The organism is Rhodococcus sp. IEGM 1366, assembly GCF_033142425.1.
GTDB classification, from domain to species: Bacteria; Actinomycetota; Actinomycetes; order Mycobacteriales; family Mycobacteriaceae; genus Rhodococcus_F; species Rhodococcus_F globerula.
Genome location: NZ_JAWLRZ010000004.1, coordinates 115,343 through 173,013, shown reverse-complemented (window position 1 = coordinate 173,013; position 57,671 = coordinate 115,343). Strand labels below are relative to the sequence as shown.

The window sequence follows — 57,671 nt, the reverse complement described above, 5'->3', positions numbered from 1 at the left end:
GAAAGTTGTACTCGCCCGCGAACTCTCGATCGACGGGCTCGCAGCGGTCGTTGCAGCGCAACCGACCCGTGGTCTCGATATCGGCGCAGTCAGCTTTGTGCTCGACAGACTCCGCCGGGTCGCCGACGCCGGGACTGCCGTGCTTGTCATCTCCAGCGAATTGGACGAACTGATGGCTGTGTGCGACCGGATCTTCGTGGCCTACCGCGGGCAGTTGCTGGGGCCGATTGATGCGAATTCCGCTTCTGCACAGGCCAAGATCACCGAACTGATGATGGGAGTGGCAGCGTGAGTCGACACCCACTGGTCATCGGATCGGCTGCCCTCGCGATTGCCGCACTGATCGGCCTCCTTCTCGCCGCGGCCGCCGGTGCCGGCCCGGCCGAGACCACTGAAGCGCTTTTCGACGGCATGTTCGGGACACCCTTCGCCATCGGCACGTCCTTGAACAACGCAGCACTGCTCATGCTCATCGCAGCGGGCTTCACCATCGCCTACCGGGCGGGTTTGGTCAATGTTGGCGGCGAAGGCCAGATGGCTTTGGGAGGCATCTGCGCGACAGCCGTCGGTGTGTCGCTTCCGGAGGGACTTCCGGCCGGACTGGGCATCGTCCTGGTACTGGCGTCCGCTGCCGTCGGTGGCGCATCCTGGGCGTCGATCGCTGCGTACCTGAAGGTTCGGCGCGGTACCAGCGAAATCATTACGACCCTCCTCCTCAACTTCGTGGGTCTCGCGGCCGTCGTACTCGTTGTTCACGAACCTGCACTACTGCGCCAGCCCGTGACTTCGTCCGAGACCCTTCCACAGTCCGAGCCGCTGAAAGAATCCGGCCAGCTTGCACTACTCGGCTTGCACAAGTCACCCGCAACCATCGCGCTTCTCATTGCCCTCGTCGCCGTCGTCGCAGTCGGAGTCCTGCTCCAGCGCAGCGCTGTCGGACTGAAGCTGCAATCGGTCGGCTTGTCGCAGAAAGCTTCTCACCGTCTCGGAATCCCCGTCGATCGCACCCGATTCCTGAGTCTGACTGCCGCTGGGGCCTTTTCCGGAGTCGCCGGGGGCATGATTGTCGCCACCGCACCTTTCGTTTTGGCCGAAGGTTTCTCGTCGGGATTGGGGTTCACCGGACTTGTTGTCGGTTTGCTCGCCCGCGGGTCCATGACGGCAGTAGCGGCTGTTTCCCTTCTTCTCGGATTCCTGGTCTCGGGTGGCATCAATCTCCAACTGGCAGTGGGTGTTCCCGCGGCAACCGTGTCAGTAGTCGAATCCGTTCTCATCATCCTCATCGCAGGCAGCGCACTGTGGACTACGACGTCCGCCGCGCGCACGAGAAAGCCCGCACCGAGCCAGGAAGTTGTATCGGTATGAGTACTGCAGTGATCACCGGAATCGTCACCAGCGGAGTCAGCTTCGCCATTCCCTTGTTGGTTGCGGCAAGCGGCGAATCGATCAGTGAACGTGCCGGTGTGCTCAACCTCAGCATGGAGGGAATGATGCTGACCGGCGCCTTCGCGAGCGTTCTTGCGACTGTTACCACCGGCTCCCCCGTCCTCGGTGTGGTGGCCGGAGTCATCGCGGCCACCGTTTTCGGCATCGCACAGGCTCATCTGAGCGTTCACCTACGCGCAGATCAGATCGTCATCGGAGTCGCCGGAAATGCTCTCGCCTTGGGTCTGACAACCTTCGGATCCCGAGTACTCCTGTCCGACGGAAAAGGTCAATCGATCGACGGATTCCACAGCGTCGATATCCCCGTACTCAGTGACATACCTTTTATCGGGCCCACCTTGTTCGGCCAGACCCTGCTCGGATATCTCTGCATCGCACTCGTCGTTGCCATGGCCGTTCTGTTCTCCAAACGGACTGTGCCCGGTCTGACCATCGACGCTATCGGCGAGGACGCACTCTCGGTCGATTGGACCGGACTACCGGTACGACGCGTTCGATATCTGTGTGTCCTTCTTGCTGCTGCCGCGGGCGGCCTTGCCGGCTCGCAACTTGCACTCTCGGAAGTTCATTCGTTCAGCGACAACATGACCGGTGGCCTCGGCTACCTCGCAGTGGTTGCCGTCATCGCCGGCGGATGGCGAATACTCGGCATCGTCTATGCCTGCGTGTTCTTCGGAATCGCACAAGCACTGCAGTTTGCATTGCCCGCTCTCGGCATCGACATTCCGTACGCACTGCTCGTCATGCTGCCGTATGTCATCGCGATCGTCGCGATCAGCGGATTCATCGGGGGCCGTAGTGCACCGTCCTGCTTGACCATTCCCTACACCGGCAACAGCCGATAAGGACCCATTCATGACTTTGATTCTCAACCACTCCGACATCACGACGTTGATCGACCGCAGCGAGATCTACGACGCTGTCGAGCGCGCCCATGCCGACCTGGCTCGGGGCGACGCATTCAACCCACAACCATCCGCGATGCCGTTGCCGAACGGCGGAAACTCGATTCCGATGACTGCGGCAACAGCGCAGTCGAGTTCGGTCAAACTTCTTTCGGACATGCCTGCCAATGCCGCTCGCGGCCTGCCGACTCAGCGCTCTACGATTATTCTCTCGTGTGCGGAAACCGGCGAATGCGAAGCGGTGCTCGACGGGCGAGCAATTACCGCAATCCGTACAGCCGCAGCCAGTGCAGTTGCCACGGAATATCTTTCCAGGAAATCAAGCACTGTTCTCGGCGTTGTCGGGGCCGGAACCTTGGCTGTGGAACACACGCGCGCGATTGCACGCGTTCGCGGAATCGAGAAGGTTCTCGTCTGGTCGCGCTCCGCGACCACGATCCGGACGTTCGAGGAACGCATCGCTGATCTGAACCTGGCAGTCGAGCGATCGGAATCCCCCCGAGCCGTCACCTCGGCAGTCGATATTCTGTGCACGCTGACGCCGTCGCACTCTCCGATCGTGTCGGGAGACTGGTTCCACCCGGGCCTTCACGTCAATGCCGTCGGCGCTCCGCCGAGAGCAGATTGGCGCGAAATCGATTCTGCCGGAATGCGAGTGGCATCACTGTTCGTCGACGCCACATCGACGACTCTTGCCAAATCCGGAGACGCCCTGCTCGCTATTGCCGAAGGTGCCATCACCGCTGAAGACCTCCAGACCGAAATCGGACACGTCATCACCGGCCAGAAGCCGGGACGCACATCGAGCGACCAGATCACGTTGTTCAACTCGGTCGGAATCGGCCTTCAAGACCTTGTCACCGCTCGAATACTGCTATCCCGTGCCCGCGCAGCCGGCGTGGGAACAGAATTGGATTTGACGGCATGAACAACGTCCACCTCCGCCGGGCAATCGCACTCGCGGCCGAAGCCGCAGGTGGCGGCAATCGGCCGTTCGGCGCCGTACTCGTCGGCGAGAACGGAACCGTCATTGCCGAAGGCCGCAACGAAGTGACGTCTTCCGGTGACCCGACGGCGCATGCAGAATTGGTCGCGATCCGCGGCGCCGCAGACGGTTCCACTACACATGCGACGATGTTCGCGAGCGGTGAACCATGCCCGATGTGCAGCGCCGCAATGGTGTGGGCGGGCATCACCCACATAGTTTTTGCGGCGACGGAATCAGAGTTCTCGAAAATCCTCGACGACGGTCCGCGATTCAAGCTGGGATGCGCGGAGATCATCGCCGCCGCAGATGTCGAAGTTTCCGTCATCGGTCCGCTCCTCGAAGCCGAGTCCCTCGCCGCCATGCGGGGGTGAGGCTGATACCGTGAATGTCTTACTTGCCGGACGTCCGGAGCCCACCAGGGCTTCGGACACTGCCGCGAGCCAGAGCCGAGCGACGGGGGTCGCATCGAGCCACAGGGCCCGCGGACATCATGTTCCCAACCGGCTCATCGGCGAGTGGGCAAGACAAAGATGCGTGCATCAGGTACGTGCCCCGCTCGGTTCGATGATTGCGCTGGGGAGCGCATGTCATGACAACACCAGAGAACTCGATCAGCGCTCTCGAAGTGGCCGAATCACCTGATGTCACCGTCACCGACGACGCATCGGTGAAACGGGCAGTCAAAGCGACCATGCTCGGAAATGCCATGGAGTGGTTCGATTTCGGCGTCTACGCCTATCTCGCCACCACTATCGGCAAAGTATTCTTCCCAGAGGCCAGTGGCAGTGCGCAATTGCTGTCGACCTTCGCGATCTTCGCTGCTGCCTTCATCGTCCGGCCATTGGGTGGCCTGTTCTTCGGGCCTCTGGGTGACCGCATCGGCCGCAAGAAAGTCCTGGCCACCACCATAATTCTGATGGCCGGCAGCACCTTTGCCATCGGTCTCGTACCGAGTTACGAGTCCATCGGCATGGCGGCGCCGATACTGCTCGTGCTCCTTCGCCTACTGCAGGGGTTTTCAACTGGCGGCGAATACGGCGGTGCCAGTACGTTTGTCGCCGAATACGCCCCGGACAAGCGTCGCGGCTTCTTCTCCAGCTTCCTGGAATTCGGCACCCTGGCCGGTTATGTTGCAGCAGCCGGCATCGTGACGATCATCCAGACAGTGGTCAGCCCGGAAGAGCTCCTCCAATGGGGCTGGCGCATACCGTTTCTCCTTGCCGGACCCCTTGGCCTGATCGGCCTCTACCTGCGCCTTCGACTGGAAGAGACACCCGCGTTCCAGCAGATGGAGCAGGCCGAAGAACGTTCTCTCGCCGACGAATCCACGGGGAAGAAACTGCGCGAAACGCTGGTCGAGAACTGGCGACCACTTGTTCTGTGCATCGTGCTCGTCGCGACCTACAACATCGCTCACTACGGCCTGCTCAGCTACATGCCGACCTATCTGACAAATACCCTCGGCTACGACGAATCCCACGGACTGGTTCTCATGATCGTGGTGATGCTCGTCATGATGGTCGGCATCAGCTACGTCGGCAAATTATCCGATCGGGTGGGACGTAAGCCGTTGTTGCTCAGCGGTTTCATCGGATTCTTCGTATTGTCGCTGCCTGCGTACCTGCTGATCGGAGTGGGCAACTACGTCACCGTTTTCCTTGGACTCGCCATTCTCGGCGGACTGCTTCTCCTGTTTGTCGGAGTGTTCCCCTCGGTCCTTCCCGCACTGTTCCCGACCGGAATCCGATACGGCGGCTTGGCAATCGGATACAACCTTGCCGTGTCGATCTTCGGCGGCACCACTCCCCTGGTCTTGACGGCACTCGAGAGTTCGACCGGTAGCAATCTTGTCGCGCCGATGTACATGATGATCGCCGCAGTCATCGGCGGCATCGCGGTGCTGATGATTCCGGAAACAGCGCGCAAGCCACTCGAAGGCTCACCACCGGCGGTGTCCACCGACGAAGAGGCCAGGCGGATCATCCGCAGGGTTCGACGGAAGAAAACTGCTGCCGCCGATAACCTGGAGGTATGAGCAAGCCCCGCATTGTTGTCGTCGGCAGCATCAACATGGACCTGACCACCTCGGTCCCCCGATTTCCTGCCCCCGGCGAAACCCTGCTCGGCACTGCCTTTGCCACTACGCCAGGTGGCAAAGGCAGTAATCAAGCGATCGCGGCAGCAAAGGCAGGCGGTGACGTCACGTTCATCGGCGCAGTCGGCGACGACGGTTTTGCTACCCAATTGCGCAGCACTCTCGCCGACGCCGGGGTGGATACCTCACTGCTGCGTAGCGTGAACGGTGCCAGTGGAGTTGCCGCAATTACCGTCGACGCTGACGCCGAAAACAGCATCATCGTGGTTGCCGGCGCAAATGCTTCCGTCACCGAGTTGACCGAACACGACCTCGGTGCCATCGCTGGCGCGGATATCCTGCTGTGCCAGCTCGAAATTCCCCTTGCCACTGTTACCGCCGCGGCACGACACGCCCGGCGAAACGGCACCGTCGTCATCCTCAATCCCTCACCGGTGCAGGACCTTCCGGAAGAGCTGATCGGCTCGGTGGACATCCTGATCGTGAATCACACCGAATCGACCCAGCTCGGCTCGGTCACCGATCGAGTTCCGTACCTCGTCACAACACTGGGCGCGGGCGGTGCCGATCTGCGCGAGCGCGACACGACCGTTCACGCGGATTCCCCGACGGTGACGCCCGTAGACACCACCGGTGCGGGTGACGCCTTCACCGGTGCCTTCGCGGTGGAATGGGTACTCGACAGCGATCGCGCCCTGCACTTTGCCGCCGTCGCAGGCGCCCTCGCAACTACTGTGAACGGCGCAGCGGTGTCATCGCCGACCCGATCCTCCATCGAGCGTCACTTACCGAAACGAGGCTGAAAGATGACCGACTACGAAGTTTCCGTGAAGTCCGTGCCCACTGTCCGGGTGGCGGAGTTGACCGGCACCGCCGAAGCCATGGACCCGTCGTCGATCGGCCCGGTTGTCCAAGGACTCTACGACCAGCTCAGCGCCGTATTAGGACGCGCCGGTCTGGTTCCGACCGGCCCTGCGATCGCGTACTACGAAGATGCCGATGACGGGGCGAAGACCGTCGTCCACGCCGCTTTGCCAGTAGAAACGGACCTCAGTGACGAATATGACTTCACCGTGACCGATCTGCCTGCCGAACCCCAGATGGCGACGCTCCTGCACACCGGGTCGATGGACAACTGCCTACCCGCCTACCAGGCACTTGGCCACTGGATCAAGCAGGGCGGATACCGCGCGGCCGGGCCCAGCCGCGAGGTGACCTTGGCGTTCACGGGTGACGTCGACGGCTGGGTAACCGAACTTCAGCAGCCGATCGAGAAGGTCTGAAACGCCCACCTGTCGGTGCCGTCCTGCACCATGGAAGCCATGACCGCCACCACTGCACCCGTACTGCGCGATGAAGCCGAGCGTCTGCTCCGTGAACTCGCCGGGCCAGACGCCCGCCTGCGCGAGGACCAGTGGACGGCTATCGAGGCTCTGGTGGTGCAGCGCAAGCGCGCGCTGGTGGTGCAGCGCACCGGCTGGGGTAAGTCCGCGGTCTACTTCATCTCCGCGAAGTTGCTACGTGCGTCCGGTCACGGCCCGACTGTCATCGTCTCGCCACTGTTGGCCCTGATGCGCAACCAGGTTGCCTCGGCCGAGCGAGCGGGTGTTCGAGCCGCCACCATCAACTCCGGCAACGTCACCGAGTGGGACGACATCCACGCGCGGGTGGCGGCCAACGATCTCGACGTTCTACTGGTCAGCCCCGAGCGTCTCAACAACCCCGACTTCCGCGATCAGGTGCTGCCGTCATTGGCAGCTGATGCGGGCCTCGTTGTGGTGGACGAGGCGCACTGTGTGTCCGACTGGGGTCACGACTTCCGTCCGGACTACCGGCGCATCCGCACCTTGATCGCCGAACTCGGCGACGGCATTCCCGTCCTCGCGACAACGGCTACGGCCAATGACCGGGTAGTGGCCGATGTCTCGGCACAACTGGGTGTGGGCGGCGAGGAAACACTGATCCTGCGCGGCGGACTCGAGCGAGAATCGCTGCACCTGTCCGTCGTGCACATTCCCGAGGCAACAGCGCGCGCAGCCTGGCTTGCGCAGATGCTCGACACCTTGCCGGGTTCCGGCATCATCTACACCCTCACCGTCTCAGCTGCCCGAGATCTGGCAAGTCTGCTGTCCGAGCGTGGGCATACCGTCGCCGCCTACACCGGACAGACCGACCCCACCGAGCGCGAATCCCTGGAACAGGACTTGCTGGGCAACCGCGTCAAAGCTCTGGTTGCAACGTCTGCACTCGGAATGGGTTTCGACAAGCCGGATCTCGGTTTCGTGATCCATCTCGGCGCTCCGTCGTCGCCGATCTCGTACTACCAGCAGGTCGGCCGCGCCGGTCGTTCGACCGATCGCGCCGACGTCATCCTGCTTCCCGGCGCCGAAGACAAGCAGATCTGGAGCTACTTCGCGTCAGTTGCCTTCCCTCGCGAACACCTGGTACGCAGTGTGATCGAGCACCTGGACACCGAAAAGGCAACATCGACACCGGCATTGGAACCCCTTGTCGAACTGAATCGCACGCGCCTGGAGATGGTGCTCAAAGTGCTTGACGTCGACGGAGCCGTCAAACGTGTCAAGGGCGGCTGGATCAGCACCGGCGAACCGTGGGTCTACGACGCCGAACGCTACGGCCGTCTCGACGAAGCTCGCCTGAGCGAGCAGGCCGCCATGGTCGAGTACCAGAGCATCACCACCTGTCGAATGACTTTTCTCCGTGAACAACTCGACGATCCCGGACTCACGCCGGACAACTCGCAGTGTGGACGCTGCGACAACTGCACCGGTCAGCGGTACGACACTTCCGTCGACAGCGCAGCGCTCGACGAGACTCGGGCGCGCCTGCAGCGGCCCGGTTTCGACCTCGAACCTCGCAAGATGTGGCCGACCGGGCTGAGCAAGCTCGGAGTCAACTTGTCGGGAAAGATCAAGGACGGGCCCGAATCCGGACGCATCCTCGGACGCCTGTCGGACCTGGGCTGGGGCCAGCGCCTGCGCGCGTTGCTGGACGGCCCCGACGCCGAAGTGCCGGACGCCGTGGTCAGCGCCTGCATCAGCGTGCTGGCGGCCTGGGATTGGGCCGAGCGACCCACCGGTGTGATGGCGCTCGAATCCCACACTCACCCACTGCTTGTCAGCAGCCTCGCAGCAAAGTTGGCTCAGGTGGGTCGACTCACAGATCTGGGTGTGCTGTCGCTACGCCCAGAACACCCGCCCGTCTCAGCGGCAAACTCCGCCTACCGCGTAGCCGGATTGGTTGACGCCTGGGATGTCCCGGATATGAGTGCCCACAGCGGGCCAGTGCTCCTGGTCGACGCCACGGCCGACACCGGTTGGACTTTCACGATGGCAGCCCGCGCATTGCGTCAAGCGGGCGCACATTCGGTACTCCCACTGGCGCTCGCGAGCCCCAAATAGTCGCTCGGACAACACCAAAAGTTACACAATGTGAGGACCGTCACATACATGGCCTCACCTGGGCCGTACCCGCTTCCACACGGCCCTAAACGGACATCTGCATGACTTCTGTGTCGATGCTTGTTACGTTCAGATGACCGATGAAGCCAGTTGATACGAGAGCTATCCCGACCACCGCGCCGGACGCGGTGTTGTTACGAAGCCCACAGATCGATGACGGAGTCCGGCTCTGGCAGATCGCACGTGATTCACGAGTGCTCGACCTCAATTCGAGTTATGCATACCTGTTGTGGTGCAGGGATTTCAGTGCAACGTCCATCGTTGCGGAAGTAGACGGACGTGTGGTCGGATTTGTTTCCGGCTACACCCGCCCCAGCGAGCAGGAAACCCTGTTCGTGTGGCAGGTGGCTGTCGACGAAGACCAGCGCGGCAAGGCGATTGCCGGCCGCATGCTCGGCGCATTGATGGATCGCACTGCACCACTCGGCGTTACAACTATGGAGACGACGATCAGCCCCGACAACGAGGCTTCGATCGCACTCTTCACTGCGCTTGCCCGACGGCGCGATGTGCCGATCAGTAGGCAGAGCCTGTTCTCGCCCAACAACTTTCCCGATGGACACGAAGCCGAAGATCTGTACCGAATCGGCAACTAGCGCGTTTCCGCGTTGGTATACAACCTGCCCCGGAGGAACAAAGAAGATATGAATACCGTCGAAGCAAGCATTTTCGAAACCCTCGAATCCGAGGTTCGCAGCTATTGCCGTGATTGGCCCGCAGTATTTACCAGCGCATCCGGATCCTGGATTCGTGACGAGAACGGCCGCGACTACCTGGATTTCTTCGCTGGGGCCGGCGCACTCAACTACGGCCACAACAACCCGGTCATGAAATCCGCACTCGTTGACTACATTCTCAGCGACGGAATTACCCACGGACTTGATATGTCCACCGTTGCCAAACGCGACTTCCTCGAGACTTTCCAGCGCAACATCTTGGAACCCCGCGGCCTGGACTACAAAGTCCAGTTCCCCGGCCCGACCGGCACCAATGCCGTCGAATCCGCGCTGAAACTGGCTCGTAAGGTGACCGGCCGCGAAGCAGTCATCAACTTCACCAACGCTTTCCACGGCATGACTCTTGGTGCGTTGTCCGTCACCGGCAACTCGATGAAGCGCGCCGGCGCGGGCATACCACTCGTGCACTCGACACCGATGCCGTTCGACAACTACTTCGACGGCGTCACCGAGGACTTCCAGTGGTTCTCCCGCGTCCTCGACGATTCGGGTAGCGGAATCAACCGTCCCGCCGCAGTCATCGTCGAGACGGTCCAGGGCGAGGGTGGCGTGAATGTCGCTCGCCCCGAGTGGCTTCGGGCGCTCGCAACTCTGTGCTCCGATCGCGAAATCCTCCTGATCGTCGACGATGTCCAAATGGGTTGTGGCCGTACAGGTCCGTTCTTCTCCTTCGAAGAGGCCGGCATCGTTCCGGATATCGTCACACTCTCGAAGTCGATCGGCGGCTACGGCATGCCGATGGCACTCACCCTGTTCAAACGCGAACTCGACGTGTGGGGCCCGGGCGAGCACAACGGAACGTTCCGCGGCAACAACCCGGCATTCGTGACGTCGAAGGTTGCACTCGATCATTACTGGTCGGACGACGCACTCACCAAGAGCACTCTGAAGAAGGGCGCGCGTATCAGCGAGTGCTTCGCCAATCTCGCCGATCAGTTCCCCGGTGAGGTCTCGACCCGCGGCCGGGGCCTGGTTCAGGGCCTCGTCTTCGAGCAGCCCGAGCGGGCCGGCAAGGTCTGCCAACTGGCATTCGACGAGGGATTGCTGGCGGAAACCTCCGGCCCGTCCGACCAGGTAGTGAAATTGCTTCCCGCGCTGACGATTACCGACGACGAGATCGAACACGGCCTCTCCATTCTGGCCGAAGCGACCGTCAAGGTATGCAGCTAGAGAAAGGAACTCCCCCATGATCGTGCGCACCACCACCGAGATCACCGACACCGATCGTGACATCACCAGCGAGGACGGCAACTGGCGCAGCAAGCGCATCGTCCTGGGTGGCGACCGCGTCGGATTCTCGTTCCACGAGACCACCATCAAGGCAGGATCGGTCAACACCTTCCACTACGCCAACCACGTCGAGGCCGTCTGGCTCGTCGAAGGCACCGGAAAGCTGATCGACCTCGACAACAACACCGAGTACGACCTCGCTCCCGGATCGATGTACCTGCTCAACGGGCACGAGCGTCACCGCGTCGAACCTGACACGGAAATGCGGATGCTGTGTGTGTTCAATCCGCCGGTCACCGGGCGTGAGGTACATGACGAGAACGGAATCTACCCACTCGTCGAGGTGCCCGCGTAGCGTCAAACCATGACGACTGACACCTCACCACGTGTAGCGATCGGCCCGTCCCCCGATGCACTGCTCGACAGTGCTGTGCTTCGGGGTGGCGGTTTGATCAGTCCGCTCGAGTCGGCCGACGCCCTGATCTGGGCCGGATCACCGGATTCGTTTCCGAGGGATTTGCCGCCGTCGATCCGGTGGGTGCAGCTCCCCTCGGCCGGGATCGAGGACTGGTTCGAGGCCGGGGTGATTCCGAAGGACACCTACATCACGTGGACGTCTGCTGCGGGCGCGTTCTCGTCGTCGGTGGCAGAGCACGCCCTGATGTTGCTGCTGGCCGGAGTCAAACATCTGCCGGCCCACATCGAGGCAAAGACGTGGCGTCAGTTCGAGTTCTTCTCGAAGGTCGGCACACTGCGGGGTTCCACCGTGGCCATTATCGGCGCCGGTGGGATCGGCCGTGCGTTGATCCCGATGCTGGCCGCACAGGGGGCGGACAGCATCGCAGTCAATCGCAGCGGCAGCCCCGTGCCCGGCGCCGTGTCGACCTACCCGGCAATGCGTATGAACGAAATCTTTTCTCGCGCAGATCACTTCGTGATCGCGGCCCCGGCAACGCCCGAAACCCGCCATCTCATCGGAGCGACGCAACTCGCCGCGATGAAGCCACACTCCTGGGTGATCAACGTCGCCCGCGGTTCCCTCGTGGACACCGATGCGCTGGTGGACGCGATCGCGACGGAACGGATCGGCGGCGCCGGACTCGACGTCACCGATCCCGAACCGCTACCCGACGGCCACCCGCTGTGGGATCTGACCAACGCCATCATCACTCCCCACGATTCCAATCCCCCCGGAGTGCGGCCGGCCGCGTTCGCCGATCATGTGTCCAAGAACGTGACGCGGTTTGCGAACGGAGAGACCCTCGCAGCACTGGTCGATCCAATCGCGGGCTACTGATCCTCAGGCTTCGTCAAGTCCGGCCAGGGCTACCGGCAACGGGCCATGATGTAGGACGCCGAGGCGTTGGGTGGCACGGGTGAGGGCTACATACAGTTCGGCTGCACCTCGGGAACCCTCGGCCAGGATCCGTTCCGGTTCCACCACCAGAACGGCGTCGAACTCCAAACCCTTCGTCTCCGACGCCGGCACCGTGCCCGGCACACCGTGTGGACCGATGACAATGCTTGTGCCCTCGCGACCGGCTTCATCGCGTACGAATTCCGCTATGGCGGAGCCGAGTTCAACGGGGTCGACTCGCTTCGACCACGGGGCTACGCCACACGACCTGACCGACTCCGGCGGCAAGACCGACGGCGCAAACTCCGCGAGCAGGGCCGCAGCGACGCTCATGATCTCGGCGGGAGTGCGGTAGTTCACCGACAGTGATCGGTAGACCCAACGGCCAGGCACGTACGGTTCCATCATCGCGCTCCACGTGATCGCGCCGGCGGCCGACCGTCGTTGAGCAAGATCGCCCACCACGGTGAAGGATCGGTCGGGGCAGCGACGCATCAACACCCGCCAGTCCATTTCGGATAGTTCCTGGGCCTCGTCGACCACAACGTGGCGGTACGTCCAATCCCGGTCAGCGGCAGCACGTTCGGCGAGGTCGCGGGTATCGAGCTCGACAAAGCGATCGGCCAGATCCTCGGCGTACAGCATGTCCTGAGCCAGCAGATGATCCTCGTCGTCCATGAGGTCCTCACGGCTGATCATCATGTCCAGCACGCCGGCGGCGTAGGCGGCTTCCTCCTTGCGTTCGTGCTCGGCGCCCTGATCGACGGGTTTGTCCCGGCCCAACATGTCGACCAATTCGTCGAGCAACGGCACATCCGAAACCGTCCACGCGTCACCCTGCGCGCGCAGCAGCACGTCGTCGCCGCCCGCCGCCTGCAGTCGCGCGGTAGACGTATACAGCTCTGCAAGAAGCGTTTCCGGCGTCAGGATCGGCCACAGTTCGTCAAGCGCGGCGATGAACCCGGCATGTTCCGTGAGCTCCTCGATCAGGTCCTCCCGCAGTTGTTCCCACGCGTCGCGATCCGACCGGCTCAGCCAGCCCCGGCCGATCCGGGATATCGCGCGCTCGGTGAGCGCCCACGTGAGTACCTCGGTGAACACCGCCCGGGCGTCGTTGTGCGCGTGACCACTGGCGCGTGCCTCTTCTCTGGCCCACTGCGCAGTCTCGGCGTCGATCCGCACCGTAGCGTCCGCGAGTTCGATCACCACCGGTTCCGTGGGCAGTTGTTGCCGGTCGGCAACAGCAGCCGCGAGCACGTCCAGGAACTTCAGGGAACCCTTGATTCGGGCAGCCTCCGGAAGGTCCTCAGCCGTGACACTGCGACCGGGCACCAGATCACCCGTCGTCATGAACACCACGTCGGATTCGCCCAGCGACGGTAGTACCCGGCCGATGTGGGTGAGGAATGCCGGGTTGGGCCCGACCACCAGTACGCCGTGGCGTTCCATCCGCGCCCGCTGGGTGTACAGGAGATACGCGACGCGGTGCAGCGCCACCACGGTCTTCCCGGTTCCCGGTCCACCCTCGATCACCAGTACCCCGGGGTGATCGAGCCGGACGATGTCGTCCTGCTCCGCCTGGATCGTTGCCACGATGTCGCGCATTCCGTTGCCGCGCGGTGCGTTGACCGCCGCGAGCAGGGCAGCGTCGCCCCGCTCGGTACCACCCGGCCGGCCGAGCACCTCGTCGGTGAAATCGACCACACGACGTCCGCGCGTGTGGAACTGGCGGCGTCGACGCATGTTTTCCGGGTGAGCAGCGGTGGCGACGTAGAACGGACGTGATGCCGGCGCCCGCCAATCGAGCAGCACAGGTTCGTACTCGTTGTCCGCGTCCAGAAGGCCGATGCGACCGATGTAACTGTGCTCACCATCGAGACTGTCCAGCCGTCCGAAACACAGCCCGTTGTCTGCCACATCGAGCCGCTTTGCCTCGGTGGCAAGGGCGCGCACCTCGTCGTCGCGTTGCAAGAGGTTTCCGCCGTCTCCCCGCAATGCTGTGGTGTACCTCCCCTTCACTCGCGCACGCTCGGCATCGAGCCGCGCGTAAAGCCCCTCCACGTAAGCCTGCTCGGCGCTCAATTCGTCTTCGTACCCCTGGGTTGGCACGTGCCCCTCCACTTCCATGGCTCTTCCGATCCCTCAGTCACCTGGGATCGGAAGAGCCATTCTGCGGCACTGCCCCGGCCTTGCCGCAAGCCCCCCAGTCGGCTATATATTGAAAGTGGAAGCGCGCGCCTACTGACGCTGACGGCCTATCCTGGAATGGTGCCAACCAGTGACAGTCGCCTCGACGCCCTTACCGAGCTCCTGTCTGGGCGCCGACTCGCAATTTTGACCGGCGCGGGCATCTCCACCGACTCCGGAATCCCCGACTACCGCGGGCCCGATTCCCCGCCGCGCAATCCGATGACTTTCCAGCAGTTCATCGGCGATTCCGCGTTCCGGCGCCACTACTGGGCGCGCAACCACATCGGCTGGCGGTACATGGACAGCTCCCGGCCAAACCAGGGCCACCGGGCGGCGGCGACGCTCGAGCGCAGTGGCCGTGCCGTCGGAGTCATCACCCAGAACGTCGACCTCCTGCACACCAAGGCCGGAGCCCGCAATGTCATCGACCTACACGGCACGTACGCACAGGTTCGCTGCTTGAACTGTCAGCGTTTGATCTCGCGGACAACACTGGCCGAACAACTCGAGGAAGCCAACCCAGGATTCGCCGAAACTGTTGCTGCGGCAAAGGGAGTCGAGATAGCACCGGACGCAGATGCGGTCATCGAGTCGACCGCGCATTTCCGCGTTGTCGACTGCGGCGCGTGCGGCGGAATTCTCAAGCCCGACATCGTGTACTTCGGTGAGTCCGTCCCCAAGGAACGAGTTGCCCGCGCGTACAACCTGGTCGACGAAGCCGACGCCGTACTGGTTGCCGGTTCGTCATTGACAGTCATGTCGGGACTACGGTTCGTCCGCTACGCCGCGAAAGCGGGAAAGCCCGTTGCGATAGTCAATCGAGGACTCACCCGCGGTGACGAATTCGCCGCCCTCAAACTCGACATCGGTTGCACCGAAGCACTTTCCGCTCTCGCGGCGAGCGAAAGCTACAGCGCTACCAAGTCATCGGCGTGAACAACCGGACGCTGCATATCCGCCGGCAGATCCGCGGTGGAGCGTCCGAGGATTTCCTCGATCTCCGACGCATCGAACGCGACAACACCACGGGCAACGGGCTTCTCCCCCGGGCCCATCAACGACACCACGTCGCCGGCATGGAAATCACCTGAGACACCGACGATTCCGGCAGACAGCAAGCTACGACGCTTTGTGACGACCGCCCGAACTGCGCCTTCATCGAGATGCACGTCGCCCTGTGTATCTGCGGCATGACGCACCCAGAACCGGCGGGCCGAGAGCCTGGTGGGCCGCGCGGCAAACGCGGTTCCCACATCGGCACCGCTCAAGGCTGCAGCCGCGTCGGACGCAGCCGCAAGCAGAACGGGCACACCGGAATCGGCGGCCAAACGGGCAGCTGAGAGCTTGGACGCCATGCCGCCCGTACCCAGCGCGCCACCCGAACCGGCCACGACGCCGTCAAGATCCTCGGGGCTGTTGACCTCGGGAATCAGTGTGGCACTACCCTTCCGGGGATCACCGTCGTACAGACCGTCGACATCCGACAGGAGAATCAGCGCGTCTGCTCCGACGAGGTGAGCCACCAATGCGGCCAGTCGATCGTTGTCACCAAAACGGAGTTCTGTTGTTGCGACAGTGTCGTTTTCGTTGACGATCGCCACCGCGTGCAATGCCCGAAGTCGATCGAGGGTGCGCTGAGCGTTGCGGTGTTGTGTCCGCCGAGCGATGTCGTCAGCGGTGAGCAGAACCTGCCCCACGGTTCGCCCGTAGCGCGCAAAGGACGTACCCCAGGCATGAGCCAGCGCCAATTGTCCGACGCTGGCTGCCGCCTGCTTTGTTGCGAGGTCGCGAGGTCGTTTGGTGAGCCCCAGTGGAGCCAATCCGGCACCCACGGCACCGGAGGACACCACAACGACGTCCGAACCCGCACGCATGCGAGCTTCGATGGCGTCGGCCAGCAGATCCAGCCGATGGGTATCGAGGCCCGCAACCAAACTGGTCAGTGCGGACGACCCGATCTTCACGACAATACTGTGAGCCGACGCAATCGACTCCCTGGTGGAACCGAGCACAGTCCCGTTCCCTCGCTTCTGGTTTCGCGTGTGTTAGCTGTCTTCGTCGAGCAAACCGCGGCGAACGCGTCGAGCGTGCTTACGCTCGTCGGCGCCGATGCGCTCGACCTGATCGAGTCGCGGATCGGTACCGCGGCCCGTACGGGTCAAGTCGATACCGGCCGGAGTCATCGGCTCCCACTCGAAGCTGACGTCACCGATCGTGACCGATGCCCCGGGCTGTGCGCCCTTCTTGACCAGTGCATCTTCGACGCCCAACCGTGCGAGACGGTCGGCAAGGTAGCCAACGGCTTCGTCGTTGTCGAAGGCCGTCTGACGGATCCACCGCTCCGGACGCGTACCGCGGACGACAAATCCACCGGGAATATCGGGATCCTTCTCGATGGTGAAGCTGGAATCCTTGACCTTGATCGGCCTGATGACCTGACGCTTCGGCTCCGGCTTGGGGTTAGCCTCCTGGTAGTCGCGCACCATCTTCGCCAACGCGAATGTCAACGGGCGCAAACCTTCACGGCTCACGGCCGAAATCGTGAATACCGGCCATCCGCGGGCTTCGATCTCCGGTGTGACCATCTCGGCCAACTCCGCAGCCTCAGGCACGTCCGCCTTGTTGAGGATGACGACGCGCGGGCGCTTGTCGAGGTCACCGAGTCCCGAGTCGCCGGACAGCGCGGGCGTGTACGCGGCCAGTTCCGCTTCGAGGGCGTCGATGTCGGACATCGGATCGCGTCCCGGATCCAGAGTTGCGCAGTCGATCACGTGCGCGAGTACGGCGCAGCGCTCGATGTGGCGCAGGAAGTCCAGTCCCAGACCGCGGCCTTCGCTGGCACCGGGGATCAGTCCGGGAACGTCTGCGACGGTGAACGTGGTCTCACCACTGGAGACGACACCGAGGTTGGGGACCAGTGTCGTGAACGGGTAGTCCGCGATCTTCGGCTTGGCTGCCGAGAGGACGGAAACCAGTGAAGACTTACCGGCGGAGGGGAATCCGAGCAGACCCACGTCGGCAACCGACTTGAGCTCGAGAACCAGATCACGCTCGACGCCGTCTTCACCGAGCAACGCGAAGCCGGGGGCCTTGCGGGCCTTCGAGGCCAATGCCGCGTTGCCGAGTCCACCACGTCCGCCTTGAGCGGCGTCGTAGCGGCTACCAACGCCGACGAGGTCAGCCAGGACATTGCCGTCCGTGTCGAGCACGACGGTGCCGTCCGGAACCTTCAGGATCAGATCTTCGCCGTTGGCACCTTCACGGTTGCTGCCGGCACCCTGCTTGCCGTTGGTGGCCTTCGCATTGGGATGGAAGTGGAAGTCGAGGAGAGTGTGGATGTTCTCGTCGACGACGAGAACGACGTCGCCGCCGCGTCCGCCGTTCGCACCGTCCGGGCCGCCGAGCGGCTTGAACTTCTCGCGGTGTACGGAGGCGCAACCATTGCCGCCTTTTCCAGCGCTGACGTGCAGCACAACACGGTCAATGAATCGGGACATGACTGCCGGATCCTTCCTCAGTCAATTGCGGGTCTCACGCGATGAGCTGAACTTCTGGTGAGCAGGGTTGCTCGGGGGGTAATAGGTACTGCTTAAACAAACAATAGGGGCGGACCGGGTTATTTCAACCCTGGTCCGCCCCTATTGGGAGCTTGGAACGCGTCACGGCCTCACTGAAAACAGCAGCACCTGTGACACACAACTAGCGAGAGAGACTAGACCTCAGCCGCAACGACGGCCGGAACGATGTTCACGGTCTTGCGTCCACGCTTCTGGCCGAACTCGACTGCACCGGCAGCGAGAGCGAACAGGGTGTCGTCGCCGCCACGGCCGACGTTGACGCCGGGGTGGAAGTGCGTGCCGCGCTGGCGAACCAGGATTTCGCCTGCGCTGACGGACTGGCCGCCGAAGCGCTTCACGCCGAGGCGCTGGGCGTTTGAATCGCGACCGTTACGGGAGCTGGATGCACCCTTCTTATGTGCCATGCTATTGACCCTCCTCGGGTGAAATTAGCTAGAAAGAACTGGTTACTTGATGCCCGTGACCTTGAGCACCGTAAGCGGCTGCCTGTGGCCCTGACGCTTGTGGTAACCGGTCTTGTTCTTGAACTTGTGGATGCGGATCTTCGGGCCCTTGGTGTGCTCGACGATCTCACTGGTGACTGCGACCTTGGCCAGCTTGGCCGTGTCGGTGGTCAGGTCAGATCCGTCAACCACGAGAACGGGAGCAAGCGAGACAGCAGTGCCGGGCTCACCCTCGATCTTCTCGACCTTGACGAGGTCACCAACAGCGACCTTGTACTGCTTTCCGCCGGTCTTGACGATCGCGTACGTTGCCATCGGAGGGCTACCCCTTGCTTCTTCGAACTTGCTCGCGCTGCTGCCTGAGGCGTCAAATGCATCGCGACTGGTCTGGTTTATGTCACCTCGGCTCGATGCTGATGCATCGGGACATTCCCGCACTCTAGGCACACGGAATCTCTACCGCCGGGTGGCGACTATGCAAGGTTACGGGAAAGCAACCGTCATGGTCAAACCGCCCCGCCGAGGGGTGAAACGATCCTGCATTTACTGCGTCTACCAGCAGAAACTTCGGGTCATGGCTTCGGCGCCCGCCACAGCGGGTCGGGCACCGAAGCCAATTTCCGAAAGGAGGTAGTTCTTACTCGCCGTCAACCGGCGGACCGGCCGGACGTGCTGCTGCTCGGCGTCGACGCGGCCTCTTGACCACAACGACGTCGTCTGCCACCGGCGCCGCTGTGCCGGAAGCGACAGGCTCCGCTACGGCTTCCGCCACAGGTTCGGGCGTCGGCAGGACAAAGACCGTGCCGACCTCGGGTGCCTCGACACTGGGTGCTGACGCAGCCCGAGACGCCCTGCGACTGCGACGACGACTCCGCGGAGCGGTCTCAACGGCCGCGGCATCACCACCGCTGCTATCTGCTTGCGCCGCAACACCATCCACAGCAACATCAGTAGCCCGGCCAGAATCGGCAGCGGACGAATCCGCGGCCACCGGCGTCGGCTCGGCACTTTTGGATGCATCTACCTCCGCCGGCACAGCGCTCTGCTCGTCGTGACTGTGCTCGTCGTGACTGTGCTCGTCGTGATGTGCAGCCATCGCCAATGCCACGGGATGTGCCCGCTTGACTGTCGCGTCGACGGCCGGAACCTCCGGCGTCGGCGCTTCGTGTCCGTTGGACTCTGCGGCGGCCGGCTTGTCCGAGCGGCCACGCTTGTTCTTGCGTGAGCTTCCGGATTCGCTGCGCTGCTGCGATGACCGTGCACCGCCGTCGTCAGCGGTCTTCATCTCGACCGGTTCGGAATGGACGATGATGCCGCGACCGTGGCAGTGCTCACAGGTTGTCGAGAAGGCCTCGACCAGCCCGGTGCCCAGCTTCTTACGGGTCATCTGGACCAAACCGAGCGACGTGACCTCGGATACCTGGTGACGCGTGCGATCACGGCCCAGGCATTCGGTCAGTCGACGCAGGACTAGATCGCGATTCGATTCGAGCACCATGTCGATGAAGTCGACGACGATCATTCCGCCGATGTCGCGCAAGCGCATCTGACGAACGATCTCCTCGGCAGCTTCGAGGTTGTTGCGCGTCACGGTCTCTTCGAGGTTGCCGCCGGCGCCGGTGAACTTGCCGGTATTGACGTCGACGACAGTCATGGCCTCGGTGCGGTCGATCACCAGCGTGCCGCCGGACGGCAACCACACCTTACGATCGAGAGCCTTGGCCAACTGCTCGTCGATGCGACGGGCCTGGAAAATGTCGATGCCGTTGTTCGGCGTGTACTTCTCGAGGCGCGGCAGGAGATCCGGAGCGACGGAGTTGATGTAGTTCTCCACCGTGCCGTGAGCCTTGTCGCCCTCGATGACCAGCTTGGAGAAATCCTCGTTGAACAGGTCACGAATAACCTTGACCAGCATGTCCGGCTCTTCGTACAGCGCCTGCGGGCTGCCCGACTTTCCGGAGTCCGCCGCGGCGGCCTGCTCTTCGATTCCCGCCCACTGAGCCTGCAGACGAGTGACGTCGCGCGCCAACTCCTCTTCGCTGACACCTTCGGACGCCGTGCGGATGATCACGCCGGCGTCGGCCGGAACGATGTCGCGCAGGATTTCCTTGAGACGCTTGCGCTCGGTGTCTGGCAGCTTGCGGCTGATACCGGTGGACGAACCACCGGGCACGTAGACGAGGAAACGTCCGGCCAGAGAGATCTGCGTGGTCAGACGGGCACCCTTGTGTCCGACCGGATCCTTGCTGACCTGCACCAGAACCTGATCGCCCGGCTTGAGAGCCTGCTCGATCTTGCGGGAATTGCCGCCGAGACCGGCAGCTTCCCAGTTGACCTCACCGGCGTACAGCACACCGTTGCGTCCACGCCCGATGTCGATGAACGCAGCTTCCATGCTGGGCAGCACGTTCTGGACGCGGCCCAAGTACACGTTGCCCACCATCGACGCGGCGGCCGAGTTGGTGACGAAGTGCTCGACGAGGACTCCGTCTTCGAGGACTGCTACCTGCGTCGTTGCGTGCGGCTGACCGCTGTCGGCGCGATCGCGTACAACCATCACGCGATCAACGGCCTCGCGGCGGGCCAGGAACTCGGACTCGGTCAGGATCGGCGGACGACGACGCCCCGCATCACGCCCGTCGCGGCGACGCTGACGCTTGGCTTCGAGTCGCGTGGAGCCACTGATTCCCTGAACCTCGTCGCGCACGACACGCGTCTTGCTGCGCGGTTCGCGCTCGTGAACGACCGTGTTGGGCGGGTCGTCCTCGGACGTCGTTGTGGCATCGGCTCCGCTGTCGGAGCCGGTCTTACGACGACGGCGACGACGGCGACGACGGTTGTTGCCATCCGCGTCGAGATCGGAATCTTCGCTGCTCTCGGACTCGGCGTCGCTCTCGGCTTCTTCGGACTTGGCCGCGACGTCCGTCGACGTGATCTTAGCGGCATCAGGAGCCGACTCGGAGGTCGATTCGTCCGATTCGGACTCGTCCTCGCTCTGTTCGCCCGCCTGCTCACCGCGCCCACGGCCACGGCCACGACGTCCACGGCGACGACGACGCGGCTGGTCGTCGTCTTCCTCGTCGGATTCGGCCTCGGCGTTCTCGCCCTCAGCCTGCGGTGCGGTGACGGTCTCCGGGGTCTGCCTGGTTTCGACTCCAGCTGCTTCGACTGCCGCTGCCTCGACGACAGCTGTTTCGGCCGGTGCGCTCTCGGTCTCGACCGGTGCGCTCGACTTCTCCTCGACCACCGGTGCTGCCGGTTCACGACGAGCCCGGCGACGACGCGGCGCAACCTCGACCGCTTCCATGTCAGGCTGCAGGAAGAGCGGGACCTGAGCCGGTGCCTGCTCCGCTTCGGGTGCGTGAGTCTGCGCTGCTTCGAAGGACGTGAAGAGATCCGACTGCTCGGGCTCGCTAACCTGCAACGCTGCGGCCGCATCAAGATCTGCGGCGATCTCGGCAACGGCGGGGTCAACCACAGCAGGTTCAACCACAGCGGGCTCAACCACAGCGGGCTCTTCTGCGACAACCTTCTTGCGTGAACGACGCGCACGGGCCGGCTTTTCCGCAACGGACGGAGCCTCAGGCGTCTCGACAGGCGTCTCGACAGGCTTCTCGACAACGGGGTCGATCAGGGCGTCGAGTTCTGCAGCTACCGGCTCGATGGCATCGGCAACAGCATGCAGAGATGCATGGATGCGCTCGGCGACATCACGGTGCACGCTCGACTGAGCGCTGCGAATCTCGGTTCCGAGGGCAGCAGCCTCCGCGAGCACCTGCTTGCTGGTGATTCCCAGCAACTTAGCCAGCGCATGTACGCGCATCTTGTCCGGAAAGACCGGAGTTTCGTTCGATTCTGAATCTGTTGGGGCTTGATCGGCCACGTAAGTCTCCTCAGCCCCCGGGCGCGTCCAACTCTGCAATCGAGTTGTCACGCGGCCACGCAGGGGCGCGCTGTGTGTACTCGCACTCAGAAGTGAGTGCGAGATTGTAAGGTCTCGCTCCGCATGGTCCGTAGTGCCCGTTATTCACTGCGTACACATGAAGTGCCTGGCTGGATGGCTGTTGTCCGTGAGGTTCGTGGCCCGAGCGCCTGATCATCCAGCGTGCAAAGGTCCAGGGATTTCCTGTTGACCGATAGCAGCGATGAAAGGGCATCGAGCGCAATGTCACGTCGAACCTGGTGTCACATCGAAACTTGGGTGTCATCCGGTTGAACACACGTAGAACAAAAATTGCGCTTCAACCAATAGCAGTATCCCACACCGATGCGCCCGTTACTTGCAAGGGCGCACCAATGTGGGACAAGTACTGCTCGGGGAAACGCGTCGAAGAGTCAGATGGACGACAGAGCCGGGAACCACAGCGCGATCTCACGCTCGGCAGATTCGACGGAATCGCTTCCGTGCACCAGGTTCTGCTGCGATTCGAGACCGAAGTCGCCACGAATCGTGCCCGGTAGCGCCTTCTCGACGGGGTCGGTACCGCCGGCGAGCTGACGGAATGCGGCGATGGCGCGAGGGCCTTCGAGCACTACGGCAACCAACGGACCGGACGTGATGAACTCCAACAAGCTCGGGTAGAACGGACGCTCGGCGTGCTCCGCATAGTGGCTACCAGCCACGTCTTCGGAAGCGGTGCGAAGGTCGAGTGCTGCGATGGTCAGGCCTTTGCGCTCGATACGACTCAGGATTTCTCCCACGTATCCACGGGCAACGGCGTCGGGCTTGATCAGTACGAGGGTGCGCTCAGTCACGTCGGCCAGCCTAAATGGTCAGTCGCGCTGACCCGGAAGCAGGCCCTCATCCATCCGTCGCGCGATGTCCTTACGCAGGTAGACCAGGTACGCCCACACCAAGGCAAAGACGATTCCCATGATGCCGATGGAGTAGTGAACGAAGAACCCGAGGATCAGCAGGACCTGCAGAGCAATGTTGTACTTCATCGCCCACGGACGTCCCTGGATACCGCAGCCCAGGATCATCAACACTGCCAAGCCCAGAATGTACGTACCGGAGAACCAGTTCAGTCCGTCGCCGACAACCTGCACGACGGGGATCGTCAGCAGGACAACGATCACCTCGAGAATCAAGGTTCCCGACGCAATTCCGCGGAAACCCTTCCACGGATCCTTGGTCGGCGCGCCGAACTGAGATCGCCCGGACTCCGGGTTCGATTCTGACGGGGTACTCACGCTGGGTCCTTTCCGAACAATGTGCGGGCCGCGCCGGCTGTCACGACGGATCCGGTGACCACAACACCTGCCCCGGATACTGCTTCGCCTGGTTCGGCCACCTGTTCCGCAATTTCGATGGCGGTCTCCAAGGCGTCGACCAACTGCGGAGCGACGACCACCCGCTCGTCGCCGAACTTGGCGACGGCGATGTTCGCGAGTTCCTCGACGTCCATCGCGCGCGGTGAACCGTTATGCGTCACCACGATCTCGTCGAACACGGACTCGAACGCGGTCATGATCGCGTCGACGTCCTTGTCCTTCATGACGCTGACCACTCCGACGAGCTTGCGGAAGTCGAACTCGGCCGCCAGCGCCGCCGCGAGTGCGCGCGCTCCGTCCGGGTTGTGTGCCGCGTCGAGGAAAACCGTCGGCGCACTCCGAACTCGTTCGAGGCGACCAGGATTGACGACGGAGGAAAAACCGGCGCGAATGGCGTCCTGATCGAGTTGCCGATCGGGCCCCGCCCCGAAGAAGGCTTCGACGGCTGCAAGGGCCAGTGCCGCATTGCGCGCTTGGTGCTCACCGTGGAGCGGCAGGAAGATCTCGGTGTAGACGCCGCTGAGTCCTTGAAGTTCGAGCTGTTGTCCGCCGACGGCGATCTGGCGGCCAAGCACCTTGAACTCGGAACCTTCGCGGGCCACCGCAGCGTCGACCTCGACGGCGCGGCGCAGCAGCACCTCCATGACTTCGGGGGTCTGCTCGGCGATGATCGCGACGGTGTCCACCGGCACCAGGCTCTCGCGGCCCTTCTTGATGATCCCGGCCTTTTCCTCCGCGATTCCCGCGAGGTCGTTGCCCAGGTACTCGGCGTGATCGAGGCTGATCGGGGTGATGACCGCAACCTGACCGTCGATGACGTTGGTGGCATCCCACCGTCCACCCAATCCGACCTCGACAACAGCCACGTCGACGGGCGCTTCCGCAAACGCGGCGTACGCCATCGCGGTAAGCACCTCGAACTTGCTCATGGCCGGTCCCCCGGCGGCTTCGGACTGCTGATCGATCATCTGCACGTACGGTTCGATCTCGCGAAACGTGTCCACGTACAGACGCGGGGAGATCGGCGCTCCGTCGATGCTGATCCGCTCGGTCGCGATCTGCAGGTGCGGACTGGTGGTCCGGCCAGTGCGGCGATGCAGCGCGGTCATGAGCGAGTCGATCATCCGGGTCACCGAGGTCTTGCCGTTGGTTCCGGTGACGTGCACGGACGGATAGTTGTGCTGCGGCGAGCCGAGCACATCCATGAGGGCCTCGATGCGCGTGAGTGACGGCTCCATCTTGGTTTCCGGCCACCGCTTGTCGAGTTCTGCCTCGACCAGCGCCAACTCTGCGATGTCGACCGGGGTCGGCACCGAACTGATCGGCGGGAAACCGGACTCCCCGAATTCCGGAGGTTCTACCGAGCTCACTTGTCGCCCAGCTCCTTCAAACGGTTGGTGATGCGCTCGATCTCTTCGACGGCGATCTGACGGCGTGTCTTGATCTTGTCGACGACGGCGTCGGGAGCCTTCGCGAGGAAGGCTTCGTTGGCGAGCTTGTTGTCTGCGGTGACCAGTTCCTTCTGTGCTGCCGTCAGGTCCTTCTCGAGCCGCTTCTTCTCGGCGCCCAGGTCGATGGTGCCCGAGGTGTCGATGTCGACCGTGACTGTGCCCTTGCTCAGGCGCACCTCCACCGAGATGGAGGCGGTGAAGCCTTCTTCGGGTTCGGTGAGCTTGGCGAGGGCCTGGACATACGCAAACTGGCCGTCGAGGCCGGCTTCGGAGAGACCGGACGCACGCGCCGGAACCTTCTGAGAAGGCTTGAGGCCCTGATCATTTCGGAAGCGGCGAACCTCGGTGATCAAACGCTGGGTGTCCTCGATGCGAGTAGCAGCATCAGCGTCGACGGCATTGCCGGATTGCGTCGGCCACTCGGCAACAACAACGGATTCACCGCCCGTGAGCACCTTCCACAGGGTCTCCGTCACAAACGGGATGACCGGGTGCAGCAGGCGCAGCAATGCGTCGAGCACGTTGCCGAGCACCGCGCGGGTGTTGGCGGCGACGGTTTCGTCGGCGGCAAACTGAACCTTCGCCAATTCGAGGTACCAGTCACAGACCTCGTCCCACGCGAAGTGGAACAGGCCTTCGCACGCCTTGCTGAACTCGTAGCGATCGAACGCCGAATCGGCCTCGGCTGCAACGGTATCCAGGCGATCGAGAATCCACCGGTCGGCGTCGGTGAGCTCACTGCGCGCCGGCAGCGGTGCCGGTGCAGCGCCGTTCATGAGTGCAAACTTGGTGGCATTGAACAGCTTTGTAGCGAAGTTGCGCGAGGACTGTGCGGAATCCTCACCAACGGAGAGGTCACTGCCGGGGTTTGCACCGCGGGCGAGCGTGAACCGCAGGGCGTCGGCACCGAAACGCTCGACCCAATCCAGCGGGTCGATACCGTTGCCACGCGACTTCGACATCTTCTTGCCGAACTGGTCACGGACCAACCCGTGCAGGAACACGTCCTTGAACGGAACTTGCGGACCCGTTTTGCCGGCTCCGGCAGTGATCGACTCGTCTTCGGAGACATACGTGCCGAACATCATCATGCGAGCAACCCAGAAGAACAGGATGTCGTAACCCGTCACCAAAACGCTGGTGGGGTAGAACTTTTCGAGTTCGGCGGTGCTCTCCGGCCATCCCATGGTCGAGAAGGGCCACAGACCGGACGAGAACCACGTGTCGAGAACGTCAGGGTCCTGGACCCAGCCTTCTGGTGCCGTCTCGTCAGGACCGAAGCTGGCAACTTCGCCTTCGGGGCCGTACCAGACGGGGATGCGGTGACCCCACCACAGCTGACGCGAGATGCACCAGTCGTGCATGTTGTCGACCCAGTCGAACCAACGCGGCTCCTGGCTGGCCGGATGAATGACGGTATCGCCGTTACGGACTGCGTCACCGGCAGCCTTGGCCAGGCTTTCGACCTTGACCCACCACTGCAGCGACAGGCGCGGCTCGATGGCTTCACCACTGCGCTCGGAGTGTCCGACGCTGTGCAGGTACGGGCGCTTCTCGGCGACGACGCGACCCTGCTCGGCCAGAGCTTCGCGAACCTTGACGCGCGCTTCGAAGCGGTCCATGCCGTCGAATTGCGTTCCGGTGTCGGCGATCTTGCCGGTCTTGTCCATGATGGTGGGCATGGGCAGGTTGTGCCGGACACCCATCTCGAAGTCGTTGGGGTCGTGAGCCGGCGTGATCTTGACTGCGCCGGTTCCGAACTCGGGGTCGACGTAGTCGTCCGCGATGATCGGGATCTGACGGCCGGTGAACGGGTGCTCGAGCGTGGTTCCGAGCAGGTGCTTGTAGCGCTCGTCGTCGGGATGAACCGCCACCGCGGTATCACCGAGCATCGTCTCCACACGGGTAGTGGCGACAATCACGTGCGGCTCGCTGTCGTCGAGTGAACCGTAGCGAAGGGAAACGAGCTCACCTTCGACGTCCTCGAACTTGACCTCGATGTCGGAGATCGCGGTCTGCAGCACGGGCGACCAGTTGACCAGACGCTCGGCGCGGTAGATCAGGCCCTCGTCGAACATGCGCTTGAATACGGTCTGCACCGCACGCGAGAGGTTCTCGTCCATCGTGAAGCGCTCGCGGCTCCAGTCGACACCGTCACCGATGCGGCGCATCTGGCCGCCGATGGTGCCACCGGATTCGCGCTTCCACTCCCAGACCTTCTCGATGAAGGCTTCGCGCCCCAGGTCTTCCTTCTTGGTGCCCTCTGCTGCCAGCTGCTTCTCGACGACGGACTGCGTCGCAATACCGGCGTGGTCCATGCCCGGCAGCCACAGAACTTCGAAGCCCTGCATCCGCTTGCGGCGGCTCAGAACATCCATGAGGGTGTGATCGAGCGCATGGCCCATGTGCAGGCTGCCGGTCACGTTCGGCGGCGGAAGCACGATCGAGTATCCGGGCTTGTCGCTGGTGGCGTCGGCGCGGAAGTAACCCGCATCCACCCAGCCCTGATACAAATCAGCCTCTACAGCACTGGGGTCCCAGCTTTTGGGGAGGGCGTCGGCGGGGGTCTGCGGGTTCTCTGGAGCTGCACTGGTCACGCCTTGATCCTAATGACTCCCCCGTCCAGCGTGAATTTGCACCTCTCACCGCCGCAACTGAGGCTTCGTAAATCAGTAGACGTCACGTACGTAGCGTTTCTCCGCTGCCAGTGCCTTGACGTATGCCTCGGCGCTACGGGGTGCAAGCTTTCCGTATTGTGCGACCACACCGCTCAAGGCGCCGTCGACATCCTTGGCCATCCGCTCGGCGTCACCACACACGTAGAAGTGTGCGCCGTTCTGCAGCCACTCCCACAGCTGCGCACCCCGCTCACGCATTCGGTCCTGGACGTAGATCTTCTCCGATTGGTCCCGGGAGAACGCGACGTCGAGTTCTGTGAGGAATCCGTCTCGGCGGAGCTCTTCGATTTCTTCGCGGTAGTAGAAGTCGGTAGCGGCGTGCTGTTCCCCGAAGAACAGCCAGTTCGGTCCGGTATGCCCCAATGCTCGCCGTTCGTGCAGGAACGCTCGGAAGGGCGCGATGCCAGTGCCAGGCCCCACCATGATCATGGGCGCCGCAGGATCCGACGGCGGCCGGAAATGACTGGATTTTTGCACGTAGATGCCGATGTCGTCACTACCGGCGTAATCGGCCAGGTACGTCGAGCACACCCCGCGCCGCGGGACGCCCACAACGTTGTACCGGACGGCGGAGACAGTCAGCTGCACCTCGTTGGGATTCTCCTTCGGGCTCGACGAAATCGAATACAGCCGCGGTTGAAGAGGTTTGAGCACGCCGAGCCAGTCGTCGACGGAAGCCCGAACCGGAGACTGGGCCAACACGTCGACGGATTGCCTGCCCCACGACCAATCCTTGAGTACAGCCTTGTTCTCGGGCTTCAGCAGTTCCGCCAGGTCAGTGTCCCGGGTTCGCTGATGCACGAATCGGAGCAGATCACTGTTGACGCGGGTGATCTCGAGGCGTTCGGAGAGCGCGGTACGCAGCGTCATCGCGCCGTACTCCCCCAGTTCGACTGTGCTCTCGCCGTCGAGACCGGAAACCGAGAGCCACTCGTCCACGATCGGAGTGCTGTTGCGGGGCCAGACACCCAGTGCGTCGCCGGCCTCGTAGCTGACGGTGCCCTCCGGCAGATGAAAGCCCAACTGGCGCACATCTTTTGTCGAACCCGGGCGATTGAGAACAACATTTCGGGTCAGGCTGGTGATCAGTGGAGATTTCTTGCTGTACTGGCACGAACTGTCCGGCGGTGAACTCACACGAGACGTTCCGACCACAACGGGGCTGGGCTGATCTCCTACTGCAGTCACGTCTCCCACTGCAGTCGCGACTGCGTCCAACCAACCGGCAGCATCGTCCTCGTAGTCCGGTTCACAATCGACACGATCAACGATGCGGGTTGCGCCGAGTTCCGCGAGCCGAGCGTCGAGTTTGCGCCCGTGACCACAGAAGTCGTCGTAGTTGGAGTCACCGAAAGCGATGACGGAATAGCGGGTCCCGGCTAGCGAAGGCGCTTCGTCCCCGGTCAACGCGTCCCACAATCCGCTGCCGTTGTCCGGCGGATCTCCGTCGCCGGTCGTGCTGGTGATCAGCAGCAGTTCACGAGTGTCCGCAAGATCGGCGACCGAGAACTCGTCCATCCCGTATACCCGCACCGGCAATCCGGCTCCCCCCAACCGAGTCGCACAGGCTGCGGCAAATCCCTCGGCGTTGCCGGTTTGCGACGCCCAGAGCACCACAATCTGTTCCCGCTGCGCGTCGGGCTTCGGGGGGCCACCCGAAACGAGAGATCGTGAGTACAAGCCGGCCAGGACACCGTCGACCCACATCCGCTTGCCCGAATCGAAGGGCGCAGTCGGTGGCAAGGTCGGGACCCCAGGCGTACGGTCGGCATCCGATCGCAGCGCGGCGAGAAGTCCGGCGAGATACTGCTGTTCGAGTGGATCGAATGCTGGTGCAGGCGCATCGGTTTGACCGAAGACATCAGCGAGAACGTCGACCCTCGACACGTGCGTTGTCCTCTCGACGGGAGTAGCTTCCGGCGCTCTGACGGCGACCTTGGTCAAGGTGACAGCGCAGGCCTTGAACTCCGGTTGCTGCGACGCCGGATCGATTGCATCGTTGGTGACGGCGTTGATGGTCAGGTATTCACCGAATGCGTCGTTCCAGTGAAATGGCGCAAAGCAGTTCCCCGGGCGCACCCGGTCGGTGACCAGAGCGGGCAGCACCGCGCGGCCGCGGCGTGAGGCAACCTCGATCGCGTCCTTGTCGGCGATACCGAACCGAGCGGCGTCGTCGGGATGCATTTCGACAAATGGGCCGGGGTTGAGTTTGTTGAGTTTGGCGACCTTGCCGGTTTTGGTCATGGTGTGCCACTGATGTGCCAGACGTCCGGTGTTGAGCAGGAACGGGTAGTCGTCGTCGGGCATTTCGGCGGGCAGCATGTGTGGCCGGGCGAAGAACGACGCGCGGCCACTGGCGGTAGGGAACGCGAGGCGCGGAGTACTGCCGTCGTCCCGGACAAGCAATTGCTGACTGACACCGTCATTGAGGTATCGAATGGGGTGGCGGTCCTGATCACTGTTGGGTGGGCACGGCCACTGGATCGAGTTCTTGCGGAGGCGCTCGTACGTCACGCCCCTCAGGTCGTAACCGGTCTTCGGATTCCAGAACTGCTTGATCTCCTCGAACACGTCCTCTGCACACGTATAGGTGAATGCGTCGGCATAACCCATCTCGCACGCGATCCGGGCGATGATCTGCCAATCCGGTAATGCTTGGCCGACCGGGTCCAACGCCTGCTGGAAGAGCGTCAGGTTGCGTTCGGAGTTGATCATCACTCCGTCGGATTCGGTCCACAACGACGCCGGGAGCAGAACGTCGGCGTATTCGTTCGTTTCGGTGCCGAGGAATGCGTCCTGGGTGATGACAAGCTCAGCTTGCTCCAGGCCGGCGAGCACCGTCTTTCGATTGGCCACCGTTGCAACGGGATTGGTGCAGATGATCCAGCACGCCTTGATCTCTCCGGCCGCCATCCGGGTGAACATGTCGATGGTTCCACCGCCGACGTCCGTGCGCAGCGACCCGTGTGGGATGCCCCACCGGTCCTCGACGAATTCACGGTCGCCGTCGAACATCACCGCACGCTGACCAGGCAAACCTGGCCCCATGTATCCCATTTCGCGGCCACCCATGGCGTTCGGCTGACCGGTCAGCGAGAACGGGCCACTACCGGTTTTGCAGATCGCGCCGGTGGCGAGATGCAGGTTGCAGATGGCGTTGGTGTTCCACGTTCCGTGGGTACTCTGATTCAAACCCATTGTCCAGCAGCTCATCCAGTTGCCGGCCTCACCGATGAACCGGGCGGCGGCGCGGATGTCCGCCTCGGGAATACCGGTGATCTCAGCGACCTTGTCCGGCGTGTACTCCGCGAGGAAGCTGGGCATGACCTCCCAGCCTTCGGTGAACTCGGCGATGAACTCGGGATCGGTGCGACCGTCCTCGACCAGGAGGTGCAGCAGTCCGTTGAGCAGCGCAAGATCCGTGCCTGGTGCAATCTGAAGAAACAGGTCTGCCTTGTCGGCAGTGGCGTTGCGTCGAGGGTCGACGACGATCAATGTCGCGCCCGCCTTGACGCGTTCCATCATCCGCAGGAACAGGATCGGATGGCAGTCCGCCATGTTCGCGCCGATCACGAAGAACACATCTGCGTGTTCGAAGTCCTGGTAGGAACCGGGCGGTCCGTCGGCGCCCAGGGACTGCTTGTAACCGGTGCCGGCACTGGCCATGCACAGCCGAGAATTGGATTCGATCTGATTGGTTCCGATGAATCCCTTGGCCAGTTTGTTCGACAGGTACTGGGCTTCGAGGGACATCTGCCCCGACACGTACAACGCAACGGCATCCGGGCCATGCTCGTCGACCATCGCGCGCAGACGGTGCGCCGTCTCGGTGATCACAGCATCGATGTCCGCTGCCTCGATCGCACCGCCGCGACTGGGCCGTAGGTATGCGGACTCCATGCGCCCAGGCCCGGCCAACATGTCCGCAGTTGTGCTGCCCTTGGTGCACAACCGCCCGAAATTCGTGGGGTGAGTCTTCAGACCCGACGACTGTGCCGCTTTCCTACGTCCCGTTTCCGGATCGGTGATGATGTCGAGCACCAGACCGCAACCCACTCCGCAGTATGCGCAGAGTGTGTCGACACTAGTGGTTCCGAGCTGAGTAGTACCGAGTTGAGCGCCCATCGTTCCTTGCATCCCTTCGACCGAGAATCAAGGTCGATATCGATCATCGGATGCCGATGTTTCGAGCCTTCGTGTCCGACGTTGCGGGTCAATCACTCTTTCCTCACGGCGACGTTTGCCGCGATGTGAGGCGCCGACAGTCCTGATCAGCCGAGTATCTCCGGCAGGGAGACGTCCTCACCCAGGATGTGCTCGGACAGGAAAGCGATCACCACCTCGTACCAAATCTTGGTGTGCGTCGGTTTGAGGACCCAGTGGTTCTCGTCCGGGAAATAGAGGAACCGGTGATCGGTCTTTCCGTCAGCGTCGGCAGGCAATCCGGACTCCGCAAGAAGTTCGTACCAGAGGCGCAGCCCCTCACCGATCGGAACGCGGTAGTCCTTGTCGCCGTGAATCACCAACATCGGGGTGTTGATATCCGCCACGTAGAGGTGCGGTGAGTTGTCGACGGCCATTTCCGGTGACATTTCCCGTTGCCAATACCACGCCGAATCCGTCGTCGGACCGAATTGATCCAGCGCCCACAGGCTCGCGTGGGTGACAATCGCGTCGAACCTGTCGGTATGGCCGGCAATCCAATTCGCCATGTAGCCACCGAATGAACCGCCCATTGCGCCGGTGCGGTTCGGATCGATCTCGGGAAGTGCCACGGCGGCGTCGGTCACAGCCATCAAGTCGGTGAAGGGAGCTTTGCCCCACTGGCCCCACCCCCGCTGCACGAAGTCCTGGCCGTATCCCGTGGACAAGGCCGGGTCCGGCAACAGCACCGCGTACCCCTTTGCCACCAACAGCCAGGGGTTCCACCGCCACGACCACGTGTTCCACGAATTCAACGGACCACCGTGCACCCACAACAACAACGGCACCGGCGCATGAGCAGCAGCACCGGTCGGCAACGCCAACCAACTCCGAACCTGTGTCCCGTCCTGCGCCCTGGCGCTGATCTCCGTCAGGGTGCCGGGCAGTTCCGGCAACGCGTCAGGCCCGCGCAACGGCAATACCTCACCCGAGCGAAGAGCAATACGCACCACGTGCGGCGGAGCCTCGTACGATGCGCGCAGCGCGTAGAGGAACTCACCCTCCGCAGACACTCGAATGTCGGTGTAGGCGGCAGCATCCTTGGTCAGCCGCACAGGCTGACCCCACAGATCGATCGTGAAGACGGGCCCGCGACCGCCATCGTCGGCAGTGACGACCAAGCCCGATCCGTCCGAGAGCCACGCGAGCGACGTCGGCCAGCGATCCCAGCCGTCGGCAACAGCGGTTACGGCACCCGTCCGGAAATCGTAGAGCCCCAAGGACACTCGTGGCGCATGATCCGGAGTTGTGAGAGTTTCGCGAATGAACGCGACGCGAGTGCCGTCCGGGGACACAGACGGACTGTGCACGTCGGCCTCGGCGTCGTCCACCAGTGTGGCTCGATCCCCGCTCACCGTGTCGATCCGCACGATGGTCGAGCGACGGGCAGCGCCGGAATCTCCCACGGCCCACGTGGACACGACAAACAAACCGTCAGCGCTGATCGACATCGACCCCTCGCGCAGTGCCGCACCGGCGCTCGGTGTCACGTCGCGCAGGACAACAGCACCCTCCGAATCGGATTCCCCGACAACAAGATGCGGTTGATCCGGCCCCAGATCGTGATCCCAGTGCCGCACCGGATAACCGGTGTGGAGCATCGCCGTGACCTTGCCGTCCTTGCGGGCCGCGCGGATCTCGTCGTCGTGCTCCAGCCCACGCGCCGACGCCATCACCGGGGTGTGCGCAACAAAGGTCGGGGCCGACCGCGCGGCCGTCACCGAAGACACGCCGCTGCCGCGACGGCACACCACGCTCGCCTCACCACCGTCGGCAGGTAACCGCCACAGTGCCGGTTGCGGCGAGTCCTCCCCCGGCACGGAACGTGTTGCGGTGAAGAGGATGTCGCCGTCGAAAGCAAACGTGGCACCGGACTCGCTGGTTGTGCCCCAGGTCAATCGTCTGGCCTGCCGACGGCCTTGCGGATCGAATTCCCACAGCGACGATACGTATTCGGTACCGGTGTCGTCGAGAACCGCGCGCCCACAGATCAGCCTCGATCCGTCCACCGAGAGTGCCAGACCCGACAGTCTCGGCAAGGCGATGTAATCGTCCAACTCGTCGAACGGCGTACCGCCGTGCAGTTCAGGCAACATCACTTCGGCTCCCGCAACATCGGATAAACGGTAGGTCCTCCATCAGGTATCACGATTTCATCGGTCACTACGAACCCGAAACGGTTGTAGTACGGGATGTTCTCCTTCTTACTGGATTCGAGATAAGCCGGTATCCGATCGCGATCGCACCGATCGAGCCTCGAGTTCAGCAGCGCCTTGCCGTACCCGCCGCCGCGCGCCTGTGCTCCGGTACCGATGGTGGCGAGATACCAGTGCGGCGTCTGTGGGTGAGCCTTCTCGAGGACCCCACCCACTTCGGCACCCACCATCATGCGGGTTCCCAATGCGCGCACCATCGCCGGAAAACTGATCACGGACTCCCACGTCGACTGCTTCCATCGCCCCGGTGGATCCCAGAGTGCCGCTCCCCCGACCACGCCGTTCTCGTCGACCGCTACTTCCGACCCACCTCCGGCCAAGTGGTGGTATCGAACTTCGGCGGCAAACAAACGTGCCAACCGCGCGCGTCGAGATTCCTCGTCGGGCAGTATCCACACCATCAGCGGGTCATCCTCGAACGCGTCTGCGAGGACTTCTGCAAGTGCTGGAATATCTGCGGTTTCAGCCGGCCGCACGTTCACACCCATCGTGCGAGCGTACCGGCAAGGCGCGGCGACACACATTTCCGCTTTCATGGCATACCCGTCGCATTCGGGAGAGTATGGAGTCATGACGCGCAAGGGCCCCATCAAGGACATCGACGAATCCGACCTCGAGGTCACGCACCCGAAGGATTACGCCGCGGGCGTTCCCGCTGTCCTCGTCTCGTTGCAACGTGGTGTCGAACAGATGGGCGCTCTCCGGACCGCGCGCACCTTGGCCAGGCTCAATCAACGCCACGGTTTCGACTGCCCCGGTTGCGCGTGGCCCGAAACTCCAGGTCACCGCAAGCCCGCCGAGTTCTGCGAGAACGGCGCAAAGGCCGTTGCCGAGGAAGCGACTCTGCGCACCGTCACACCGGAGTTCTTCGCCGAGCACTCGATCGCGGAACTCGACGGCAAGACCGACTTCTGGCTCGGTCAGCAAGGACGCCTGACGCACCCGATGGTGCTCACTCCCGGTGCGACGCACTACCAACCCATCGATTGGGAAGGCGCCTACGCGCTGATCGCCGATCACCTGACTTCCCTCACCTCCCCTGACGAAGCCGTGTTCTACACGTCCGGTCGCACCTCCAACGAGGCCGCGTTCCTGTACCAGTTGATGATTCGCAGCTACGGCACGAACAACATGCCGGACTGCTCGAATATGTGTCACGAATCGTCGGGCAGCGCCCTCACCGCGTCGATCGGCATCGGCAAGGGCTCCGTGACGGTTCCCGACCTCGAAAACGCCGACCTCATACTCATCGCCGGGCAAAACCCGGGCACCAATCACCCTCGAATGCTCTCGACACTCGAGAAGGCAAAAGGCAACGGCGCCAAGATCATCGCAGTCAACCCGCTTCCCGAGGCCGGACTGCGACGCTTCAAGGATCCGCAGAAGGTCTCCGGCGTGGTCGGTCACGGTGTCGACATCGCGGACGAATTCCTGCAGATTCGTCTCGGCGGCGACATGGCGTTGTTCCAGGGACTCGGCAGACTTCTCCTCGAGGAAGAGGACCGCAACCCGGGCACGGTCGTCGACCGCGCATTTGTCGACACGTACTGCGCGGGCTGGGACGACTACGAAAAGAACGTTCGCGCTGTTGATCTCGACACCGTTCTCGAAGCAACCGGGCTGACGATGGCGCAACTGACCGAAACAGCGTCGGCCCTCGCTCGTTCCGAACGCACCGTCATCTGCTGGGCGATGGGTCTGACTCAGCAGGCACACGGAGTCGCGACCATCGAGGAAGCCGTGAATCTCCTGCTGATGCGCGGAATGATGGGCAAGCCAGGCGCCGGTGTCTGCCCCGTTCGCGGGCACTCCAATGTCCAGGGCGATCGCACGATGGGCATCTGGGAAAAGATGCCGGAAGAATTTCTGGCCGCTCTCGACACCGAGTTCAAGATCACGGCGCCGCGAAAGCACGGCTGGGACACCGTCGACGCGATCCGGGCCATGAACGCAGGTAAGGCAAGCTTCTTCATGGCGATGGGCGGCAACTTCATCCAGGCCAGCCCCGATACCGCCGCCACCGAAACCGCGCTGCGCCAATGCGAACTCACCGTTCAGGTCTCCACCAAACTGAACCGCAGCCACGTTGTCCACGGGCAAACTGCGATCATCCTCCCCACCTTGGGCCGCACCGACCTCGACGTCCAAGCCGGCGGCAAACAGCTGGTATCCGTGGAGGATTCCATGTCGATGGTGCACCTCTCGCGCGGGCGACTGAACCCGGTCAGCCCGTACCTGCGCAGTGAAGTCGCCATCATCTGCCAACTCGCCCGCGAACTCCTCGGCAGTGATCACTCCGTACGCTGGTCCGCCTTCGAGGGAAACTACGACCTGATCCGCGACTCCATCTCACGCGTCGTGCCGGGCTGCGAGAACTACAACACCCGCGTCCGCCAACCCGACGGATTCCAATTGCCACACCCGCCGCGCGATTCGCGCGAATTCCACACGCACACAGGCAAAGCCAACTTCGGCGTCAACGAACTGAAGTGGCTGCCCACCCCTAGCGGCCGATTGATTCTGCAGACCATGCGAAGCCACGACCAGTACAACACCACGATCTACGGCCTCGACGATCGTTACCGCGGGATCAAGGGCGGCCGCAAGGTCATTCTCGTCAACGCCGACGACATCACCGCACTCGGATTCCGCGACGGCGATCTCGTCGACATAGTGTCCGAGTGGACAACACCTGACGGCACGCTGGAAGAGCGTCGGGTCTCGGAATTCCGCATAGTCTCCTACGACACGCCGCGCGGCAACGCTGCGGCCTACTACCCGGAGACCAATCCCCTCGTCCCTCTCGAACATGTTGCAGCCAAATCGAACACGCCGGTGTCGAAGGCCGTCACGGTTCGACTCGAAGCATCAGGCGCCTGAGATGGGACGAGTCACCGCACGAACACCGGTCGTTCGAATCTCGGGTGACCGGGTCGTCACGCGCCCCGACACGCTGGCCGTCGAGGAACCACTCGAAATGAGGGTCGGCGGCCTGGTGCTGGCGGTGACGATGCGAACACCGGGCAACGACGTCGACCTCGTGCACGGATTTCTTCTCAGCGAGGGCGTCATCGCCACCCGTGACGACGTCAGCATCGTTCGCTACTGCGACGGCGTCGACGAGACCGGCGCAAACACATACAACGTCCTCGACATCGCTCTCGCTCCCGGAGTGCCGTTGCCCGACCACACCACCGACCGCAACACCGTCGTCAGTTCCGCGTGCGGAGTGTGCGGCAAGACCTCACTCGACGCCGTCCGAACCACGACGCGACATCCGTTGGTCGGCGACACCACCACCGTCCGCTCGACCACGCTGTCGTCAATGCCGCTCACTCTTCGACGACGACAGCGCATCTTCGAGACCACCGGCGGCCTGCACGCAGCCGGATTGTTCACCACCACAGGCGAACTGCTTGCTCTCCGCGAGGACGTCGGCCGTCACAATGCGGTAGACAAGGTGATCGGCTGGGCCATCACCGACGGCCGAGTACCCCTGTACGACACGATCTTGATCGTCAGCGGCAGGGCGTCTTTCGAACTCGCCCAGAAGGCCGTCATGGCCGGCATTCCGATCCTCGGTGCCGTCTCGGCTCCGTCGTCACTGGCCGTGGAACTGGCAAAGGAGTCGGGACTGACGCTTGCCGGTTTCATCCGCGGCGATTCGATGAACGTCTACTCCCACCCGCACCGAATCGAGGTCGTCCCTACTCCGCGCGCAGCTGAGCCGACAGTCGCACAGCGGAGTTGACCTCGCCGTAACCCTCGTACCCACCCACGCGTTGAACGACCTCGAAGAACAGGTCGGCGCCGACGGTCGGGGTGAACAGGTGGAAGAACTCGCCGTGAGCATCCGCGTCGTAGAGGATTCCCGCGCCGCGCATACGGTCGAGCAGTTCGGCATTGAGACCGAAGCGCGCTTCGAGATCTTCGTAGTAATTCGGCGATATGGGAAGCGGCGCATAGCCCCAGTCCGCCATGGTGGCTGCCGCGGCAAAAATGTTCTCACACGAGAAGGCAACGTGGCTGACGCCGCCGCGGCGCACGGTGGGCAACCCACTTCGGCTGCCGTCCACCATGTTCAGCGAGATGCGCAGAGTGTTTCCCGAACCGTCCTGAACGAGGGTGAGCGCTTGGCTCCGCATGAGTCCGACGGAATCGGTGACATCCAGCCCCTCGTGCGGATGCATCTCGAAGACAGAACGCAGGAGCAGCATGACGGAGTCCCAACTCTCGGCCGGGACGGCAAGGGCAACATGGTCGATGCCCGTGAGCACCGACGCCTCCGCGCGGTTGCGGGCGGCCGAGAGCGGGTAGATGTCGAACGCCGATTCCCACGCCGCCGCACTGCCTGGGCCGCGTAGGTCGATCGACGTCGCGTCGGTGACCTTCAGGCGGACGACGTCCGGAACTTCGGCATTCTCGTCCGCCGAACCTGGCAACCGCACCTGTTCGACCGGTACCTCCAACGCCAGTGCTCGCCGGCCCCACACCTCGGGTTCAGTTGCGCGGATTCCGATCTGAGTGAGAACCGGCAGGTCGGCCGGGAGACCGGGCGCGCTCCACACCGTCCCAGCCGTCGCGTCGACGGCGATGGTCAGAAGGCCGTGGCGCCACAACTGCAGATCGTGATCACGATGGCGTCCGACCAGGTGAAAGCCCACCGAAGACAGCATCGTGTGAAGCTGATCCTGCTTGGCCGGTCCGGCCGCGACGCGCAGCGAGACGATACCTTCGAGCGGAGTCCGCTCCGGTGCCGTGAACAACTCGGGTCCGTCCCCAACCGACACGGCGGCGGACACCTGCTCCTCCAAGTGGAGCAGCGACCGGTGGGCGTCGACTGCCGTTCGCTGTGTGTCGGCCCGACGAAACACGTCGTTGAAGATTTCGAGTGACCACGGTCCCGTGTAGCCGGCGGCGTGGACGTGCCCGGCAAAAGTGCTCAGGTCGAAGCTGCCCTGCCCCGGGAAGTTTCGGTGATGCCTGCTCCACTGAAGGATGTCCATCGCCATGAACGGTGCGTCCGCCAACTGCAGGAAGAATATCTTCTCACCGGGGATATCCCGGATTCCAGCGGGATCGTCACCGCGGGACAGGATGTGGAAGCTGTCCAAGCAGGTTCCGAGTGACGGATGATCAACTTCCTCGACGATCTTCCACGCATGCCGGTAAGTATTGACGTGTCCGCCCCAGGCCAGCGCCTCGTACGCCACCTTCTTGCCGTGCTCGGACGCCAGCTCTGCCAACACCGAGAATTGTTCGACCAACTGGCCGTCGTCATGGCTTGCCGTCGGCAACGGCGAGGAACACACAAGCAGTGTTTCGCAGCCCAGCTCTTCCATGAGCTCGAACTTGCGCTGCGCCCGAACAAGATTCCGGGCGAATTGATCCTCGCTGCGGGAATCGAAATCACGAAACGGTTGATACAGATCCAGGGTCAGCCCCAGATCCGCGGCCCGCGTGCGCAGTTCCTTCGGCGACCACGGCGAGGCGACAAAATCCGGCTCGAACACCTCAAAACCGTCGAAGCCCGCCGCGGCAATCGCAACCAGCTTTTCTTCGAGGGTGCCACTGAGTGACACGGTTGCTATAGACGTTCGAACCGGAGTGCTCATCGTGCTACCGCCGCCTGCTCACCCTGAACAAGGGCGGTCATGTGGGCGAGCATCCGATCACTGTCCGGCTCGATACCGGTGAAGATCCGGAAGGCGTCGACGGCTTGGAAAACGGTCATCCCGCCGCCACTGAGCGTCGGGGCACCGATCAAGCGCGCCTGGCGAAGGAGCTCTGTTTCGAGGGGGCGGTACACGATCTCCGCAACCCACAGGTCCGGGCGCAGAAGATCCGGGGAGAAGGCCATACCGGGGTGCGCGGCCATTCCCATCGGGGTGGCATGAATCAACCCGTCGGCGTCGGCAAGTGCATCGGCCAGGTCGTCGGTGTGCTTCGCTACCACGCTCTGAGTGGGAAACTGCACTGCTAACGTCCGCGCAAGTTCCTGCGCCCGAGCAAGACTCGAATCCACCAATGTCAGCACGCGAGCTCCGCGCGTCAGCGCCGCATACGCAACGGCAGCACCCGCGCCGCCGGCACCGAGCTGGACCACCCGGTCCAGCTTCGCGCCGGGGAGTCCCGTGTCGAAGTTACGTCCGAAGCCGGACCAGTCGGTGTTATGACCGATCGCTTTGCCACCCTCGAAGAGAACCGTATTGACGGCTCCGAGTTTTGCTGCGTCAGGGGACAATTCGTCGAGATGCTCGATCACCAACTGCTTGCACGGGTGGGTGATGTTGAGGCCGCGGAAGCCGAAACGCTTGGCGTAGGTGAGCAGTTCACCGATATCCGACGGTGCCAGCCCCATCACGTCGAGATCGAGGATGCGGTAGACGTACGGCAGAGACTGCGCCCGTCCCTCCTCCTCGTGCATGATCGGCGTCAAGGACGCACCGATTCCTGTGCCGATAAGACCACAGAGAATTGTCTCGCTCATCAGTTCTCTTCTCCTCGGACGCACACGAACTCGACTGCGGCGCTGTATCCGTCGATCCCCAGTCCGCAGATGACGGCGTCTGCAATTCCGGACACGTACGAGTGCTGACGGAAGTCTTCACGACTGTGAATGTTACTGATATGAACCTCGACAACGGGAGCTTCCAGCGTGACCAGCGCATCCCGCAAGGCGACCGACGTGTGCGAATAGCCGCCGGGGTTGATCACGATGCCGGCAACTCGTCCGCGTGCTTCGTGGATCCAGTCGATGAGCTGACCCTCGTGATTCGATTGCTTTGCCTCGACGACGGCACCGAAGTTTGCGGCCGCGACCTCACAGCGGGCAACTACGTCATCAAGGGTGTCCCGACCGTAGAACTCCGGTTGGCGCTGCCCCAACAGATTGAGATTGGGTCCGTTGAGAACCAGGATCGGTCTTGATACTGCCATCGGGTCACCTCGAAGCTAATGTACGAACTAGTGAGTTAATTTATCGGACACTACTCCTCCGACGCGCACTCGACAAGGAACTCACCCAACTCCGCCGCAGATAGAGTGAGGTCCATGGTCTCCGAGCACTCCGCGAATGCACTGGCATCCAAGCCCGAGAAACGACGTCGAAACAGCGATCTCACCCGAGTGAACATCATCGCCGTCGCGACCGAGGAGTTTGCCGACAAGGGTTTCGCCGGAGCCCGCGTGGACGAGATCGCCACCAAGACTCACACCACAAAACGCATGATCTACTACTACTTCACCGACAAGGAAGGGCTGTACAAGTCGGTTCTGGAACACGCGTACAGCGTGATCCGGGCGCAGGAGCGTGAACTCGATCTCGAGGGCCTCGATCCGACGGCAGCTGTTCGCGCACTTGCAGAACTCACCTTCGATCACCACGAGCAGCACCCGAACTTCATTCGCCTGGTGGCCAACGAGAACATGCTGCGCGGCGAGTACATCGAGAAGTCCGAAGTGCTCAGCGGACTCGGCGCTCCCGCCGCGGACCTGGTGTCACAGATCCTCCTCGACGGCCAGAAGGCCGGCACGTTCCGAGACGACGTCGACGCTCTCGACGTGCACATGCTGATCAGCAGTTTCTGCGTCTTCCGCATCGCCAACCGCTACACATTCAAAGCACTCTTCGACCGCGACCTCATCGCCCCGACGCATCGCGAGCACCTGCGAACCATGCTCGGCGACATGGTCGTCGCTTTCCTGACGGCGCCTACCCCCGCCTGACCGACTACCAACTAATTGACTTCGGAGCACTCGCAACCGGGAGGACACACGTGACCGAGAACAGCGCGCACGGACTTTCACTCGAGGACAAGGCTTCCTTGACCTCGGGATCGGATTTCTGGCACAGCCAGGCTGTCGCCGGAATTCCGTCGATACTGCTGACCGACGGCCCGCACGGCGTTCGCAAACAACCGGAGGGCGGTGACGCACTCGGGCTCGGTCAGAGCATCCCGGCCACGTGTTTCCCGCCGGCCGTCGGACTCGGTTCATCCTGGAATCTCGACCTCATCCGCCGCGTCGGCGAAGCGCTGGGCGACGAAGCCAAAGCCGAGCAGGTCTCGGTCCTTCTCGGCCCCGGTATCAACATCAAACGATCCCCCTTGTGCGGGCGGAACTTCGAGTACGTCTCCGAGGATCCCTTCGTATCCGGCCGCGTGGCTGCCGCACTGATCATCGGTATTCAGTCCCGCGGCGTCGGTACGTCGCTCAAGCATTTTGCCGCCAACAACCAAGAACACGACCGCATGCGGGTCAGCGCCGATATCGACGAGCGAACCCTGCGGGAGATCTACCTCGCTGGATTCGAGTACGCGGTCACCGCGGCAGCGCCCACCACGGTGATGTGCTCGTACAACAAGATCAACGGCGTCTACGCGAGCCAGAACCATTGGCTGCTCACCGAAGTTCTGCGCGAGCAGTGGGGATTCGACGGCCTTGTCGTCTCCGATTGGGGAGCCGTGAACGACCGGGTTGCGGCGATTGCCGCCGGCCTGGATTTGGAGATGCCGCCCTCGGGCACCGACGGACAGATCGTCGACGCCGTACACAGCGGCGACCTCGACGAATCCGTCGTGACCACAGCTGCCGAGCGGGTGGCGACGCTGGTCGACCGTACTGCCGGCGCTCGGATCGATGGCCACACCTACGACGCTGCGAATCACCATGAACTCGCCCGGACCGCTGCCGCCGAATCCGCGGTCCTCCTCGAAAACGACGGTGAGATCCTCCCCCTGACCCCGGGAGGGCAGACCGTCGCGGTCATCGGCGAGTTCGCTTGCAGTCCGCGGTACCAGGGCGCCGGCAGTTCACAGGTAGTACCGACCACCCTCGACAATGCGCTGGACGCAATCCTGGCCATCGCGGGTTCCGACCGCGTGACCTTCGCTCCGGGATTCACCTTCGACGGCACCCCGGACAGCGACAAAGTCACCGAAGCCGTCGACGCTGCCCGCAGGTCCGACGTGGCCGTCCTCTTCCTCGGCCTCCCGTCAGCCACCGAATCCGAGGGGTTCGACCGCTCGGACATCGACTTGCCCGCCGACCAGATCGCCCTGCTGAAAGCAGTGCACAGCGCCAATCCGAACACCGTCGTGGTCTTGTCCAACGGTGGCGTCGTCTCGATCAACCCGTGGCGCATGTACGCCGCCGCCATCCTCGAAGGATGGCTTCTCGGCCAGGCAGGCGGGTCGGCGATCGCCGACATCCTGTTCGGTCTCGTCAACCCGTCCGGCCACCTCACCGAGACGATTCCCCTTCGGCTGCAAGACAACCCGTCATACCTTCATTTCCCGGGATCTGCGCAACACGTGCGATACGGGGAAGGTTTGTATGTGGGATACCGCTACTACGACTCCGTCGACCACGACGTTGCCTACCCCTTCGGCTTCGGGCGAAGCTACACCACCTTTGCCGTCACCGACACCGCAATCACCGCTGGAGAAAATTCTGCCGAGATCACGGTGACCGTGCTCAACACCGGTGATCGAGCCGGCAGCACGGTTGTCCAGGTATACGTCCACGACGCGGGCTCTGCCGTCGACCGACCTACCCAAGAGCTGAAGGGCTTTGCCAAAGTCCACCTCGAAGCCGGGCAATCGACAACCACGACGATCACACTCGACCCGCGCGCATTTTCCTACTGGTCCGCCAAGGACCAGGACTGGGCCGTCGAAGCCGGTGACTACGACGTTCGCGTCGGCTTCTCCTCGCGCGACATTGCAACCACGGACAGGATCACCCTGCCGGGAAACATCGGACCTCGCCCGCTGAACGCCATGTCGACCATCGCCGAGTGGTTCGCACATCCGGTCGGAGGCCCAGTTCTCGGCGCCGCGATGGCCGCTGCCGCCACCGAAGATTCCCCGCCGATAGCGCCCGAACTGATGGCCATGGCCGGTTCCATGCCGCTCGGCAAACTCGCGGCCTTCGGCCTCGGCATCACGCAGGAGCAGGTAGCCGAACTGGTTGCGGCCACACAGCGGCCTCAGCCATAGCTCTCTGAACTGGGGTTTCGATAACCAACCGAAACGTAGCTAGATTTTTATGAACTATTTGGTTAATAATCTTGTGTAGTCGGTGTGGCGTCAGTTACATTCTGTGTATCGCTCTCCGCACAAACGTTCAAAGTACGAACAAGTACGCCGAACACCACGTCGCGGATGTAGAGCCCTCCACTTTCGCTTCCACCAGGAGATGAGCATGTCAGCTAGCACGGTCACACCGTCGGGACCTGAGGCAGGGCACTTGCCCACAACAGACACCACCAAGGTCAAACGCGCCGCTACGTCGTCGTTCCTCGGCAGCATGCTCGAGTACTACGACTTCTACATCTACGCATCAGCCGCCGCGCTCATCTTCCCGACGGTGTTCTTCCCCGACAGCGGGCACGCGGCACTGCTCTCCCTCGCGACATTCGGAGTTGCCTATATCGCGCGTCCCGTCGGCGCCGTGGTTCTCGGACACTTCGGCGACCGCGTCGGCCGCAAGAAGATCATGCTGCTGACACTCATCATGATGGGCGCGGCCACCTTCTTCATCGGATGCATCCCGAGCGCCGACTCGATCGGAGTGTTCGCGCCGATACTGCTCGTCCTGATGCGCATCGCCCAGGGCATCTCCGCGGCCGGCGAGCAGAGTGGCGCGAGCTCACTCACTCTCGAACACGCACCGGAAGGCCGACGCGCCTTCTTCTGCAGCTGGACGCTCAACGGCACTCAAGCCGGATTCATCCTCGCCAGCCTGGTATTCCTCCCCATCGCGGCGCTGCCCGACGACATTCTCTACACCTGGGGTTGGCGAATCCCGTTCTGGGGCAGCCTGATCGTTCTCATTGCCGCCTACATCATGCGACTCAAGCTCGAAGAGCCCGAAGAGTTCATCGAGCAGCAGGAATCCAAGGCCGTTGCGAAGCTCCCCGTCGCCGACCTGCTTCGCACACACAGCGCAAATCTGGTCCGCGTCATCTGCTGCGCCTTCATCGCCGTCGTGTCGACCATCTTCTCCGTGTTCGGTCTTGCCTTCGCTACCACTGAAGAAGTGGGAATCCCCAAGTCCACGATGCTGTGGGTTGCCATTGCCGCAAACGCTGTCGCACTGATCAGCCAGCCTGCCTGGGCGATATTGTCCGACCGAATCGGCCGTCGACCGCTCTTCGTCGGTGGCGCACTGGGCAGCGCGGTCTTCATCTACGTCTACTTCGGTGCGATCGCCAGTGGAAACGTTCCGCTCATCTTCCTTGCGGCAATCGGCTTGATGTCCGTCTTCTACGCGGCACCCAACGCTATCTGGCCGTCGTTCTACTCCGAGATGTTCAACACCAAGGTCCGCTACTCGGGTATCGCAATCGGAACCCAGGTCGGATTTGCGCTCGCCGGCTTTGCACCCGCCATCGGCAACGCTCTGATGGGCGGCGACAAGACCCACTGGATGCCCGTCGCAATTCTGACGTCCGTCGCCTGTGTCATCTGTGCGATCTCCGCCTTCACCGCCAAGGAAACCTTCCGCACCCCGCTCAAGGAACTCGGCAACCCGATCTAGTCGAACACCCCACAAACAACTGTGGCCCGGCATCTCGCGAGAGATGCCGGGCCACAGTTGTTTTGATGTTAAGCCGTCTTGTCGCGGCGTTCGCCGCGCTCCGGCTTACGCGGGACGATAGTCGGCAGAACGTTGTCGATGACGGTCTCGGCGGTCACCACAACCTTCTCGACGTCGTCGCGACTGGGGATGTCGTACATCACGGGGAGAAGAACTTCTTCCATGATGGCGCGCAGTCCACGGGCACCGGTGCCACGGAGAATGGCCTGATCGGCAATCGCGTCGAGGGCTTCCTCGGTGAACTCGAGTTCCACGCCGTCCATGTCGAACAGTCGACGGTACTGCTTCACCAGAGCGTTCTTGGGCTCGGACAGAATCTGGACGAGCGACGCCTTGTCGAGATTGGTGACCGACGCGATCATCGGCAAACGGCCGATGAACTCGGGAATCAGACCGAACTTGATCAGATCTTCCGGCATGACCTCGGCAAAACGATCGACGGTGTCGAGTTCTGCCTTGGAGCGCACCTCGGCACCAAAGCCGATGCCGCGCTTGCCTACCCGATCGGACACGATGCGTTCGAGGCCGGCAAACGCACCGGCGACGATGAACAGCACGTTCGTGGTGTCGATCTGGATGAATTCCTGATGCGGATGCTTGCGCCCACCCTGCGGCGGAACGCTGGCCTGCGTGCCTTCGAGAATCTTGAGCAGAGCCTGCTGAACGCCCTCACCGGAGACGTCCCGGGTGATCGAGGGGTTCTCGCTCTTGCGAGCGATCTTGTCGACCTCGTCGATGTAGATGATGCCGGTCTCGGCGCGCTTGACGTCGTAATCCGCAGCCTGAATCAGCTTGAGCAGAATGTTCTCGACGTCTTCACCGACGTAACCCGCCTCGGTCAGGGCCGTTGCGTCCGCAATCGCGAACGGAACGTTGAGCATCTTCGCCAAGGTCTGCGCGAGATACGTCTTACCGCAGCCGGTGGGACCGAGCATCAAGATGTTGGATTTTGCGAGTTCGACGGTTTCGCCGCGGGCATCGCGGCCCTTGTCGCCGGCTTGAATACGCTTGTAGTGGTTGTACACAGCCACTGCGAGCGTCCGCTTGGCGGAGTCCTGACCGATGACGTAGTTCTCGAGGAAATCGCGGATCTCCGCGGGCTTCGGCAGCTCGTCGAGTTTGACCTCACTCGACTCGGCCAGTTCTTCCTCGATGATCTCGTTGCAGAGGTCGATGCACTCGTCGCAGATGTACACCCCGGGTCCTGCAATGAGTTTCTTGACCTGCTTCTGGCTCTTACCGCAGAAAGAACACTTGAGCAGATCCCCGCCGTCGCCGATGCGTGCCATCTCGTGAGGTCCCTACTTCCTTCGTGTACGTGCACTCGCCAGAACGCAGATCCAGAACCAGCCCGTGATGTGACGGTACCCGTTGTTCCGAACCACGGTCGACCTGTTGTCGGCGATTCGTCGACGGATTATCAAGAATATTGTCGGGGAAATAGTTCAGGCATGTCTTCCACCTGGTACTTCCCGACCGATCCGCCTCGCGTCGCGCACCGAATTTCGGTGGTCGACACGAGGCGGAAAACGACTACTTCTGTGCGCTGAGCTTCCGGTACGCCAGAACGTCGTCGATGATGCCGTATTCCTTGGCCTGCTCGGCCGTGAGGATCTTGTCACGATCGGTGTCGACGCGGATCGTCTGCGGATCCTTGCCGGTGTGCAGAGCCAACGTGTTCTCCATGAGACGACGCATACGCTCGATCTCGGCTGCCTGGATCTCCAGATCGGAAACCTGGCCCTGGATACCGCCGGTGGCCGGCTGGTGAATCAGGATGCGCGAGTTGGGGAGCGCAAAACGCTTACCCGGCGTACCGCCGGCGAGCAGAACAGCAGCAGCCGACGCGGCCTGGCCGAGGCAGACGGTGGAGATGTCTGCACGCACGTACTGCATCGTGTCGTAGATCGCCATCAGCGCGGTGAACGAACCACCGGGCGAATTGATGTACATCGTGATGTCGCGGTCCGGATCCTGCGATTCCAGAACCAACAGCTGTGCCATGAGGTCGTTCGCGGACACGTCGTCGACCTGCGAGCCGAGGAAGATGATGCGCTCCTCGAAAAGCTTGTTGTACGGGTCGGACGTCTTGACTCCGTAGCTGGTCTGCTCCGTGAACTGGGGCAGGATGTAGCGCGACTGCGGGCCCGACGGCGCCTGGCCGCCCAGCGAGTTAGCTCCGAAAAGGTTTGTCATCAGTTCTCCAAAGTATGAATTGGGCAGCAATAGGACGGATCAACCGACTCAGTTGCCGGTGCCGCCGGCCTGATTCGCACGAGAGACGACATGGTCGACGAAGCCGTACTCGAGGGCTTCCTTCGCCGTGAACCAACGGTCACGGTCCGAGTCAGCGGTGATCTGCTCGACCGTCTGACCGGTGTGCTGAGCGATCAGCTCGGCCATTTCACGCTTGGTGTGCTTGAACTGCTCGGCCATGATGGCGATGTCGCTGGCGCTACCACCGATACCGGCGGACGGCTGGTGCATCATGATGCGGGCGTGCGGCAGGGCGTAACGCTTGCCCTTGGTGCCTGCCGAGAGCAGGAACTGCCCCATCGACGCGGCGAGACCCATGCCGAACGTCGCGATGTCGCACTCCGCGAACTGCATGGTGTCGAAAATCGCCATACCGGCGGTGACGGATCCACCAGGCGAGTTGATGTAGAGCGAGATGTCTCGCGTCGGGTCCTCGGCCGAGAGAAGCAGGATCTGCGCGCACAGCTTGTTTGCGATGTCGTCGTCGACCTGGGTGCCGAGGAAAATAATGCGCTCACGGAGCAAGCGCTCGTATACCGAGTCGCTGAGGTTCAACCCAGCGGTGGCTGAAGTCATGGCGGGACTCTGCAAAGTCTCCAGGTGATTGGAAGTCACGGTACCTGCCTTCTATGTGGATCTTCTTTGCCAAATACGAATTGCTGACACAGACACTAACCAAGTAGGGCGGCACCGGAGTCCCGGTGCCGCCCTACTTCGCTCAAAGCGGAAAACTCATTGCAGCCGATCGCGGTGAAAACACCCGATAACCTGCTTTTTTACTTGTCTTCGCTCTCGGCAGAATCAGACGCCTCTGCGTCCTCGTCAGCCTTGCCGTTACCGAAAAGCTCAGCGGTGTCGACAGCAGCGCCGCTGCTGTCGGTGACGCCGGCAGCCTCGACGACGGCTGCGAGAGCCTTGCCGCGACGGACATCGGCGAACATCGCACCAAGCTGGTTGGCCTGCTGGATCTGCTGGATGAACTGCTCAGGAGCCATGCCGTAACGCTGTGCCTGGAACAGGATGCGCTCGGTGAGCTCGTCCTGGCCGACGGTGACGTCGTTGGCGTCCGCGATGGAGTCGAGCAGGAGCTGCGTCTTGACGGAGCGCTCAGCGGCCTCCAACGTGTCCTTGTCGAACTCTTCGCGGCTGCTGCCCTGCTCTTCGAGAGCCTTGTTCAGAGCCTCTTCGTCGTGATCGAGACCGTGAACGGCGTCGTGCAGTGCAGCGTCGACCTCAGCCTTGACGATGGCCTCGGGCAGCGGAACCTCGACCGTCTCGAGCAGCTGCTCGAGAACCTTGTCGCGGATCTGGCCGGCCTGCTCGACCTTGCGGACGCGTCCGACGCGCTCGCGGAGGTCTGCCTTCAGTTCGTCGAGGGTGTCGAACTCGCTGGCGAGCTGAGCGAACTCGTCGTCCTCGTCCGGAAGCTCGCGCTCCTTGACCGTCTGCACGGTCACGGTGACAACGGCTTCCTTGCCTGCGAATTCACCGGCGACCAGAGTCGACGTGAAGTCCTTGGACTCCCCCGCCTTCAGGCCGATGATGGCTTCGTCGAGGCCCTCGATGAGCTGGCCCGAACCGACCTCGTGCGACAGTCCGCTGGCGGTAGCCTCGGCAACGTTCTCGCCGTCGACGGTGGCCGACAGGTCGATGGAGACGAAGTCGCCGTCCTCGACTGCGCGGTCGACGCCCGTGAGGGTGCCGAAACGCTGACGCAGCGAGAGCAGCTGCTCTTCGATGGCCTCATCGGTGATCTCGATCGGATCGACCGTGACGTTGATGGAGCTGAAATCCGGGAGTTCGATCTCGGGGCGCACGTCGACCTCGGCAGCGAATTCGAGGACGTCGCCGTCTTCGAGCTTCGTGACCTCGATCTCGGGCTGGCCGAGTGCCTTGACGCCGGCGCTGGTGACAGCCTCGGAGTAACGCGACGGCAGAGCGTCGTTGATGACCTGATCGAGCACAGCGGCGCGACCGACGCGTGCCTCGAGGAGGCGGGCCGGGGCCTTGCCCGGACGGAAGCCTGGGAGACGAATCTGCTGCGCGAGGGCCTTGTAGGCCTTGTCGAAATCAGGCTTGAGTTCCGCGAAGGGCACCTCAACGTTGATACGGACTCGCGTCGGGCTGAGCTGCTCGACGGTGCTCTTCACGAAACTTCGCTCCTTCGTCTGGTCTTGCTCATAACTGGCTTACTGCAGGTTTTCGGTCTTGCTCGTGTGGTCTTGCACGACACTCCACTCCTGCGTGTGCAGTAGTGGAGTCTCGTATACGTACTTGTCGGGATGACAGGATTTGAACCTGCGACCCTCCGCTCCCAAAGCGGATGCGCTACCAAGCTGCGCTACATCCCGTTACTCGCAAACATGCTTCTTACGAACACGCTCGCGAAAACAGCCGCGTACTTGCGACTGCGCCAAACCTTATCGCGCTCACTACTCTCTCACGAACCCGCCCACCATTTGTACACGGATAGCCGTAAGCACGTGCAGCCTGCATCCGGCCCGAAACTCCGGGCTCACCGGAGCCACTGACCCTCGACTACCCACCCTCGCCGGAGATTCCCCTGGTGAGAACGCTTTCGACCCCCCGATTATGAAATCCGCGCCCGCATTGGGTACAGTTTCGAATCGCAGACGACGAACACGGCGATCCCGAGTTCGCGTGTGCACGGGGATGTAGCTCAATGGTAGAGCCTCAGTCTTCCAAACTGATCACGCGGGTTCGATTCCCGTCATCCCCTCCATCGGAGGGAAACTTCCACAAAGATCCGCATCGGCCTCGCCGGTGCGGATTTTTTGTTGCAGCGATCCGTATCCTGGAGTTGTCCGGATCGATACTGCTCGGAGGCCACCCGTGACCACGATTCTTCTCATCCTCGTCGTTCTGGCTGTTGTCGTGTTCCTGGTCATGAAGAGCCAGCAACGCGGTTCCACCCACAGCGCGACACAACTCGACGACGCCAAAGCTGATGCCAGGCAGGCAATCGAGCGTCTCGGCGGTCAGGTGTACAACCTCACCGGCACCGACGAACCGTCACGGCAAGCACTCGCCGACGCAGCCGAGCGCTACACAGCGGCGGGCTCGCAGATCGATCAGGCCGCTACCCCGATTCAAGCGCGTCTCGCGAAACAGACTGCGCTGGAAGGGCTTTACTACATTCGCGCGGCACGAGTCGCCATGGGAATGGATCCGGGTCCTGACGTTCCCACCATCGACGGCCAGAAAGCCGCCGGCGCGGTGACCGAGTCCCGCGAGGTCGAGTTCGAGGGCCGCAAGGTCGCGGCATCGCCTACCCCGTCGTCGCGTACCCCCAACTACTACCCCGGCGGTCGCGTCGCCGGCCGACCCGTTCCGGCCGGTTGGTACTCCGAGCCGTGGTGGAAGCCCGCCCTCGTCGCAGGCGCCTGGGGCCTGGGTTCGATGATGCTGTTCTCGACCATGTTCTCCGGGATGGCCGGAGTTCCTTACGGCGCAGAGGCTTTCGCAGCGGGCGGTGATCCCAACGCAGATCAAGGCGCAGATGCAGGTGATCAAAGCCAAGGCGACGCCGGCGATCAGAGCTACGACCAAGGCGACCAGGGGTACGACTCAGGTGACAGCGGATTCGGCGACAGTGGATTCGGCGACGGAGGCGGGATGGACTTCGGCGGCATGGACTTCTAGAGCGCCGGCTACACAGCCTGACACACCGGGCACCAGAACAGGTTTCGTGCCTTCATGACGGAATGAAGGACCGGTGACCCGCAGACCCGGCAGGGTGATCCCGCGCGCCGGTAGACGTAGGTGCGCGGACGATCCTTGGCGTAGGCCGGATCGCCGTTGTCGTGCTCGGCCCGCACGACGTGCATTTTTCCGCGTCGCACGCCGACCTTCATGAGTTCGACGAGGTCCGCCCACATGGCAGTCCATTCGTCGTAGCTGACGAGGTTGCCGGGGCGTTCGGGGTTGATGCCGTGACGGAACAGCAATTCGGCGCGGTAGACGTTGCCGACCCCGGCCAGCACTGCCTGATCCATGAGCAGTGCGCCGATTGCCGTCTTGGACTTCGAGATTCGCGCCCACGCCTGCTGCGGGTCCGCGTCGCGGCGCAGTGGATCGGGGCCGAGCCTGGCTTCGATAGCGGCTACTTGCGGCGGCAGCAAGACTTCACAGGCGGTGGGACCACGAAGGTCGGTGCCGAAGCCGGCACCGACCATTCGCATCCGGACCTGCCCCACCGGTTCTTCCATCGGGAGGGCGCTGTCGGTGAACTTTCCGTACAAACCGAGGTGTACGTGGACGATCAGACCGTTGTCGTATGTGTGCCACAGGTGTTTGCCCCAGGCATCCGACGACGTGAGTACATGCCCGTCCACCAGAGCCGCGTCCGTGGCAAATCGACCCTGCGGGCTGAGTACGCGCACTGGTGAACCGACAAACTTCTTGGCATGCAACCGTGCCAGTCGATGCAGGGTATGACCTTCTGGCACGGGACTACTTCTCGATCAGGCCTGCGGCAATGCCGGTGCGACGCCGGTCTTCTCGTACTCCGAGAGGATGTCGATGCGGCGCTGGTGACGCTCTTCGCCTGACCACTCGGTGGCAAGGAAGGCGTCGACGATGGCGAGCGATTCCTCGAGGGAATGCATGCGTCCACCGATGCCGATGAGCTGTGCCTTGTTGTGCTCGCGGGCCAGCTTGGCGGTTTCGACGCTCCACGCCAGAGCGCACCTGGCGCCGGGAACCTTGTTCGCGGCGATCTGCTCGCCGTTGCCGCTTCCGCCGAGGACGATGCCCAGGCTTCCCTCGTCGGCGACTACCCGCTTCGCTGCTTCGATGCAGAAAGCCGGGTAGTCGTCCACGGCGTCGTACTCGTGAGCACCACAGTCGATGGCTTCGTGGCCATTGGCTGTGAGGTGTTCGATGATCTCGTTCTTACGTTCGAATCCGGCATGGTCGGCACCCAGGTATACGCGCATGGGGACAATTCTCTCAGGCTCATCCCCCGGCGCGCACCCGGCCCTGGTGCGGTCGAACTCAGTCGAACTGCGGATCCTCGTTGCGCGTGCGCTTGAGTTCGAAGAAGTGCGGGTAGCTCGCCAGCGCAACTGCGCCGTCCCACACTCGTCCTGCGTCCTCGCCGCGCGGGATGCGCGAGAGAACCGGGCCGAAGAAGGCAACGCCGTTGACGTGGATGGTGGGAGTTCCGACGTCGGGGCCAACCGCGTCCATGCCGTGATGATGGCTCTCACGCAGGGCTTCGTCGTACTCGGTCGACTCGGCTGCGTCGGCAAGTTCAGCCGGGAGTCCGACCTCGTCGAGTGAACGCTTGATGACGTCGGCAAAGTCCTTGTTGCCTTCGTTGTGGATCTTGGTTCCCATGGCCGTGTACAGCGGCAGCAGGATGTCGTCGCCCTTCAGCTTCGCAGCGGCGATTGCGACGCGCACCGGTCCCCATGCCTTGGTCATCATCTCGCGGTACTCCTCGGGCAGGTCACGTCCTTCGTTGAGGACGGCCAGGCTCATGACGTGGAATTTCGCGTCGATGTTGCGCACCTGCTGCGCTTCGAGGATCCACCGCGAGGTGATCCAGCACCACGGGCACAGAGGATCGAACCAGAAATCAGCTCGGTCGGCACTCTTGTTCTCGACTGCACTCACGTAAACAACTCCCTATCGGTCACGGTCCTAGCGGGAACGAAAAATTGCGTACCCCGCCATGGCAACAATCATCCCCCACCAATCCTTCCCACATACTCCCGAACCACCTTCTCTCACCAGTAATGTCGAAAGAACACGAGTGCGAAGGAGTGGTTCAACCATGAGCACAAATCGGAGATTCGTCATCATCGGCGGCGGCTTGGCCGGAGCAAAAACTGCGGAGGCCCTGCGACAGCGGGATTTCGACGGAGACATCGTCCTTCTGAGCGAAGAGGACCATTTGCCGTACGAGCGTCCACCGCTGTCCAAGGAGTTCTTTGCGGGCAAGAAGACCCTCCCGGAATTCACGGTCCACGACGGTGAATGGTTCCGCGATCAGCACGTGGACCTGCGACCCGGAACAACCGCAACCGCTTTCGACCCCCTCGCGCACACCGTGACTCTCCCCGACGGTTCCACGCTCTCGTACGACAAACTGGCGCTCGCCACCGGTTCGCGTTCTCGGCGACTCGACATTCCAGGGGCGGACGCCGACGGTGTGCACTACATCCGCACCATCGACCAGGCGTCGTCGCTGCTGAAGGCTCTGTCCGCGGACAAGAAACTGGTTGTGGTGGGTGCCGGCTGGATCGGCCTGGAAATCGCCGCGTCCGCGCGCGGATTCGGTGTCGACGTGACGATCCTCGAGCATGCGAGTCTCCCCCTCGAAGCAACGCTGGGGCCGGAGATGGGCGAAGTGTTTGCGGCACTGCACCGCGCGAACGGCGTTGATCTACGAACGAGCACCGACGTGAAGTCCATCGCGGTGACAGACGGAGTTGCTTCCGGCGTCACCCTGGCCGACGGCAGCGTAGTTCCCGCCGACGCCGTCCTGATCGCTGTGGGCGCTCTCCCCAACACCGAGTTGGCCACGGCCGCCGGTATCGAGGTCGACGGCGGAGTCCTCGTCGACGCGGGTCTGCAGAGCAGCGACCCAGACGTCGTGGCGATCGGCGATATCGCGGCGGCGACGCACCCGATCCTGAACGCGCGAATTCGAGTGGAGCACTGGGCAAATGCTCTCAACCAACCGGCGACAGCCGCGGACACCATGCTCGGCAAACCGGCCGAGTACGTGCGGATGCCGTATTTCTTCACCGACCAGTACGACCTCGGAATGGAGTACGTCGGGCACGCTCCGCATGGCAGCTACGTCTCCGTGGTCACCCGCGGTGACGTCGACAACCGCGAGTTCCTGGCCTTCTGGCTCGACGGCGACAACAAGGTTCTGGCGGGAATGAACGTCAACATCTGGGATGCCGGTGACGCAATCAAGGAGTTGGTGGCGTCGAGTGCACCGGTGGATCCGAAGCGCCTGGCAGATCCCTCGGTTCCATTGACGGAGGCGTCCGCGATCACGAAGTAGTCCCCGCCGTGATGGGATGGACTCATAAAGATCCACACCATCGACGAGGAGATCTTCGTGGCCGCACCGAACCTGACACGCGAGACGGCAGCCGAACGGTCAGCGCTGCTGACCGTCGACAACTACCTGATCGAACTCGATCTCACCGACGGCAGTGATGCCCCTGGTGAGGAGACGTTCTTCTCCAAGACCACCGTGACCTTCTCGGCCACCGCCGGCTCGAGCAGTTTCATCGACATCATCGCTGCCCGAGTTCATTCCGCAGTGCTCAACGGCACCCCGATCGATATTTCCGACTACGACGAGGCCACCGGAATAGCCTTGACGGACCTCGCCGCGAGCAACGAACTGGTTGTCGAGGCCGACTGTGTGTACTCGCACACCGGAGAGGGTCTGCACCGCTTCGTCGACCCGACGGACAGCGCCGTCTACCTGTACTCGCAGTTCGAGACCGCCGACGCCAAGCGCATGTTCGCGTGTTTCGATCAGCCGGATCTCAAGGCGACGTTCGATGTCCGTGTCACTGCGCCGACCTCGTGGAAGGTCATCTCCAACTCCGCCGTCGTAGAGTCCCTGGCCGCCGATCCCGGCAAGCATGTCTTCCGTACAACACCGAAGATGAGCACGTACCTCGTTGCGCTCATAGCCGGCCCGTACGCCGTGTGGACCGACAACTACTCCGACGAGCACGGCAACATCCCCCTCGGAATCTTCTGCCGCGCTTCGCTTGCCGAGTTCATGGACGAAGAGCGCCTGTTCACCGAAACCAAGCAGGGCTTCGATTTCTACCACCGCAACTTCGGTGTGCCGTATGCCTTCGGGAAGTACGACCAGTTGTTCGTCCCGGAGTTCAACGCAGGCGCGATGGAGAACGCGGGAGCGGTGACGTTCCTGGAGGACTACGTCTTCCGGTCCAAGGTCACTCGCTACTCGTACGAGCGTCGTTCCGAAACCGTGCTTCACGAAATGGCCCACATGTGGTTCGGCGACCTCGTCACCATGACGTGGTGGGACGACCTGTGGCTCAACGAATCCTTTGCGACTTTCGCGTCTGTGCTCTGCCAGACCGAGGCCACCGAGTACAAGAACGCCTGGACAACCTTTGCCAACGTCGAGAAGTCGTGGGCTTACCGTCAGGACCAGTTGCCGTCCACCCACCCCATCGCCGCCGACATCCCGGACCTGGCAGCAGTCGAGGTCAACTTCGACGGAATCACGTATGCCAAGGGCGCCAGCGTTCTCAAGCAATTGGTGGCCTACGTCGGCCTCGACCCCTTCCTCGCGGGACTGCGGGAGTACTTCCGTGAACACGCATTTGGAAACGCCACCTTCGACGACCTCCTCGGCGCTCTCGAAAAGTCCTCCGGGCGCGACCTTTCCGACTGGGGAACCCAGTGGCTCAAGACCACCGGCCTCAACATCCTTCGCCCCGACTTCGACGTCGACGCAGACGGAAAGTTCACCCGTTTTGCCGTGTTGCAGGACGGCGCTGCCCCCGGTGCCGGTGAGCGACGCGTTCATCGCATCGCGGTCGGCATCTACGACGACGTCGACGGCAAGCTCGTGCGGAGCCGCCGCGTCGAACTCGATCTCGACGCCGCCGAAACCACCGACGTTCCTGAGCTTCTCGGAGTTCATCGCGGTCAATTGATTCTGCTCAACGACGACGACCTGACGTACTGCTCGGTGCGACTCGATCCGCAGTCCCTCTCGACGGCAATCGACCGGGTCGGCGACATCGCCGAATCACTCCCCCGCACTCTGGTCTGGTCCGCAGCGTGGGAGATGACTCGTCAGGCCGAACTCAAGGCTCGCGATTTTGTCGCTCTGGTTCAGCGAGGCATCAGCGCCGAAACCGAGGTCGGTGTGGTTCAACGCCTCCTGCTCCAAGCACAGACCGCCATCGGAAGCTACGCCGATCCGGTCTGGGCTGCAGCCGAAGGCTGGGCGGACTTCGCCAACCGGCTTCTCGAACTTGCCCGCGAAGCCGAGGCCGGTTCCGATCACCAACTCGCATTTGTCAACGCGCTCACCGGAGTTGCACTCTCCCCGTGGCACACCGAGGTCCTGAACGAATTGCTCGACGCCGACCCCGCGACCGTCGGCCTCGACGGTCTGGTTGTCGACACCGATCTGCGGTGGCGCATTGTCGGAGCTCTCGCCGCGGCAGGCGAGGTGGATGCCGAGGGGCTGGAGACCCCGTTCATCGACGCCGAGGCCTTGCGCGACCCGACTGCGGCAGGTGCCAGGCAGGCCGCTGCCGCAGCTGCCGGTCGACCGCAAGCTGCGGTGAAGGAGCAGGTGTGGGCAAAGGTGGTCGGCGACGATTCGGTGCCCAACATCACGGCGCGGTCCATCATCGGTGGTTTCGCCCGCGAAGGACAGGACGATCTCCTCGAACCGTTTGTCTCGCGCTATTTCGACGACATCGCCGGCGTGTGGGAACGCCGCTCGAGTGAGGTGGCGCAGACCGTCGTCGTCGGTCTGTACCCG

45 protein-coding genes and 2 tRNA genes (2 of these 47 running past the window's edge) are annotated in these 57,671 nt (G+C 62.7%); 23 read left to right on the top strand and 24 right to left on the bottom strand.

Annotated elements, in window-relative coordinates; all coding sequences use genetic code 11:
- The 13 genes from R4P64_RS13525 to R4P64_RS13465 all read left to right on the top strand — a co-directional run.
- Positions 1–292 carry the final stretch of an ABC transporter ATP-binding protein gene (locus R4P64_RS13525; protein ID WP_317821231.1) on the top strand. The gene continues 1,211 nt to the left of window position 1, outside the view, so the window shows 292 of its 1,503 coding nt (coding positions 1,212–1,503); the start codon falls outside the window, past its left edge; its stop codon occupies positions 290–292.
- Positions 289–1,365, top strand: coding sequence for an ABC transporter permease (locus R4P64_RS13520; RefSeq protein WP_317821230.1), 1,077 nt, complete (start codon positions 289–291; stop codon positions 1,363–1,365). The genes R4P64_RS13525 and R4P64_RS13520 overlap by 4 nt, the downstream gene beginning before the upstream one ends.
- Positions 1,362–2,291 carry an ABC transporter permease gene (locus tag R4P64_RS13515; RefSeq protein ID WP_317821229.1) on the top strand — a complete coding sequence of 310 codons (930 nt, stop codon included), beginning with the start codon at positions 1,362–1,364 and terminating at the stop codon, positions 2,289–2,291. Before R4P64_RS13520 ends, R4P64_RS13515 begins: the two co-directional genes overlap by 4 nt.
- Before the next feature lie 10 nt (positions 2,292–2,301).
- Positions 2,302–3,279: an ornithine cyclodeaminase family protein gene (locus R4P64_RS13510; RefSeq protein ID WP_317821228.1), complete on the top strand. Its 978-nt coding sequence runs from the start codon at positions 2,302–2,304 to the stop codon at positions 3,277–3,279.
- On the top strand, positions 3,276–3,710 hold the full coding sequence (locus R4P64_RS13505) for a nucleoside deaminase (protein ID WP_317821227.1): 435 nt from the start codon (positions 3,276–3,278) through the stop codon (positions 3,708–3,710). Before R4P64_RS13510 ends, R4P64_RS13505 begins: the two co-directional genes overlap by 4 nt.
- Before the next feature lie 218 nt (positions 3,711–3,928).
- Positions 3,929–5,374 carry an MFS transporter gene (locus tag R4P64_RS13500; RefSeq protein ID WP_317821225.1) on the top strand — a complete coding sequence of 482 codons (1,446 nt, stop codon included), beginning with the start codon at positions 3,929–3,931 and terminating at the stop codon, positions 5,372–5,374.
- The gene (locus R4P64_RS13495) at positions 5,371–6,237 is read left to right on the top strand and encodes a ribokinase (RefSeq protein ID WP_317821223.1); all 867 of its coding nucleotides are present in this window, start codon (positions 5,371–5,373) and stop codon (positions 6,235–6,237) included. Before R4P64_RS13500 ends, R4P64_RS13495 begins: the two co-directional genes overlap by 4 nt.
- A 3-nt stretch (positions 6,238–6,240) precedes the next feature.
- Entirely contained in the window at positions 6,241–6,717 is a 477-nt protein-coding gene (locus R4P64_RS13490; RefSeq protein ID WP_317821221.1) for a GyrI-like domain-containing protein, read from the top strand.
- Between the two features lie 39 nt (positions 6,718–6,756).
- The gene (locus tag R4P64_RS13485; RefSeq protein WP_045067889.1) at positions 6,757–8,856 is read left to right on the top strand and encodes a RecQ family ATP-dependent DNA helicase; all 2,100 of its coding nucleotides are present in this window, start codon (positions 6,757–6,759) and stop codon (positions 8,854–8,856) included.
- Positions 8,857–8,996: 140 nt separating this feature from the next.
- Positions 8,997–9,512 (top strand): diaminobutyrate acetyltransferase, encoded by a 516-nt coding sequence (gene ectA / locus R4P64_RS13480; protein WP_033232901.1) that lies wholly within the window; start codon positions 8,997–8,999, stop codon positions 9,510–9,512.
- A gap of 48 nt (positions 9,513–9,560) precedes the next feature.
- Positions 9,561–10,823 (top strand): diaminobutyrate--2-oxoglutarate transaminase, encoded by a 1,263-nt coding sequence (ectB, locus tag R4P64_RS13475; protein WP_033232899.1) that lies wholly within the window; start codon positions 9,561–9,563, stop codon positions 10,821–10,823.
- Between the two features lie 16 nt (positions 10,824–10,839).
- Positions 10,840–11,238, top strand: a complete 399-nt coding sequence (locus R4P64_RS13470; RefSeq protein WP_033232898.1) for an ectoine synthase — start codon at positions 10,840–10,842, stop codon at positions 11,236–11,238.
- Positions 11,239–11,247: 9 nt separating this feature from the next.
- Positions 11,248–12,180, top strand: a complete 933-nt coding sequence (locus R4P64_RS13465; RefSeq protein ID WP_033232897.1) for a D-isomer specific 2-hydroxyacid dehydrogenase family protein — start codon at positions 11,248–11,250, stop codon at positions 12,178–12,180.
- 3 nt (positions 12,181–12,183) lie between these two features.
- On the opposite strand, the gene helR is transcribed toward R4P64_RS13465, so the two are convergent.
- On the bottom strand, positions 12,184–14,349 hold the full coding sequence (gene helR, locus R4P64_RS13460; RefSeq protein WP_317821216.1) for an RNA polymerase recycling motor ATPase HelR: 2,166 nt from the start codon (positions 14,347–14,349) through the stop codon (positions 12,184–12,186).
- Positions 14,350–14,505: 156 nt separating this feature from the next.
- On the opposite strand from helR, the gene R4P64_RS13455 reads away from it, so the two are divergent.
- Positions 14,506–15,366 (top strand): NAD-dependent protein deacetylase, encoded by an 861-nt coding sequence (locus tag R4P64_RS13455; protein WP_394855608.1) that lies wholly within the window; start codon positions 14,506–14,508, stop codon positions 15,364–15,366.
- Here R4P64_RS13455 and proB read toward each other — a convergent pair.
- The 12 genes from proB to R4P64_RS13395 all read right to left on the bottom strand — a co-directional run bounded on the left by proB (position 15,339) and on the right by R4P64_RS13395 (position 34,761).
- Complete coding sequence (gene proB, locus R4P64_RS13450; protein ID WP_033232894.1) at positions 15,339–16,442, bottom strand: glutamate 5-kinase; 1,104 nt, start codon at positions 16,440–16,442, stop codon at positions 15,339–15,341. The genes R4P64_RS13455 and proB overlap by 28 nt on opposite strands.
- Positions 16,443–16,475: 33 nt before the next feature.
- The gene (gene obgE / locus R4P64_RS13445) at positions 16,476–17,927 is read right to left on the bottom strand and encodes a GTPase ObgE (RefSeq protein ID WP_033232892.1); all 1,452 of its coding nucleotides are present in this window, start codon (positions 17,925–17,927) and stop codon (positions 16,476–16,478) included.
- Between the two features lie 215 nt (positions 17,928–18,142).
- The gene (gene rpmA / locus R4P64_RS13440) at positions 18,143–18,412 is read right to left on the bottom strand and encodes a 50S ribosomal protein L27 (RefSeq protein WP_003944532.1); all 270 of its coding nucleotides are present in this window, start codon (positions 18,410–18,412) and stop codon (positions 18,143–18,145) included.
- Positions 18,413–18,454: 42 nt separating this feature from the next.
- Complete coding sequence (gene rplU, locus R4P64_RS13435; protein ID WP_033232889.1) at positions 18,455–18,766, bottom strand: 50S ribosomal protein L21; 312 nt, start codon at positions 18,764–18,766, stop codon at positions 18,455–18,457.
- A gap of 322 nt (positions 18,767–19,088) precedes the next feature.
- Positions 19,089–22,334 carry a translation initiation factor IF-2 N-terminal domain-containing protein gene (locus R4P64_RS13430; RefSeq protein WP_317821212.1) on the bottom strand — a complete coding sequence of 1,082 codons (3,246 nt, stop codon included), beginning with the start codon at positions 22,332–22,334 and terminating at the stop codon, positions 19,089–19,091.
- Positions 22,335–22,786: 452 nt separating this feature from the next.
- Positions 22,787–23,206 carry a nucleoside-diphosphate kinase gene (gene ndk / locus R4P64_RS13425; protein WP_045066939.1) on the bottom strand — a complete coding sequence of 140 codons (420 nt, stop codon included), beginning with the start codon at positions 23,204–23,206 and terminating at the stop codon, positions 22,787–22,789.
- Between the two features lie 18 nt (positions 23,207–23,224).
- Complete coding sequence (locus R4P64_RS13420) at positions 23,225–23,644, bottom strand: DUF4233 domain-containing protein (protein ID WP_033232883.1); 420 nt, start codon at positions 23,642–23,644, stop codon at positions 23,225–23,227.
- On the bottom strand, positions 23,641–25,047 hold the full coding sequence (gene folC, locus R4P64_RS13415; protein WP_033233167.1) for a bifunctional tetrahydrofolate synthase/dihydrofolate synthase: 1,407 nt from the start codon (positions 25,045–25,047) through the stop codon (positions 23,641–23,643). The genes R4P64_RS13420 and folC overlap by 4 nt, the downstream gene beginning before the upstream one ends.
- Before the next feature lie 44 nt (positions 25,048–25,091).
- Positions 25,092–27,773, bottom strand: coding sequence for a valine--tRNA ligase (locus tag R4P64_RS13410; protein WP_116102844.1), 2,682 nt, complete (start codon positions 27,771–27,773; stop codon positions 25,092–25,094).
- A 72-nt stretch (positions 27,774–27,845) separates the two neighbouring features.
- On the bottom strand, positions 27,846–31,979 hold the full coding sequence (locus R4P64_RS13405; protein WP_317821209.1) for a bifunctional nitrate reductase/sulfite reductase flavoprotein subunit alpha: 4,134 nt from the start codon (positions 31,977–31,979) through the stop codon (positions 27,846–27,848).
- 146 nt (positions 31,980–32,125) lie between these two features.
- Positions 32,126–34,153 (bottom strand): alpha/beta hydrolase family protein, encoded by a 2,028-nt coding sequence (locus R4P64_RS13400; protein ID WP_033232878.1) that lies wholly within the window; start codon positions 34,151–34,153, stop codon positions 32,126–32,128.
- Positions 34,153–34,761 (bottom strand): GNAT family N-acetyltransferase, encoded by a 609-nt coding sequence (locus tag R4P64_RS13395; RefSeq protein WP_317821207.1) that lies wholly within the window; start codon positions 34,759–34,761, stop codon positions 34,153–34,155. The genes R4P64_RS13400 and R4P64_RS13395 overlap by 1 nt, the downstream gene beginning before the upstream one ends.
- A gap of 82 nt (positions 34,762–34,843) precedes the next feature.
- Here R4P64_RS13395 and R4P64_RS13390 point away from each other — a divergent pair, with 82 nt between their 5' ends.
- Positions 34,844–37,153, top strand: coding sequence for an FdhF/YdeP family oxidoreductase (locus R4P64_RS13390; protein ID WP_233363459.1), 2,310 nt, complete (start codon positions 34,844–34,846; stop codon positions 37,151–37,153).
- Between the two features lies 1 nt (position 37,154).
- On the top strand, positions 37,155–38,024 hold the full coding sequence (gene fdhD / locus R4P64_RS13385; RefSeq protein ID WP_317821204.1) for a formate dehydrogenase accessory sulfurtransferase FdhD: 870 nt from the start codon (positions 37,155–37,157) through the stop codon (positions 38,022–38,024).
- On the opposite strand, the gene R4P64_RS13380 is transcribed toward fdhD, so the two are convergent.
- From R4P64_RS13380 to aroQ, 3 genes are read right to left on the bottom strand one after another with little or no spacing between them, the layout of a single operon-like run.
- Positions 37,981–39,888 (bottom strand): sugar phosphate isomerase/epimerase and 4-hydroxyphenylpyruvate domain-containing protein, encoded by a 1,908-nt coding sequence (locus R4P64_RS13380; RefSeq protein ID WP_287164238.1) that lies wholly within the window; start codon positions 39,886–39,888, stop codon positions 37,981–37,983. The genes fdhD and R4P64_RS13380 overlap by 44 nt on opposite strands.
- Positions 39,885–40,763, bottom strand: a complete 879-nt coding sequence (locus R4P64_RS13375; protein WP_045066932.1) for a shikimate dehydrogenase — start codon at positions 40,761–40,763, stop codon at positions 39,885–39,887. The genes R4P64_RS13380 and R4P64_RS13375 overlap by 4 nt, the downstream gene beginning before the upstream one ends.
- Positions 40,763–41,212: a type II 3-dehydroquinate dehydratase gene (gene aroQ, locus R4P64_RS13370; RefSeq protein ID WP_045066931.1), complete on the bottom strand. Its 450-nt coding sequence runs from the start codon at positions 41,210–41,212 to the stop codon at positions 40,763–40,765. The genes R4P64_RS13375 and aroQ overlap by 1 nt, the downstream gene beginning before the upstream one ends.
- 114 nt (positions 41,213–41,326) lie before the next feature.
- Between aroQ and R4P64_RS13365 the strand changes: the two genes are divergently transcribed.
- The 3 genes from R4P64_RS13365 to R4P64_RS13355 all read left to right on the top strand — a co-directional run bounded on the left by R4P64_RS13365 (position 41,327) and on the right by R4P64_RS13355 (position 45,817).
- A complete protein-coding gene (locus R4P64_RS13365; RefSeq protein ID WP_051730375.1) occupies positions 41,327–42,001 on the top strand; it encodes a TetR family transcriptional regulator in 675 nt (224 codons plus the stop codon).
- Between the two features lie 50 nt (positions 42,002–42,051).
- The gene (locus R4P64_RS13360) at positions 42,052–44,274 is read left to right on the top strand and encodes a glycoside hydrolase family 3 C-terminal domain-containing protein (protein ID WP_317821203.1); all 2,223 of its coding nucleotides are present in this window, start codon (positions 42,052–42,054) and stop codon (positions 44,272–44,274) included.
- Between the two features lie 205 nt (positions 44,275–44,479).
- A complete protein-coding gene (locus R4P64_RS13355) occupies positions 44,480–45,817 on the top strand; it encodes an MFS transporter (protein WP_033232862.1) in 1,338 nt (445 codons plus the stop codon).
- 68 nt (positions 45,818–45,885) lie between these two features.
- On the opposite strand, the gene clpX is transcribed toward R4P64_RS13355, so the two are convergent.
- From clpX to R4P64_RS13330, 5 genes are all read right to left on the bottom strand, one after another.
- A complete protein-coding gene (gene clpX / locus R4P64_RS13350; protein ID WP_033232860.1) occupies positions 45,886–47,166 on the bottom strand; it encodes an ATP-dependent Clp protease ATP-binding subunit ClpX in 1,281 nt (426 codons plus the stop codon).
- Between the two features lie 244 nt (positions 47,167–47,410).
- A complete protein-coding gene (locus R4P64_RS13345) occupies positions 47,411–48,073 on the bottom strand; it encodes an ATP-dependent Clp protease proteolytic subunit (RefSeq protein ID WP_033232858.1) in 663 nt (220 codons plus the stop codon).
- 48 nt (positions 48,074–48,121) lie between these two features.
- Positions 48,122–48,709 (bottom strand): ATP-dependent Clp protease proteolytic subunit, encoded by a 588-nt coding sequence (locus R4P64_RS13340; protein ID WP_007730960.1) that lies wholly within the window; start codon positions 48,707–48,709, stop codon positions 48,122–48,124.
- Positions 48,710–48,909: 200 nt separating this feature from the next.
- Complete coding sequence (tig, locus tag R4P64_RS13335; protein ID WP_317821199.1) at positions 48,910–50,283, bottom strand: trigger factor; 1,374 nt, start codon at positions 50,281–50,283, stop codon at positions 48,910–48,912.
- 127 nt (positions 50,284–50,410) lie between these two features.
- Positions 50,411–50,484 (bottom strand) — tRNA-Pro (locus R4P64_RS13330).
- 318 nt (positions 50,485–50,802) lie between these two features.
- On the opposite strand from R4P64_RS13330, the gene R4P64_RS13325 reads away from it, so the two are divergent.
- Together R4P64_RS13325 and R4P64_RS13320 are read left to right on the top strand one after the other, a co-directional pair.
- A tRNA-Gly gene (locus tag R4P64_RS13325) sits at positions 50,803–50,876 on the top strand.
- Between the two features lie 164 nt (positions 50,877–51,040).
- The gene (locus R4P64_RS13320) at positions 51,041–51,796 is read left to right on the top strand and encodes a DUF1542 domain-containing protein (protein ID WP_317821603.1); all 756 of its coding nucleotides are present in this window, start codon (positions 51,041–51,043) and stop codon (positions 51,794–51,796) included.
- Between the two features lie 8 nt (positions 51,797–51,804).
- Here R4P64_RS13320 and R4P64_RS13315 read toward each other — a convergent pair whose 3' ends face one another.
- Genes R4P64_RS13315 through R4P64_RS13305 form a run of 3 tightly spaced genes read right to left on the bottom strand, consistent with a single transcriptional unit; the run spans position 51,805 to position 53,773 of the window.
- Positions 51,805–52,602: an Fpg/Nei family DNA glycosylase gene (locus tag R4P64_RS13315; RefSeq protein WP_033232850.1), complete on the bottom strand. Its 798-nt coding sequence runs from the start codon at positions 52,600–52,602 to the stop codon at positions 51,805–51,807.
- A 15-nt stretch (positions 52,603–52,617) separates the two neighbouring features.
- Positions 52,618–53,091 carry a ribose-5-phosphate isomerase gene (locus R4P64_RS13310; RefSeq protein WP_033232848.1) on the bottom strand — a complete coding sequence of 158 codons (474 nt, stop codon included), beginning with the start codon at positions 53,089–53,091 and terminating at the stop codon, positions 52,618–52,620.
- Positions 53,092–53,149: 58 nt separating this feature from the next.
- Complete coding sequence (locus R4P64_RS13305) at positions 53,150–53,773, bottom strand: DsbA family protein (RefSeq protein WP_033232846.1); 624 nt, start codon at positions 53,771–53,773, stop codon at positions 53,150–53,152.
- Positions 53,774–53,933: 160 nt separating this feature from the next.
- On the opposite strand from R4P64_RS13305, the gene R4P64_RS13300 reads away from it, so the two are divergent.
- Positions 53,934–55,178 carry an NAD(P)/FAD-dependent oxidoreductase gene (locus tag R4P64_RS13300; RefSeq protein WP_317821195.1) on the top strand — a complete coding sequence of 415 codons (1,245 nt, stop codon included), beginning with the start codon at positions 53,934–53,936 and terminating at the stop codon, positions 55,176–55,178.
- A gap of 57 nt (positions 55,179–55,235) precedes the next feature.
- A protein-coding gene (gene pepN, locus R4P64_RS13295; RefSeq protein ID WP_317821193.1) for an aminopeptidase N crosses the window boundary here: on the top strand, positions 55,236–57,671 show its 5' portion. Its footprint extends 144 nt past the window's final position; only the first 2,436 of its 2,580 coding nucleotides appear in the window; it begins with the start codon at positions 55,236–55,238; the stop codon falls past the right edge of the window.

Coding starts and splice junctions, on each gene's coding strand:
- R4P64_RS13515 (WP_317821229.1), top strand. CDS start 1,362: ATGAGTACTGCAGTGATCACCGGAATCGTCACCAGCGGAGTCAGCTTC.
- R4P64_RS13510 (WP_317821228.1), top strand. CDS start 2,302: ATGACTTTGATTCTCAACCACTCCGACATCACGACGTTGATCGACCGC.
- R4P64_RS13505 (WP_317821227.1), top strand. CDS start 3,276: ATGAACAACGTCCACCTCCGCCGGGCAATCGCACTCGCGGCCGAAGCC.
- R4P64_RS13500 (WP_317821225.1), top strand. CDS start 3,929: ATGACAACACCAGAGAACTCGATCAGCGCTCTCGAAGTGGCCGAATCA.
- R4P64_RS13495 (WP_317821223.1), top strand. CDS start 5,371: ATGAGCAAGCCCCGCATTGTTGTCGTCGGCAGCATCAACATGGACCTG.
- R4P64_RS13490 (WP_317821221.1), top strand. CDS start 6,241: ATGACCGACTACGAAGTTTCCGTGAAGTCCGTGCCCACTGTCCGGGTG.
- R4P64_RS13485 (WP_045067889.1), top strand. CDS start 6,757: ATGACCGCCACCACTGCACCCGTACTGCGCGATGAAGCCGAGCGTCTG.
- ectA (WP_033232901.1), top strand. CDS start 8,997: ATGAAGCCAGTTGATACGAGAGCTATCCCGACCACCGCGCCGGACGCG.
- ectB (WP_033232899.1), top strand. CDS start 9,561: ATGAATACCGTCGAAGCAAGCATTTTCGAAACCCTCGAATCCGAGGTT.
- R4P64_RS13470 (WP_033232898.1), top strand. CDS start 10,840: ATGATCGTGCGCACCACCACCGAGATCACCGACACCGATCGTGACATC.
- R4P64_RS13465 (WP_033232897.1), top strand. CDS start 11,248: ATGACGACTGACACCTCACCACGTGTAGCGATCGGCCCGTCCCCCGAT.
- R4P64_RS13455 (WP_394855608.1), top strand. CDS start 14,506: ATGGTGCCAACCAGTGACAGTCGCCTCGACGCCCTTACCGAGCTCCTG.
- obgE (WP_033232892.1), bottom strand. CDS start 17,927: ATGTCCCGATTCATTGACCGTGTTGTGCTGCACGTCAGCGCTGGAAAA.
- rpmA (WP_003944532.1), bottom strand. CDS start 18,412: ATGGCACATAAGAAGGGTGCATCCAGCTCCCGTAACGGTCGCGATTCA.
- rplU (WP_033232889.1), bottom strand. CDS start 18,766: ATGGCAACGTACGCGATCGTCAAGACCGGCGGAAAGCAGTACAAGGTC.
- R4P64_RS13405 (WP_317821209.1), bottom strand. CDS start 31,979: ATGGGCGCTCAACTCGGTACTACTCAGCTCGGAACCACTAGTGTCGAC.
- R4P64_RS13400 (WP_033232878.1), bottom strand. CDS start 34,153: ATGTTGCCTGAACTGCACGGCGGTACGCCGTTCGACGAGTTGGACGAT.
- R4P64_RS13395 (WP_317821207.1), bottom strand. CDS start 34,761: ATGGGTGTGAACGTGCGGCCGGCTGAAACCGCAGATATTCCAGCACTT.
- R4P64_RS13390 (WP_233363459.1), top strand. CDS start 34,844: ATGACGCGCAAGGGCCCCATCAAGGACATCGACGAATCCGACCTCGAG.
- fdhD (WP_317821204.1), top strand. CDS start 37,155: ATGGGACGAGTCACCGCACGAACACCGGTCGTTCGAATCTCGGGTGAC.
- R4P64_RS13380 (WP_287164238.1), bottom strand. CDS start 39,888: ATGAGCACTCCGGTTCGAACGTCTATAGCAACCGTGTCACTCAGTGGC.
- R4P64_RS13375 (WP_045066932.1), bottom strand. CDS start 40,763: ATGAGCGAGACAATTCTCTGTGGTCTTATCGGCACAGGAATCGGTGCG.
- aroQ (WP_045066931.1), bottom strand. CDS start 41,212: ATGGCAGTATCAAGACCGATCCTGGTTCTCAACGGACCCAATCTCAAT.
- R4P64_RS13365 (WP_051730375.1), top strand. CDS start 41,327: ATGGTCTCCGAGCACTCCGCGAATGCACTGGCATCCAAGCCCGAGAAA.
- R4P64_RS13355 (WP_033232862.1), top strand. CDS start 44,480: ATGTCAGCTAGCACGGTCACACCGTCGGGACCTGAGGCAGGGCACTTG.
- clpX (WP_033232860.1), bottom strand. CDS start 47,166: ATGGCACGCATCGGCGACGGCGGGGATCTGCTCAAGTGTTCTTTCTGC.
- R4P64_RS13345 (WP_033232858.1), bottom strand. CDS start 48,073: ATGACAAACCTTTTCGGAGCTAACTCGCTGGGCGGCCAGGCGCCGTCG.
- R4P64_RS13340 (WP_007730960.1), bottom strand. CDS start 48,709: ATGACTTCAGCCACCGCTGGGTTGAACCTCAGCGACTCGGTATACGAG.
- R4P64_RS13320 (WP_317821603.1), top strand. CDS start 51,041: ATGAAGAGCCAGCAACGCGGTTCCACCCACAGCGCGACACAACTCGAC.
- R4P64_RS13310 (WP_033232848.1), bottom strand. CDS start 53,091: ATGCGCGTATACCTGGGTGCCGACCATGCCGGATTCGAACGTAAGAAC.
- R4P64_RS13300 (WP_317821195.1), top strand. CDS start 53,934: ATGAGCACAAATCGGAGATTCGTCATCATCGGCGGCGGCTTGGCCGGA.